Raw genomic sequence first — 57,658 nt, forward strand, 5'->3', positions numbered from 1 at the left:
CATTCTGACTGGTAAAGCGGACATTTTCAGGAGTAATCGACGGATTTGGCTGAAAAATGCGCAATTTGGCGAGTAAAGCATCCATTCTCGCGAGTAAAGTGCATGAATTGGCGAGTAAAACTGCCAATCTCGCGAGTAAACGGCCATATTTGGCGAGTAAAGTGCACATTCTGACTGGTAAAGCGGCAATTTTCAGGAGTAATCGACGGATTTGGCTGAAAAATGCGCAATTTGGCGAGTAAATAGTCCGAATTTGGCGAGAACACCCTAATTGGCGAGTAAAACCGCCAATCTCGCGAGCAAACACCCTATTTGGCGAGTAAAGCACCTAATCTCTCCTTCTTATACAACCACCGTTTCAGTAATGATGACAATTAAAAAAGGTTCCGAAATGAAAGCATTCCGAAACCTTTTTGCCTCCAATTCGGCAGGAGGCGGCCATTCGATTTTCGTTTCCAGGCAATGGGGTGGATCGCACTGCTCTCAAAAGCTGCTGTCCCTGATGATCAATTCCGTACCGATCAAGACCTGCTTGACGATTTTGCGGCCCAATACTTGCTCCATGACTAAATCGGCTGCCGTTTCCCCCATCAGTTCCGTGTGGACCTTAAGGGTCGTTAGCGCTGGATAGACATATTTGGAAACGCTGATATCGTTGAGCCCAATGATATTGACCCGCTCGGGCACCGATATGCCTTCTTCATGCAATGCTCGTAAACACCCGATCGCAATCAGGTCATTCCCGGCAAAGAAGGCGGTAGGCAATTCGTCACCATGCTCGGTAATGGCCGCTTTCATTAATCGGTATCCATCCTCCACAGAAAAATTCCCCATATAGATAAACTTTTCATCAAGCACCTGCTTTTCTTTTCCATAGCTGTTGAAGGTTTGCTCGCGCAAGTCCCTGATATCACCTGACTTGTCTTTATAGGTCTCTTTTCCGCCTATGTACCCGATGGATGTGTGTCCTTTTTCAATTAGATAGGTAATGATTTTTTTAGTGGCTTTCTCGAAATCGATTTTAACGGAATCAAATGAATCATCTTCAAGACTATGATCGACCAAGACGATGTTTTCTGTGATTTCCGCAAGTGCAAGGACTTGTTTTTTACTGAACTTCCCTATTGCAATGATCCCTTGGATGTTTTCAAGCTTCACTTCCTCCAGGTCATTATAAAAATATTTTACGAGCTGGGCCTCCAGTTGCTGGCAGCGCCTTTCGATTCCAAACCGGATCGACATATAGTATAAGTCTTCAAGCTCTTCTTTTTCTGTATACCAATGGATGATCGCGAATTTGGAAGGTGCTGCCTTTCGTATGGCCCGCCGTTTATATGATAACGTTTCTGCCGCTTCAAATATCCTTTTCCTTGTCTCATCCGTAACAGAAAGGGAATCGTCATAATTCAGAACTCTTGAAACAGTGGCAATGGAAACGCCTGCTTTTTCAGCTATATCCTTTATCGTGGCCATCCTTATCAATCCATTCTTACATAATTTCTGTATGTGCTTTATCTTAATAATTTCATATTATCCATAAAAAAGAAAGGATATCTTCATAAATGATGCCTTTCCTCCCACGCTGTTTCCCATTTCATTTAATGCCCGTTTGGGTGACTCCCTTGATGAAAGAACGCTGCCCCAGAATGAAGATGAGGATAACGGGAATGGTGGCGATTGCCGTTAAGGCCATCAGCCTTCCTGGTGAAGATACGAAGCTTCCCTGCTGCATGATGGCAATGCCGGTGGTGATGGTCCTCATTTCCGGCGAGCTTGTCGTCAGCAGCGGCCAAAGGAAGTCGTTGTAAATGGACATGAAGGTGAAAATCGCCAATGTCCATATGATGGGGCGTGCAGATGGCAAGGCAATCTTGATGAACACCTGCCATTTGTTCGCTCCATCCAGATGGGCCGCCTCTTCCAATTCCTTCGGGAAGGCCCTGAAGGATTGATATAAAAGAAACACGCCAAATGCGTTAGCGGAATACGGCAAAATGAGCACGGCATAAGTGTCCAATAAACCTAGCTGGTTGAATCCCATATATAAAGGCAGGAATGTGATCACCCACGGAATGGTCAAAGAACCTATGAACATTGCGAACAAAAGTTTTTTGAAGGGTACGTCCAGCCTGGCCAAACCATATGCAGCAAGGGTATCCACAATCAATACGATCAATGTGCCGGCAATACCGACAATTAGGGAGTTTGACATCCACGTGAAGACCGGTGTATCGGAGCCGCCGCTAAGGCTAAAAGTATAATTCTCCAGTGTGAATATTTCAGGAATCCATTTAATTCCCGAGGTGAAGGCTTCTTGATCTGTTTTGAAGGAAGTGGCCAGCATCCAGAAAAGGGGCGCGATAAAGAAGATGGAAATGATAATCGCAATCGTGACCAATGCTATCGTGAATCCTTTTTTCCTCATTTACTTCATTGCCTCCTTCTTTTCCCTAGTCAGTCTAAATTGAACGAGCGAGATGATGATCATGATCAGGGCCATCAATATCGACATTGCTGCGGCATTTCCCAATTGCCGTTGATTGAAGCCTTCCTCGACAATATTCATCAGGAGAACCTGCGTCGATGTGCCGGGACCCCCACGGGTCATCAAATACGGCTGCCCATAGATATTGAAGGATGCAATGGTCGAGGTGAGGGTGACGAATAGCATCGTGGGCTTGATGGTCGGGAGCGTGATGTGAATGAAGGTCTGCCATCTGTTGGCTCCATCCAATGAACCGGCCTCATATAATTCCTCCGATACCTCATTCAGGGCATTCGTGAAAATGACCATATTGAAGCCAATCGTCCACCATAGCGTCGCGATGATGATCGAAACCCAGGCCCAAGGTATATCCGTCAGCCACGGAATCGCCGAAAGCCCCGCCTTCTGGAAATATTGATTGATTAAGCCACTGTTCGTATCAAAAATCCAGAGCCAGATGATGGCCACGATGGAAACGGATACAGAATAGGGGATGAAATAAGCAGTCCTGAAGAATCCTGTCAGCTTCTTTGGCAGGGCATTCAGCAGCAATGCCAAACCAAGCCCTACGGCGACAAGTAAAGGCACGCTGAAGAGGACGAACAAGAACGTATTTTTCAGGCCTTCAAAAAATAAATTATGCAGATAAGAATCAGAGTCAAAAATATTCAAATAGTTTTTCAGCCCGACGAACTCATTGACTGGATTGAGCAAGTCCCAATCATGCATACTGATCCAGACCCCATATACTATCGGGGCTATGAGAAAGACCGTAAACAATAGCAAGTAGGGTAATACAAATAAACTGGAAGTGGCTTTTGATTTCCACGAGGTTCGCTGCATAAATTTCTCTCCTTATTTACTCTCTGCGGTCGATACAATAAGAGGAGGAAGCAAGTGATATTCACCTGCCGCCCCCTTCAAGTCATTTATTCAAGATTTGGTCGGCTTTTTTCGTTGCATCATCCAACGCTTGCTTTGGATCCTTTTTCCCTAATAACGCCAGGTTCACTTCAGCCCATAATGGATCTGAGATCTGGCCCCAGTTTGCAATTCTCGGGGCAAACTGGGCGTATTCGAACGAAGCGGCAACTTTAGGCTGTTGAACCATGCTTTTAAACTCTTCGTTTCTTTCATAGATTGCCTTGGAAGCCGGAGCTTGACCCGATTTTGCCCATTCCAATGTGTTTTCGGCAGCGTATTTCAGGAAGTCATTGATGGCCGCCAGCTTTTCTTTATCTTTAACGGAAGCCGGGATGACAAAATTGTGGCCATTTGCATATACGGCTTGTTTTTTCGTTCCCAATTGCGGCACTTCGGCAACTCCATAATTGATGCCTGCCTTGTCCCACTGCTCCATCATCCATGGTCCATTGAACTGCATCGCGTTTTTCCCTTGAAGGAATAAGTTCACTTCTCCATCTTGCTGAACATTGGCCGGGGACACCTTCTGCTTATGGATGAGATCCGACAGGAAGGTCAATGCTTCGACGCCAGCCGGGCTATTGTAATCAGGCTTGCCATCCTTTAGGAATTCCCCGCCATTTTGATAGAAGACCGTCGGATAAATGAACTGATTCGGCCAAAGCGTCGGCACGACATAGCCATATTGCCCTTTTGATTTGTCCGTCAACTTCTTGGCAAAGCTGAGGAATTCCTCCCTGTTCACAGGCGCCTTTTCGGGATCCAATCCAGCAGCCTTGAACAAGTCCTTGTTGTAATAAAGTAGCAATGGATGGATGTCCAGCGGGATGGCATATTGCTTACCGTCCACTGTTCCGGCACCCCAGGCGGTTTCGGAATAATCCTCTTGGTTAATGCCTGCCGAGGCCACTGTCTCGCTAACATCTTTCACTAGATTCTTTTCTACATAGTTGGTTAGCTGATCAGTATGCATGATTAATAGATCGGGCGCATTTTTTTGTCCGGAAAATGCTACATCGACCGTTTTATAATAATCCGATTGCGGAACGATTTGCATATTCACTTGGTATTCAGACTGCGATTTGTTATAGCTTTCGACGATATTCTTCATCCTGGGGCCGTCAGCACCGGAAAACGGCGTCCAAAATGTAATCTTCTTACCGTCGCCGCCATCACCGGTGGTAGAAGCTTTGTCTTCATTGGAACAAGCAGCCAAAGATCCCATCGCAAGCGTTGCTGCCAGGATGGCGCCAATCATCTTTTTCTTTTTCATATGGGTTAGCTCCCTTATATTTATTTCGTTTCCCTTTCGAATGCGTTCGGATCATGAACGCATGATGGTAAAACATCGTCCCCTTCTATCAGTAACACACCTCCCGTTGGATGAAATAGTAAACTTGCAAAGCTTTTGATGAATGCGCTTTCAAATTCTGATAAAAAAATAAATATTTAAGTAAAATTTTTACTTAAAATAAATATATACTCGGACCCATTTGTTGTCAACGATTTTTCCAGCACCAAAAAAATAAAATTCCGACAAATCCGAAAAAGGGAGCCACAAAACGAGCGAAAAAAAGTAGTCCATCAAACACCTTAGCAAACGCGTGTTTTGGAGCTACTTGATGTGTATGATATTCAAGCTACTGACGAAAGGGCGGCTCAATCATCGGCCGAGCGGTCAGTGGGCGACAAAATCGCATCCACGCGGTCAACATACGGCTGCGAATCATAAGCTGAGTACAATTGACTTGAAAGCCTCATCGGATCGCCGAAGAAAAAACGTTCATATAATGTTTCCCTTGTACCGAATGAGCTCATGGATATATCCCATGCCAAACGAAACAGCTTAATGCGATCTTCCGCTTTTTTGGAGGCGCCTTGCAAGTATTGATCTAAATCTTTCCTGATTCCGGAGCGGAAGGCATTTTCTGTTGGAATGGTCATTAATCCGCTTGCTCCCAGCAGTTGAATGATCTCCGAAAATCTCGGATAAATTTTCGGAAACAGGTTAATGGCAATTTGGAGCGTTAATTGATCTGGCCGCATATACCCCCACTCATCCACCTGCGCTTCCATTTCCGCTTTAAACAGCAAGGCCTTCATCGTCTCCAGGGCAACGATGATTTCGGTCGCCTTCTCTTGAACATGCTGGTATCCGCCAATATTAATCATGTCAATGATCGATTGCACAATGCCCAGAATGAATTCGGTTTTTACGATCCGCCTCGCTACAACCTGATGCATGGTGAAAGCGGAAAATGAACTGGAGGCCAAGAAGGTATTGGAGATTTCAGGATTATCAAAATAAAACACCCGATCCCATGGGACCAGAACATCATCAAAAACAACAATCGTATCCATTTCTTCGAATCTTGAGCTCAAAGGATGGTCGAAAGCGGATTCCCCGCCAACAAAAGAATCCCTGCAGATGAATTTCAAGCCCTTAGCGTTGCTGGGAATGCTGAAGGAAAATCCTTTATCCTTTGCCTCGAAACCTGCTGCTGACAATACTAAGATCTCATCCGTGATCCCGCCCTGTGTTGCCAATACCTTCGCACCCTTGACCACGATTCCTGCGGCATTTCTTTCGACGATTCTTGCTGCAATCGGCTCCTCCGTATGTTCAAAATGATAGTGGGCCCGATTTACTTGCGGATCAATAAATGTATGGGTGATCGATCTATCATTTTCACGGGCATATTCATAAAATTTCGTTATATTTTCCGGAAAACAATGATCTTTGCCTGTCAATAAACCGACGGAAGAAGCAAATGCCATGATGACCGTATTCATATAATCCGGGCTCCTGCCCATCATTCCATTGTTCAACAGGGCCCAATGTTGAATCATTTTACGCCTGTTGACTAGATCCTCAATCGTTTTTGGCTGTAGGTAAGACATTCCCACCGGTTTTCCGCTTAAAGGAGATGGATAAGTCATGCATGGTTTGACCCGTGCTTCAAGCTGGAAGTCATATAACTGCCCTTGGCTTTTCATGACGCCCTTAAATGCAGGATGCTCCGAAATCTTTCCCGTCACAGGATCTCCATCCATCCATACGGCCGTCTTTAGCCGGTCAATTCGGTCGATATACTGCTTTCCGTTTATAGCTGGCATTTTACCACCCCTTCCTTCGTCATATCTTATTATTTTGCTTTTTTCTTTGTGAAGGAATCTGAATTGATTTGGAAAAGCTTTCGTGATCCGCCGTTCCGCTTCAAGCTCGGAATCGTCAGGAGGACCTGATGTTTACCTGTCCATTTTTAAGGCTAAAGTATCCATACATCAAATACATGCAGGGGGAGATGTTCTTGAATATATATGAACAGCAAAAAAACGGGCAGCCTGGCCAAACACAGCCAAGGCAGCCAGGCATCGAATCAGAGATGGATCCACTGCCGATCCAGCCGAAGGATTACAAAGGAAGCGATAAACTGAAGGACCGCGTTGCGCTGATCACGGGCGGTGATAGCGGCATCGGACGAGCCGTTGCAATTGCTTATGCAAAAGAAGGGGCCAATGTCGTGGTGAATTATTTGGATGAACACAGCGATGCAAAAGAAACGAAGCAGCTGATTGAAGCGGAAGGCGTTCGCTGCCTCTTGCTGCCAGGAGATGTATCGGCGGAAGCGACCTGCAAGGAATTGATCAAGAAAACAGTGGACGAGTTCGGCAAGCTGGATATCCTCGTGAATAACGCCGCCGTGCAATATCCGACGGAAAATATCGAGGATATCACCGACGAGCAATGGGATAAAACGTTCCGCACCAATATTTATTCCGTATTTTACATGAGCAAGCATGCGATCCCGCATATGAAGCAAGGCAATTCCGTCATCAATACGACCTCCATCAATCCTTATAGAGGACACGCTACATTGATGGACTATACGGCAACAAAAGGGGCAATCGTCGGATTCACACGCAGCCTCGCCCAGAATGTGGCAAAAAAAGGGATCCGCGTCAATATGGTGGCCCCAGGTCCAATCTGGACCCCGCTCATCCCGGCGACGTTTGACGAACAAAGCGTAGCTGAATTCGGCACAGAAGCACCGCTCGGCCGCCCGGGACAGCCGGCAGATCACGCAGGCGCCTATGTATTGCTTGCCTCTGTTGAAGGAGCATATATAACAGGACAGTGCATCCATATCAACGGCGGCATCACGATGTCTTCATGAATGGCAAACGACCGCAAGCACAAAACTTGCGGTCGTTTTTTTTTCCTAGCACCATACGATGATTCGATACGGCGTGGTTTGGGCGGGGATGCTCATGGTGGCAGCCCCATAGATGACGATCAAATTCCGGTTTTCAGGAGATCTAGAAAAGGGCTGCCCGTTTTGTAAAACGATTTGCGTGAACGGGGAAAGATTCAATCGCAATTGACCATCCCGGCTCTCCAGCTGATCGTTGAAATAATCCACCTTCACATTCTGGTAAGGACTATCCTTCACCATGATCAATGCCCGGTATTGCGGAGGGTATATCAGGGGAACGGGCGCATTTTCATCATAATACCCAGTTACCCGATCACCTACGGCAACCATTGCCTGGTCGACGAAGTACGTACGGGGGGATACCACGAAATTCACGGACGTTCCGCTATCTTCCACCGATACTAGTTGATAGCAGCCTTCCTTTTCGCCATTTTGTCCGGTTGGAAAATCGCTGATCCTGGTGACGATCCCATGGAACGGTTTCAAACGTACCATAACTAAATCCCTCCAATAATTGGCGTTTCTGACATAATGGATATCGTTTTACTTTATGTGAAATCACCCATAGTGGTGATTATCGGAACGCTTTAACCCGAATGTTCACTAAATTTACATATCGTTAAAAATTGATGGAAACTTATTGGTATGAGTTGCTTTCAGATGCTCAAAATAGATAATGGAAGATGAAAAACGGAGTCTTGGGCAATAGGAGTAATAATAAAATTCAAAAAATATATTGAAATATCAATTTTATTTAGATATAATACGACATGGTCTTAAATATTAGTTTATCTACAATTTTTAGAAAATTTAATTATTTTTTAAAATAGTAAATTATGGGTAAATTCATGGAGGTTTTAATGTGTCTAGTAAAGTGCCGTCTTCTTTTATAGTAGTGATCGGTTTCATGCTGTTCGCTTTATTCTTTGGAGCAGGAAATTTAATCTTCCCGCCGATGCTTGGTCAATCAGCAGGAATGAATGTCTGGGTTGCCAATGCAGGATTTTTGGTAACGGGAGTTGGGCTTCCTTTACTCGGTGTAATGGCGCTAGGTTTTTCAGGAAAAGATGATTTACAATCGTTAGCAAGCCGCGTCCATCCAATGTTTGGGGTCGTATTCACCACCGTTCTTTATTTAGCGATCGGGCCGCTATTTGCCATACCAAGAACAGGAAACGTTTCATTTGAAATCGGCGTGAAACCATTTTTATCCGAAAATACAGGACCGCTGCCGTTAATTCTTTTCACCATCATCTTTTTCACGATTACGTGTCTTCTTTCGCTCAATCCCGCGAAAATTGTCGAAATTGTGGGGAAAGTTTTGACACCGATCAAGTTAACATTCATCGGAATTCTCGTGGTGGTCGCATTCGTCCATCCTATCGGGAACTTTCAAGCACCTGCGAGTAACTATACCATTCAACCATTTTTCAATGGATTTAAAGAAGGGTATTTAACGATGGATACACTGGCATCCTTCGTTTTTGGCATCATCATCATTAATGCCATCAAAGCAAAAGGCGCCACAACCAAAAAACAAATCATGATCGTTTGCGGAAAAGCGACGGGGATTGCCGCCATCATCCTCGCGACCATCTATACCGCCCTTTCCTACATGGGTGCTTCCAGTGTAGAAAAGCTTGGACATCTTGATAACGGAGGAGTCGTCTTGGCGAAAGTATCGGACTACTACTTCGGGCCGTATGGCGGAATCCTATTAGGATTAATGATCACGGTAGCATGTATCACGACAAGTGTAGGACTTATAACATCTTGTTCGACATACTTCCATAAGCTATTCCCGAACCTGCCGTACAAAACCATTGCCATCAGCTTATCGGTTTTCAGCGCAATAGTAGCCAATATCGGACTGACACAGCTGATTGCCATTTCCGTACCGGTGATGACAGCCATTTATCCGTTGGCCATCGTATTGATTTTCTTAACCTTCTTCCATTCCCTATTCAAAGGAAAACCGGAAGTATATCAAGGCAGCTTACTGCTGACCTTCATCGTCAGTTTATTCGATGGATTAAGCGGAGCCGGCATCCACATTTCATTCATCGATAATTTCTTTCATTCAATCCTTCCTCTATATGGAGCAGGACTAGGATGGATCATCCCGGCCATCGTAGGAGGAGTCGTTGGCTATGCCAGCAGCCTCATACGGCCGAGCCATAACCACCAAATCGATTAATTAAAAAATCTGTCCAGGAGCCTGGACAGATTTTTTTGCATGTTTTCACACCATTTTCATTTCGCACCGTAATTCCCTCAGCTGTTGAAAGATTTGTCCGCGGTGATGCGATTCATGTTCAAGCAAATGGTATATGACCCATTCAGGTGTGACGTCATATTTTTCAAGAATCCTCGGTTTACGCCAATCATCCAGATCCATTGTCCGGAATTTCGAAAGAAGGACTTGCCGTACCCTATTCAGGCGGTCCAGATGCTCTTCCATCGTTTGTCCTGCCACATGGGTCAGGGATCCATCCCCGGAACGGCTGTCTTCCGGAAACAGCGCAAGTATTTCCGGGTCCCATTCCGTGACGAGAACTTCTTCGTATAACCAATCCGCCTCGACCAGGGCAATGTGATACAGCAGCGACCCGATCGTTTGCCGTTCATCCAGCTTCGTATCAAGTATGGCTTGGCTAACGCCGGTCAGTTGCGAGATGATCGTACGGCGTACATCTTCCAAGCACCAAAGCCACCGTCCGATTTCTGCTTCATACCCCGGCAGTGAGGCGAGTCTTAAATCCCTTTTTTCCAAGTAAATCATCCTCCGCTCTCACCTGTATTCTTAGCATTCAAAACCAAGGCAATATCCTTCCATTCGTAAATCAAAAGCGTTAATGCTTCGCCTGCGATGCTGATGGTTTCGGACTTGATCCACTTTGCACCGAATGCTTCATAAAAAAACTTGGATTTGTTTCCTTCGAGAACTTCAACAAATATCGAGTGATATCCTAGCTCTTCAAATTTCAAAAAAAGTTTCTTCATAAGCTTTCTGCCTATTCCCATTCCTTGATAGTCCTCAAGGATGTATATGGCGGTTAGATCACCGGAAGCAGCGACCTGATTTTTTGCTCTTTTCCCGCCAACAATGAAGCCGACAATCCTTCCCTCGCCATTTTCTGCAATGTAAACATGATTTCCTTTTTCCGATATAGTCTCTATCCATGAAGCCATCCTTTTTTCATAGGAGAGCTTGTCCAAAAAATCGCGTGCGATGATATGTTTATAAGTCGTCCTCCAACTGTCTACATGCACGATCGCTATCCCTTCTGCATCGGCGACCGTTGCCTCCCTTATCTGCAATGCGACTCCCCCTTCCTATAATGAAATTCGTTGGAGATCAGTGGTATTCCTCTTTTCAGCGGCATGATAAAAAGGGCAATCCCCTGATTGCCCTCCATTATGCTTATTCATATTTGGCAGCTCGACCTTAATTACCTAAAAAAAGATTGGACCTCATTCCCTCCGATATACGCCTGCTTAGTAGATGATCCAGTTCCCGTTCTTGTTCAACCATTATCCGCTGCTCGAGTTTTTGAGCATATAGTGCATAACCGATCCCATGAGCCTGAAACATTGCTTTTTCCATTGCCGACGTGTACGTTAATTCGAGAAAATTGATGAAGAATCAATCCTTTCCAGTTTAAATTTCGTTTTCATCTTATCATTGTGCCCGCTTCCTGACAAAGCGACTCAGCCTTCATATCCATGGATAATCCAGATTCTCGCCCGCAGAAACGCTGGAATCCGCTAATTACCTCTATTTTCCTTTTTTATTCAAAAGATCCATCGTCACAAAAAAGAAACCCCCGTTAACGGGGGGATGGATGATCATTTATAAGATCCGAATATTTCCTCTGCCAGTCTCCGGCCTGTCGGAGTAGCCGCAAGGCCGCCCTCTGCCGTTTCCCGAAGTGCAACTGGCATGGTCTGCCCAATTTTATACATGGCATCGATCACTTCATCACATGGGATGCGGCTCGTTATGCCTGCCAATGCCATGTCCGCTGCCGTTATCGCATTAGAAGCTCCCATCGCATTACGCTTCACGCAAGGAACCTCGACTAAACCAGCCACAGGGTCACAAACAAGACCAAGCATGTTTTTCAACGTGATTGCCATTGCCTCAGCAGCTTGACTAGGTGTACCGCCGGCTAGCTCAACAATCGCTGCTGCCGCCATTCCGCTTGCTGAACCGACTTCCGCTTGACAGCCGCCGGCTGCCCCGGAAATCGATGCGTTATTCGCGACGACGAAACCGAAGGCTGCCGAGGTGAAAAGAAAATCGATCATTTCTGCACGCGACGGGTTCAGCTTTTCCTTCACAGCAAATAAGGTGCCAGGAACCACGCCTGCCGATCCTGCAGTTGGAGTGGCACAAATCATTCCCATTGCTGCATTCACTTCGTTCGTGGCAACAGCCTTGCTGACGGCATCCAATAGCAAATTGCCTGCGAGCGCCCTGCCCGTTTTCATATAGTTTTGCAATAGGACCGCATCTCCGCCAGTTAAGCCTGTAACGGATTGGACGCCCTTAAGGCCCCGTTCCACCGCTTGCTCCATGACCGTTAGATTCCTGTCCATTTTTTCAATGATTTGCTCTCTTGGCAAGCCAGAGAACTCCATTTCTTGCAAAATCATGATTTCTGCGATTTTGACATTTTTACTTTCAGCGAGTTCAACCAACTCTGCTACATTCCGGAACATATCTCTACCTCCACATCTATACGAACACTCTTAGCGTTTCTTTAATCCACCATTTTAATGACTTGCAAAACGTTTTCCAATCCCTCTAGTTCTTTCATGATTTCAAGCTTGATCTTCTGATCGACTTCAATCACCATGAGGGCCATCTGACCTTTTTCTTTGCGTGAAACTTCCATATGGCCGATGTTAATTTCATGATTTGCCAGGACCGTCGAAACGGAGGATATGATCCCAAATACATCATTGTGTACAACCAAAATGGCTGGATTTTCACCTGACAATTTAAGCTTGAATGAATTCAGCTCCGTGATTTCGATCGTTCCGCCGCCAATGGAGATTCCCACAAGCTCCAATTCCTTATCTTCATCGAACAGTCTGATCTTGACTGTATTCGGATGATCCATCACCGTATCCTCGATCGTAAAGGTAACCTCCATGCCCGCTTCTTCCGCAATGGTTAAAGAGGAAGGAATCCTTTCATCATCGGTATCGAAATCCAATATCCCGCCAACGACAGCAACATCCGTGCCGTGTCCCCTGTAGGTTTTCGCAAAAGAACCGTACAAAGAAATGATGGCCTTTTTAGGTTGCTTTCCAAATAATGTCCTTGCCACCCTGCCGATTCTGGCAGCTCCCGCTGTATGTGAACTGGAAGGTCCGATCATGACAGGACCGATTATATCGAATGCAGATCTGTATTTCATCGTGTACTGCTCCTTTTCCGGCAATATAGTCGTTTGCTTTTCATTCAGGTTTATATGGTGAAATGGACAGGCGTCGTATCCGCTTGTACCAAAGTCTCCCATATAGCCCCACATCTATCAACCCCGTCGAAACGGACAACCTCTATATTATATTAAAATATCTTTATTTTTCCTAGAAATGTAAACCCTTTCATTGCATATATCATCTTACCATATATTAGACTGCATACCTAACAAAATTTCTTTTAAAGAAAAGAAAAATAAAGACTAATTTTTCAGTATCTTTACATAATTTAATCTCTTCAAATACCCTTGTTAAAGGTTTTTGTCAGGTTCTCACTTATATCAGGGAAGGCTCATTGGCTAGAGTGACCACTATACCATTTAACATTTTCAATAAGAAGAGACATGGATTCCGGGTAGAGGTAAAAAGGAGCAGCTGCATATGCCAGCTGCTCCATCCATTTCCTTAAACTTACTAGCTCGCCTTTTTCTCTTCCGAATTCACGGCGCCCCAAATCTTGGACGCCCATTCAGGATGATCGATGAATGGATTGCGGTTATGCTGCCAGCGATAAATGACATCATTGCGATGGCTTTCGAATTCGTCGACCGGATCGAGATCATTCCATTTCAATAGTGTCGATAGCTTTCCATGGAGCGGTTGCGGATACGTATTGACTGTATCGGATAATTCCAGATCCAGATCTCCGTTTCCTTCATAACGGACGGCCATGTAAAACAGCATCCGGGCGATATCCCCTTTCACATCATCTGGCGGCTCCCAAGAATCGGCATCGAATTTACATGCACAGCCACCATATGCTTGGCCGCCCTCGTCAAAATCGAGGTGGCCCCGTTTGCCATTCACCGTCACATCTGCGGGACGGAGATGATGCAGGTCGGTCCCTGGTCCTTTGCTTGTTCCAAAATCACCGTGGGACTTTGCCCAAACATGTTCACGGTTCCATTGCCCTGTATTGCCGCCATTGGCGTTCTTGGCAATCGATTTTCCAGAGTAAAGCAAAATGACGTTATCACTGTTTTGCGGATCTTCATCCGTTTCCTTAAGGGCATTCCATACTTGATCATAAGTCACCATCGTATGCCCCTTGATGATCGTGTACAGAGCAGACTTCAATTCCGTTCCCGTTTTACCTGCAGCCTTTTCATAATAGGCTTCAAGCGTCGAGTCTTCCGAGACATTCAACGTGAAACGAACAACCACTTCCGACTGCTTATCTTCGGCCTTGACTGCAACAATGGTTGTCCCCGCCTCTTTTGCAGGAAGGGTTAAAACGGAGCCGGAAACCGTACCAATTGTCGATGAAAAAGTCAGTTGGTCGCCATCGGGGTCTGTAAAATATTCAGCCAGATCGATCGTCACCTTGGAACCGAGTTGCACATTGACGTTCTCCAAACGTTTCATCACAACAGGCGCTTGGTTTCCTTTCGTCCCAAAAGGGGAAGCAATCGCTTCCCCTTCCGAATTGAAAAACTTGATATTCTTCGTGTCGACGCCTTCGGTCACTGTCCACTTCTGGACATTTTCAGCGCCGCGGATTTCTTTTACATGAGCGTTATCGATGATGACTTCCTTCACCGCCATACCGCCAAAATCGATGACCGCTCCTTCTTTATCCGGATTGACCGTAACGGTTGCATTTTTAAGACCCAAGCCTTTGAATACGGCATAGGAACTCTTCACCAAGATGCCTTCATCAATTTTGGACGATTCGTCCAAATCGACCAATACACTAGGAGATGCAATCGTAAGTTTTTTTGTTTTAACGTTTTGCAAATGATACGTCTTGTCAGGGGCAACCGGTTCAACAGCACCTGATCCGGATAACGATGTCTGGATCAATACAGGATCATGATCGCTTGCCCGTCCATGCACTTCCATGAAGGATGAGTTAATATGGACGATATCGACTTTCGTCGCAGCGGCCATATTATTCGAGACGAGGATATGGTCCAATACTTGGGAATTCCCTTGATAGGTGTAAGAATACCGTTTCTCGAAAGGAACCTTCTCTATCATATTCGTTAAGTCTTTGCCCTTCAGCGTTTTAAGCGGTGCCGAAAATTCATAATCATTAAAATCACCTAAAAGGACAATATTCGCCTTAGCATCCTGTGACTTTATTTCACTGACAAATCCATTGACAATGGAAGCAATTTTAAGCCTTTGCGTCTCACTGGAAAGCACAGGAGGCTGGTTCTTTCCGAATAATGGCTGGTCGCCGCCCTTTGAATTGAAATGATTGGCCACTACCACTACACTTTCTCCTTTGAATTCGAATTGGGCAGCCAATGGCTTCCGGCTTGAAGCGAAGGCAGGATTGGCAGGCTCGATCCGTCCAGGATTCAAGGTAAGCTTTCCATCCTTGAACGCTACCGGCTGCGTCGCCGTCCCTTTTGTTCCCTCAGTCAACTTGACACGGTCGACATTATATAAGAAGCCGACACGGATATTCCCGCCTGGAGCTCCGCCATCACGTTTATCTTCTGGGGCGATATCGATGAATTGGTAGTTCGGTCCGCCCAATGCTTTGATTTTGTCGGTCAGCTTCTTGGCACTTTGTGCAGAATCCGTTGTCCCGCTGTCCGTTGCCCCATCATTATCCTGCATCTCGGTAACGCCGATGATATCCGGCTGTTTCAGATTTGTAATGATCGATGTCGCTATCGTTTCCACTTTCTCGTTAGCGGTTTGCGTCGAGAAGTTCTCGATATTATAGGAAGCAATCGATAGCTTATCGGAATCCTTCTCGATCGCTGTCACTTCCCGGGCCGTGCCTCCATCCTTTAACGCAGGCAGCTGATTTTTATCCGTCAGGACCCGGTAGTTGCTGAATCCATAGCTGAGTACGCCTGTAACAGGGCCATCAAAAGAATCGCCCGTTTTGGCCACGAATTTTTCATCATCTATATCCAAGATGATCCGTTCAGGATTGAAATCGGTTTCCGTGATTTTCACGCCTTGAACCGCAGTCGTCGTTTCCATATTACCTGGAATCACGACCAATTCACCATAGTCTTGCGGCGCAACCATTTTTGGATTGTATACTTGGACGAGCATCCCTTCCAAGCTTTCGTAAAAATCAATGCCATCTTCTCCCGGATTGAAATCTGTCAATCTATCATCATCTATGTTTTCCGCCGGCGGAGTGACATCTTTGCCGATGACGATCGGTTTCGGTACAGACAGTGTGCCCAATTTTTCAATGGCCGTATTCGTCAATTCCGTTGTCGGCAAATCCGTCGTTTTCATCTCGGCATATCCTTCGATATACCATTCAACGACCTTACCGGCCACTTTGATGTGATCTCCCGCCTTCAGGCCATGCGCTTTATTATATACAAGTATCCCCTCGGAAGTCGTTACGTCCTTATCCGGATTCGGATCTTGCATGTAAAAATTATTTGCATCTTTTACATATGTGACGACACCCTCCACACCAGAAACGAGTTGATTCTCGTACGAGGAGTAATGATCCATCCCCTGAATGTCACGGATTTTCACTTCATTGGTTTTTGTGACGGTATAGGCAAATGAGAAAGCCTCCGACGTTTTTTCGTTAACCGCTATTGCCTTTATGACTGTATCCTTCATCAAGATGATAGGCTCCGTGTAAAGCGTGCTTGATGAAGTCGGAGCGGAGCCATCGAGCGTATAATGGATCTTTGCATCCTTCCAGCCCGTATTAAGCGTCACCTTCGTCTTTTCACTGACCGTTCCTGGGAAAACATCCGTGTATACGGCCGGTTTATTGATTAGTTCGTAATCTTCAAGGCCACGCGGCTTCAGTTGGTAGGTGTCATTGAACTGTGATGCGATTCCGGTAACGGAGATGACATCACCATCCTTAAAGCTTTTCAGGAAATCATCATATGTCGATCCGTTGCGGTTATCGTGACGGACAACCACACTGTTTCCTTTGGCATCCTTCGCCAAAAATTCAAATGTTCCGTATGTTCCGGAGGCCGCCAATCCCGTAATGGTCACATTTTCAAGGGTGACCAGCTCCCCTTGTGTGTCCCCATTGATGCCAGCTGCGTCCAGTTTTTGGATGTCCGGGAGCTCATTCCCCGAAGAAATGACATCCAGCGAGGTTGGCTGCATTTGCAATTCCTTGTTATAAGCAGAAACCTTGCCAATTAAGCGAACCTTATCCCCTTGCTTCACATCCTTAGGCCATACAGAGCCATAAATATAAAGGCCTGCCGTTTCATCCTGGATATAAAAGCCTTTTCCTCCCCAATAGCCAAGCCCTGTCGTCACCACTCCATCCACCTGCACCACATCTTCGGTATTCGTCCGGGCCTCGGCAATGGAATCCAGAACCTTCACTTCAGGCTGTTCAGGAGAAGTTCCTCCATCCGTATTGATGGTGAATGCGGTCGGCGATTTCAGACCAGGTACGGAAAAATATTTTTCCAATTTCCCGGTGATCGTCACTTGCGCTTTCAACAATTCCGGATGGTCGACTAGATTCAATGCCGTGCGAACGCTTCCGGCTGGAAGCTGTACGGGCATGATCTTCTTTACATCCGTTTCGTCGCTGCTGTCCGCTATTCCAATGTTCGTACCTTCAGTAAAAGGCGATGCCTGCTGATAGCTTGTCCCGCTTTTTGCGACGCCGACGATGTATCCTTTCACAGTTGCCGTCCCGCTGTTATTATTGATGGCTTCCGCCACCGTGATCGTCGTCCCTTCCGCATTTGCAACGGCGGCATATGGCAAAACCGTTGAAAGTACAAACAATATGGCAAGGTAAAGCTTGCTCATCCCACTCTTCTTCAAGATCTCAACCCCTCCAACTTTTTCCATTTATATAATCATCAAGCAGCAATCGTTTCCTCGCCCTTTATAAATTGGTTTCGCCCTTCACGGTGATGCCGCCGAGGTTCACAGTTTTCCCTTGAACCCCTGATATGTTCAGATCGCCCTCGACTGTAACATTCGAAAAAGTGAAATCATCCATAGGAGTGCCCGTCAATGTAAGATGCCCGGTAATCTTCGCATCCTTCAATGAGTCGATATCGGTGATGTCCACAACCACATCGCCATTATGGACTTTCGGTGCATCTGCACTTCCCCCAAAGTCTTTAGCCGCTACTTCGGTTGGATCTGCAGGGTTGCCTGCCACATCTTTAATCCGCCCTTCCATGCTTGGAGCCACCGTTTTCAGTCCGCTTACATGATCACGTAAATTTTCCCAATCGGCAAGCCCGATATCGGTCACCCGTCCTTCTTCATAAGCCTTCTTGAAAACGGTGAAGCCATCTCCGCCCTTGGCTGTAAAAGCATTGGTCGCGACGACATATTGCTTCGCTGCCTCCAATTCGGAGTAAGTTCCATCTTGGCCCAAGACTTCAACCTTGTTCACACGGCTGCCTGCCGGCTTCGAGCTGTCGTAGCTGAATTTCATTCCGGATACATGCAGGAAACCGCCATTTTCCTTAGGCGCAAGACTGACACTATGCTCTAATGCCTCCGTGATTTCCGCACCGGTCAGCTTCATCGTCGCCAGCGTATTGCCGAATGGTAAAACGGTCAGGATTTCACCAAGCGTGATTTCGCCCTGATCGATGCCGGCACGGATCCCTCCGCCATTTTGGAACGCGATGACTGCATCACGATTAAATTCTTTTGCTTTGCTAAGCATTCCATCCGTAATCAAGTTACCTAGTTCCGTTTCATTTTTACGTACACTCGGCTTCGTTTCGACGCCTCCATCACGAGGGGTTTCCAAAGCATTCACGGCGGTTGCCCCTGTCTTCGTTTCCTTCAGCTCCTTAATCTTCGAGGAGTATGTTTCCAGCAGCTTAGCCGCTTCGGCATCTTCCTGTTTATCGGCAAGTGTGATCAGCTGGCCTGCCTGACCGACAATCTTGCCATCCTTATCGAATTGCACATCGACCGTTCCCAAAAAGTCGCTATACTGATAGCCTTGAACGATGACCGTACGATCCTTATCGTTCCCTTTTGCATCCTTGTCAATAACGACAGGGGTTTCCAATTTCGTATGGCTATGGCCGCCCACGATTACATCGATCCCTTTGACGCTCGAGGCCAAGGTAAGATCATTATCGTAAGCTGCGTTGTCATCATAGCCAATATGGGAGATCGCGACGATCTTATTCACGCCCATGCCCTCAAATGCCTTGACCGCTTTTTCGGCTTCCTTGAGATAGTTTTCGAATTGTATGCTTCCGGGACTTGAAATATCTTTCGTTTCTTCAGTCGTAAGCCCGAAGAATCCGACCTTTTGACCGTCCACTTCCTTCACGATTCCATTGTAAATCTTCCCTTGCTCCGGTTTACTTGAAATCAAGTCAGAAAAGAGTCCCTTAAATTTATTATCTTTGGAGAAATCCACATTCGAACTGACAAATGGGAATTGTGCCCCTTTGACGAAATCGGCCAAGGCTTGATGCCCTTCCGCACTTGATCCCAAATCAAATTCGTGATTTCCAAAAGTCATGATGTCATATTTCATGAGGTTCATGAATTGAAGATCCGCCTGTCCCTTGAATTCATTGAAATATAGCGTTCCCGAAAATACGTCCCCGGCATCCACCAGCAAGGCCTGCGGTTTAACTTGACGCACTTCCTTAACAGCCGTCACCCTTTTGGCCACATTGTCCAAGTGGGCATGTGTGTCATTGGTGTGCATCAAGGAAAGCGTGATCGCCTTGGGCTTTAATGCCTCCTCGGCAGCCGCCACCTTTTTATCCGCCTGGGTGATCTTCGCCTCGAATTCCTTGCGATCGACATCCTTGATTCCGCTTAAATTGATGGCGGCCTTGGCTTTTTTAGCCGCATCTATCTGTTGTTTCGTTTTAAGCTCCCCATTGGCAAGAGCTACATAGGCATTCACTTTTTTGGCGGCTTCCTTTTTCTTTTCCGCATATACCGCAGCATCATACTTGGCGGTTACTTCTTTTACATAAGCATGGATGCCCTTGCCGAGCTTCGATGTTTTACTGACCTTTTTCAGCTGTGCCGAAACGGTTTTCATCCGTTTGTCTGCCGTATTCAGATCGCCTTTTTTCACCCAGTACTCCGCTTTTTCATAGTAAAACGGCACTTTCAGATCACCATTCAAAGCGGTTTTGGTCGACTTTGTGAATTTATCGTATAAAAGCTTTTCGATCTTCGCACCGTACACCGTATCCTTTATGGCCTTGTCCGCCTTTTCCACGGCCTTATCAAGGGCGTTGTATTGATCCCTGATATCATTGGATTTCTTGGCAATGACCGCATTCGTAAAGGTATTGATCGCCTTATCATGTGCAGCTTTCGCTTTTTCGGCGTCTTTATATCCTTTTACATACCCCTCTGATCGGGTGATATATTTATCATAAGCTTCGATTTCTTTATATTTGGCTTCTTTTTCTTTTTTGCTTAAGACTGATTTTTTGATTGAAGAGTTGATGTCTTTTTTAGCTTGTTTGGCTGACTTGATTTGTTTCTCGACAGTGGACACGGAAGCGAGTTTAGAAGAGTAGAAATAGGTATCGAATGGTTTTTTGATGGTGGCCTTAGCCGCTTTGATTTTTGCATTCAGGCTGGTGGCGGCGTCTGATGGTGCCGGTGCTACTGCCACGATCGCTGTCGCAGCCATAATCGCAGCTGAGGCGATTTTCACGGTTTTCTTTTTCCCCATTAGAGTATATCCTCCCGTAAGTTCTATACTGACATAATAATTTGTAAACACGGCTTTTGAATTGGCACGCTTTTCAAAAAATTACATCCGAATAAACTTCTTCTTTTACACAAATCCCCCTACTTTTTTCCTGTAAAGATTCGTGCATATCCTATATTACAACAAAATAATCCAATTTTAAAACAAATTTACAATAATACACAAATTATTAACAGAATATTATCATTACTTTTAATTCCTAATGCCTACTCCCGACTTAAGTTATCCCAATAAAATAATTAAATAGGATAATAGTATGAAGAATCATTCAATGGACCGTTGGACTTTATCCCTAAATCCGGTTCTCCTGTTGCCCCTTTTTGTCATATAGCCTCGAAAATACTTGAGTACAACACGAAACTAGTGTGGGAAGTGCGTTAGAATGTTCGCTGAATCTGAATTTAGGTTTTACTTAATAAACTATGGAGAGAGGCTATACGGAATTGCATAAAGGCAAAAAAAGAATCTTTTTGTTAAATGAAGGATATAAACAGATATGCGCATGCTCAGCGATACAACCGACCTTTCATTATCCAATCTAGTCATTTAACAGCAATTGGATTGTTTTGTTTTTATTATGATACCACAAACAGAACAAACGTTCTAGTGTTAAAGTGTAAAATACTTACACTTTTCAAGAAAAAACTGGATATTCATGTTAGAATCACTAGTGAATTTCAAGAATAGGTAGAGTGCAAGTAGATTGGAAGGAAATGAGGTGGCTTTCATAAAGAAAGTTCTCAGTTTATTGTTAGTATTTGTATGTTTTAATGGTGCAGCTGCTTGTAGCAAGGATGCGGTGAAGGAGAGGAAACCCATTAATGAGGGAAGTATGGTCAATCTAGAAGATGCAGAAAAATTATTTAAAGGGTATAGTAAAGAGCTATATACCATTAAAGATGCAGCCAATCCGCCTACTTCTGATGAAATTGCAACAAAAATGAAGGTTTATTTAACAGACAAGCAGTATAAGGCCGATATCAATAACCGTAAATATCAGCTGCCAGAATTAGTATCCAAACAACTTAACAAAAGGATTGAAGTACAAGATGTTAGCCTTGAAGAACAAAGTAAAAATGATGACAACACTATAGACTACTTTTATACAACGAAATTTAAGGTATATGACGAGAATTCATCTAAGGTTTATGAAAAGGAAGGAGAATTAACCATAACCATTACAAAAAATGGCTTGAAAATCGACCGAGAATGGAGCAGAGGCGTGAAAATTGACGGTTTAGAACAAGGCGGACTTTAATACGTGGGTACAGGACCAATGATGTTCAGATACAAAATGAAAGCTGTACACGTGAGCTTGGGAGTGTAACCTTTTCCAAGTTCATTTTTTGTGTTCGCCTTTTTTACTTAGAGGGGCGTATGTCTATATGCGGAGCCCTTTTCCTACCGGCTAGAAATGAAGTCATATAAAAGGAAACGATAAATTAAATGAAAAAAATCAAAAATAAATGAAAAAAATATTGAAATGGCTATAGAATGTATAATAAACTGAAAATATCCCAAAATGAAAACGTTATCAAAATGATAAGACGGAAAGGGTGTTATTTTATGGGGTTTCAAGGATATGATAAAAATTTCAATATTACGGACAAGGTTGCTGTTGTAACAGGCGGAGCAAGCGGTATCGGTAAAGCTATAGCGGAATTATATATGGAAAAGGGGGCAAAAGTCGCCATTTTCGATCAAAAAGATGGTGTGACCGAGATAGCTCAGGAATGGAGTATGAAGGATTCCATCGGAGTGCAATGTGATATTACTAGTAATGAAAGTATGGACCTTGCCATTCAGAAAGTTAGGGAGCATTTTGGCAAGATTGATATTCTAGTAAATTGTGCTGGTATTGCTTTACTTGATGATGCCGAAAATATTTCTGATGAATACTGGCAAAAAACCATTGAGGTTAACTTAACTGGATCTTTTAAAATGTGCCAGAAGGTCGGCCATTTAATGATTGAACAAGGAACTGGCGGGAAAATCATCAACTTAGCTTCTCAGGCAGCCCTTATTGCCTTGGATAATCATGTTGCCTATGCCGCAAGTAAAGCCGGAATTCTTGGAATGACTAAAGTGCTTGCTTATGAATGGGCTCAATTCGACATTAAAGTAAACGCAATTTCACCTACCGTCATTTTGACTGAATTGGGGAAAAAGGCTTGGGCTGGGGAAAAAGGGGAACAAGCGAAAAAAGATATTCCGCTTGGACGCTTTGGATATCCCGAAGAAGTTGCTGCTATTGCCTTATTCCTAGCCAGTGATGCGACAAATCTGATTACGGGTGAAAATATGGTGATGGATGGCGGCAATACGATTAAATAATGACGAATAAAGATTTCTGTAGGCATTCTCTCTAACTTGGACATCCTGATACTAGTACTCTTGAAACTGCAAGCTCAGCCTTGGGTTAAAAAGGATTTGATCCGGATCCAAGGGCGCTCGTTCTCCCATTTTACCGTGACGGGGACTTGAAAGGTCTTTTCCAAGATATCCTCCGTCAAGACCTCCTTTTTTTCACCTTTAGCCACAACGTTGCCGGAATTGATTAATAACGCATGTGTGAGGGATGGGACGATTTCTTCAATATGGTGTGTAACATAAATGATCGTTGGTGCGACTGGGGAATCTGCCATATTTTCAATGGCTGCCAATAGTTCCTCCTTCGCGTGAATATCCAGTCCATTGCATGGTTCATCCAGCACCAGCAGCTTCGGTGAAGACATAAGGGCCCTTGCCAGCATCACTTTTCTTTTTTCACCTTGGGAGAGCGTATGTATGAGTTGATTGGCCAACTGCTTGATCCTGAATTGGCCCAGCAGTTCCATCGCCTTGCTGCGATCATCGTCCGTGATTTCATCATAGATGCCTATGGATGCGAACCTTCCGCTTATGACGACTTCAATGGCCGAATCTGCTCTTGTTTGATACTCTTGATCCAGGGAAGAACTTACCCAGCCAATGGACTTTCGCAGCTCCGGGATATTCGTTTTGCCAAAAACATTTCCCAACACCGACACTTCACCGCTGCTTGGCCATTGATATCCTGTAATCATCTTCAGCATGGATGTTTTCCCTGATCCATTAAGTCCCAGCAGGGCCCAATGTTCTCCTGCCTGCACCTCCCACGATACCTCATTCAATATCGTTTTCCCTTTCCTGCGCCAGTTAATTTTGTTTAGCGTAATGATGGGCTTGTCTTGGTTCATCATGTTTCCTCCTTATCGGATCATTCATTATCTGAATAATATGTTTTTTATCCCATTCTACCATTACCTATCAAAATCTTCATGATTTTCATGGCATGCAAAAAAACGGTGTGAAGGTTCACACCGTATATCTTCCAACATACATCACCTGTTGTTCAGGCACTGTTTTTTAGTGCTTGGTCTGTCTTTCTCCCAAATCCATTGATGATGACGACACTCGAAATCGCAACCAGTCCGCCTATTGCGGAAAGGACACTCGGAAGCTCCTGGAGCCAGATCCAAGCAACGATAATGGCAAATGCCGGTTCAATATACATCATGCTTGTAACGGAACTGGCTTTACCTAATGATAGGGCGATTGCCCAAGAAACATAAGCGACCGCTCCTGGAAAAATGCCGATATAGATGGCAGAGACATTCGCTTCCAGCGTCGCTGCTTGAAGTGTATGTAAAAGGCCTGGAGAAAAAATGAAAAAAGGCAATGTGCCAGCCCATGTAAAATACGCCGTCAATTCAATCGGCTTGTAGCGAAGCAATAATGGCTTTTGATAGACGAAAAAGACTGACGTGGCAACAGCTGCGAATAATACTAAAAAAGCCCCGTTAGTAATATGGAAGCTTGAACTGGCCGTTCCCCATGTAATAAGAAAGATACCAACAAAACCGATCACTAACCCGAACCAGCCAAACAAACCGAGGCGCTCCTTTAAAACGAGGACCGCTATCACCGCTGTAAAAATGGGGGCAGAGGCAATGAGCATAGCTGCCGTTCCCGCTGAAACGGTTTCTTCCCCGAACGTTACACCCAATTGATAGAGACTGATGCCGATCCAGCCCAAGATCACTATTTTTATGATATCCTTTTTTCGCGGTAAACGGAATTTGCTCGCAGGCCACATCGCATAAAGGATAAATACACCGGATGCTATGAGAAAACGAACCAGCACTAAATGCCCTGCGGAGTAACCGCCATGGAGGCTGGCACGAATGGCGGCAAAGGCAGATCCCCATAAGCTGATGGCGATCGCCGCTATCATGAATATCTTCAGATTCATTACCAGGCCTCCATTCCTTTTTTTATAAACAAGCCTAAAGGTCTTTCATCCTTTTTAATGTGTAGAGAAAGTATTGCCAATTATTGATCGTCGAGGGGATGCTGAGATGTTCTTCAGGTGTATGGACGGAAAACATATCCGGCCCGATCGAAACGGCATCCAATCCTGGTATCTTATCGATGAACACCCCACATTCAATCCCTGCATGCACAGCGATGACTTCAATTTCTGCTTCATATTTCTCTTTATATGTTTCTTCAAATAATTTCTTCAGTTTCGATCCAGGATGATAGGGCCATTCCGGATAGTCCGCGTCAATCAATAGGTCGCAGCCGAGCATGTCTGCAATTGCCTTTGCCTGGGTGACCATAAGATATTTGATGCTCTTGATCGAACTCCTGATTTCACTCTCGAATATCATTTCGGCGTCATTCGTGGTTACGACCCCTAGATTCGTCGAGCTTTCGACCAATCCCGTTATTCCCATGCTCATCCCTTGGACACCGTGGGGAATGATCAATAGTGAGGAAATGGCTTTAGCCGCCGTCTCCTTGGAAAAAACGTACCCGGAAATCGGTTCGCTCCGTTCAAACTCGATCAACACTTCAGGATCGGAGGATTGCAGTTCGTTTTTGAACGTTTCGTCCCATTGGCGGATTTTCTCCCTTACCTGATGCTCATCCTCTAATTGAAGCAGGATGCCTGCCTCCGCTTCGCGCGGGATGGCATTCCCTTTCAGTCCGCCGTTCATTTGCTGTATGTAGCAAGGGGACTCCAGCTCTACATCCTGTAATACTCTTCCCAGAAGCTTATTGGCATTTCCTCTTTCCTTATCGATCGATATACCGGAATGTCCGCCCTTCAGTCCTTTTATCCTGATACTGTAGGCAGCTGCATCCTTCGGGGCGGCTTCCCGCATAATCGGGAGGACTTGCCTGACGCGGATTCCTCCTGCGCTGCTGACCAGCAGCTTTCCATCTTCCTCCGAATCGATATTGATCAGCATTTTTCCTTTGAAATGGGCCGGATCAACGGCAAGGGCCCCGTTCATCGTCGTTTCTTCTTCGGTCGTTATCACGATTTCAAGCTCAGGGTGCGGGATATCTTTTGCATCCAGGAGAGCTAATGCATAGGCCACCGCAATGCCATTATCGGCACCTAAGGTTGTATCCGTCGCATACAGCATGTCCCCCATGACCCGTAATTGAAGCGGATCTTTCTCGAAATCATGAAGGGTCCCTTTGTTCTTTTCGCAAACCATATCCATATGCCCTTGGATGATGACGGCAGGTGCGCTTTCATACCCTAGTGTGGCGGGCTTTTTAATGATCACATTCAGGGCTTCATCCTGAACAGACTCAAGACCCCTGTCCTTCGCAAAGCGGATCAGGTAATCACTGATTTCCTTTTCATTCCCCGAACCTCGCGGGATTTTTGAAATCTCTGCAAAATAATGAAACACAGGATGATCCGTTAATTCTTCCAACGTTCGATACATGAAAAGCACCCTTTCATTTAACAGATTTATATAGCTTGTGACCTTTACTTCCTTTCCCAGGCAGGATCGTAACTACTGTTGAGAAAAACGGATAAAGGCGGTATCCCAAGTAAACACCGAGCATGTTCAGGATAAGATCATCCACATCCAAGCTTCCGCGCCGGAGCACCAGCTGGCTGATCTCGATGATGGAAATCAAGATGAAAGGATAAAGGAATCTCGTTAAGACTGTCATCTGCTTCCCTTTCCTCGACAGCAAGTACAGCCCGAACGGAATGAAGAGTCCGACATTCGCGGTAAGGTTATAAAATGACACAAGTCCGGCACTCTCATTCGATGCGTAAGCTAAAATGGTTGAAAACGGGATCGGATTATAGGAATAAACCTGTCCATTTGGCCGAAAAAACAACAACACCAATAGAGAAAAGCTATAGCCTGCAAAGATGGCCTGCCATAAAAACCGCCGGACCTGGAGCACTTCTCCGCGAAAATAAAGGATGGCGAACGAAACGGCCATAAGGATACAAAACCAGACAACCACGATTGCCAAAGGATGCAAATATAAGGAAAGCTTGAGAAACAAAGGCAAGCCGCACAGAAACAACGCTTGCGACAGGAAAAAGGAAAATAGGACCGATTTTAGTGACATATACCTTCATCCTCCTTCCAAATCATACCTATCTTTTTATCCTAGGGCATCTCCGCGAGCCCGTCAACAGCCTAAACGATGGCCCGCTTTCCTTCCACTTCGACCTTGATTTCGGTGAGGTAGTTTTCATAGCCTTTTACCGAGACTTCATCCAAAATGTACTCTTCGTAGGCAAACGATTTGATGTTCAGGTTTTCATGTTCCATGAAGCGAATGATTTTTTCATAGGTTTCCGAAATATGCTCATAGCTTCCCTTATGGTAGGCAACGACATACAGTCCCTTCGGTTTTGCATGGAAGGCAAGCGGATCCGCTGCCGCGATTCCTTTCGTGTACAGAAATGAGTAATTATCATGATCTCCGCCAATGATCTTTTCCTTGCTTATCATTGCCCCTATCGGGAATCCGCTATAAAATTCATTTTCATGACAGAAATCGAGGAAGTCCGAAGTTGCTTTCAAGAATTCGGCATCAGAGGAATTCAGGATGGAGCCGCTAAGATAGAGCCACTCTTCCTCCTCGGGCCTCAAGGTGATTTGGGAGTCATCGATACATAACGCTTTTTCAGTGAGGGATATTTTCGTTTCGATGATTTTCTGCATCCGATGAAGGTTTTTGATCTTTTTTTCCAATTCCAGCGACTTTTCTTTGAAAAGCTCGATCAATCCAATAGGTGACCGGTTGGTAAGGAACCATTTAATCTCCTTCAAGGGCATATTGAATTCCTTCAATAATGAAATGACCGAAAAAACTTCGAACTGCTGATACGAATAATATCGGTACCCCATTTCGTTTTTGATATCGGGCGTCAGAAGCCCAATTTCATCATAATGGATGAGCGTTTGTTTCTTGACATTGCATAATTTGGCGAATTCACCGGTAGTGAAATATTTTCCTATATTTAACTCGGACATTTTGATCTCTCCTCTTGACTATATGGTAACCAGATAGCTTACGGTAATAGTATATCATCAGAATAAAACATCTAAATGAGGAAGGAAATTATATGACAGTCCATATTAAAGAAGTCACGAACGAAAATAGAGCGGAGATTTTGAAGCTGCACATCCATGAAAGGCAAAGGTCATTTATCGAAACGGCCGCGCAATGTTTGCAGGACGCTTCGGAATGTAAGTATTACAGACCTGTCGGGCTTTATACGGATGATACCTTGGTCGGTTTTGCGATGTATGGCTTCTTCCCCGGCGAAGGGGAAAATGGCCGGGTTTGGCTCGATCGTTTTTTCATTGACGCCAAGCATCAGGGACAAGGCCTTGGAACCATCCTGCTCGAGGCTTTGATCGAACGGTTAACCATGGAGTATGAATGCCCCGAGGTCTATTTGAGCATAGTCGAAGAGAATCAGGCTGCTTCTCACTTGTATAGGAAATTCGGCTTTGCCTTCAATGGCGAGGCAGATGGCAACAATGAAAGAGTCATGGTCAAGAAAATATAAGCATGGAAGAAACATGCGAAAAAAATGGGGCTGTCTTATAAGTCCTTAATAGAAAAAGGTGAAGAAAAACGGATCGTTTTTCTTCACCTTTTTTGAAATCCAACTACCCTCAATAGATTATGAACCAAAGCTACAATGCCATGTCTTATTTATATTTCACTTTAATATAAGGAGCACCTACAGCATATGCGGTATTTGAATAATACGTATTTATAACCTTTCCAGTAGGGCTTTTTACTACATGCTTAAATCTTTTGAAAGTAATGTCTGACCAAACACCTAATCTACTATATTTTTTTGAATTAGCTGGGATGGTAGCAGAAACTGATGTATTATGAGAAACACTAACCCCCACATTATACCCACTATAACTATAAGAACCTGAAATCGTATAAGATTTCCCACGAGAGATAGTATAGCTGCTAGCTTTAATCCAAGCATTTGTAAGAGGATGATAGTTCACCCACTTTTCTTTAGTTGTATTAGTAGTAATAGTAGTAGTTGTAGTTTTATTGCACGTTGCGCATCTAGGAACAATTTTAATCATTTGGCTATTTAAATAAGCATTATAATCTTCTACGGTATCAAAAAACACGAAGGTCCCATCGTCTTTTGTTAAGCTATATGGAGTATCAACTGTTAATTCTACATTAACTCCTTCAATATCAAAAACGGAATCGGCTCCTTTTTCTGCTGAAACTTTTGATAGGTTCACAGATCCGATTAATAAAATAAATAGACTGAAAAGACTAAGAAGTTAAATCTCCCCCTTTTTTCCTATATTTTCTATATAATATTATTATACTTTTTTAAAAAATAATACAAATTAACCAAATGGAGGTAAAATAATGAAATTATTAACCGGTACTCTAGCATTATCCGTTTCTTTTATACTATTTATTTATTTATATGGTTTAAAGGCTGATTCTTCTATTAAATACAATGCAACATTTTATACTTTTCCCGCACTTCTATTTTTTATAGCATTATTTTGTTTTGTATCATTGATGGTGAACAACAACAAAGACTGAAAGAAAATAAAAATGTTTAGGCTAAAAAGGGCGTCAATTAGGCCGATTTCGACTTTTTGACGCCCCTTCTTTAAAATCAAGAATGCTGATTTAACTGCATTCTTGATTTTTTTCTCGTTCATAAAGCACGGTATCTTTTCAAGCTGATGATATTGATCGTTATGAACACGGCCGAAAATGCCACGAGGACGATCAAATCCACATATACATCAGCGAAAGAAAAACCTTTATACATGATGCCGTTCATCGCATCCGATGCGTAATAAAGCGGCATGATCTTGCCGATTTTTTGAAGCCAGTCCGCCATGCCATCCAAGGGGAATATCCCTGTGAAGAAAACCTGCGGTACGATGACGAGCGGGATGAATTGCACCATCTGGAATTCGGAGGTGGCAAAACTGGACAGCAGCGTGCCAAGCGACAAGGCCACGAGTGCAACAAGGATGTTCGTCACCAACACGAGCCATAAGGAGCCTACGAGCACGATATCCAGCACATTGACGGCATAGAGGACGACGATGATCGTCTGGACGAGCGCAAATGAACCATAGCCGATCACATAGCCAGCGACGATTTCATAACGCTTGATCGGCGTGGCCAGCAGCCGCTCCAGGGTGCCGCTTGTTCGCTCCTTCAAAAGCGCGATGCCCGCTATCAGAAACACGAAGAAAAAAACGAAAAAGCTCACGAGCATCGGGCTGAAGGTGTCAAAGCCCTTTGTATCTGCATGGCCATACACATAGTGCGAATCAATGGAAGGGATTTTGCTTGCATGCCCCTCAAGCCCCAGCATCAGCTGCATTTGAACCGCTTTTGCGCGTGAGGGTTCATCGTTCAATAGCGTCAGCTCCATCTTTCCATGCTCAACGTGTAACCAGCCGTCGGTATCGGTAGCGATCATCTTTTTCCGTGAAAAGTCTTCAGCTGCCTTTACTTGAAAATCGGCTTGCTTCAACGACGCAACGGTCGGTTGATCGCTGCCGGTTACGACGATTTTCAGCTCACTTGCCTCCGTGCCAAAAATGAAGTACATGAGCGTCAAGATGAGCAAGGGAGCGAGGAAAAATAAAGCGAGGGTCCTTCGATCACGGCGCAGCTGCTGGATGATTCGCGTAACGAGAGAGAAAATCCGCATTACCGGCCGCCTCCGATCTGTAAAAAAACATCATCGAGCGATTCGGCGGCATATTGTCCTTTTAAAGCGCCAGGCGTCCCCGAAGCGATGATCGCTCCCTCACGCAGCATCGCCAGTTCATCGCAGCGTTCCGCCTCATCCATGACATGCGTCGTGATCACGATCGTCTTGCGCTCTTCATCCCTTAGCCGCTCAAGCTCCTGCCAGATGGTCCGTTTCAGCCTGGGATCGATCCCCACCGTCGGTTCATCCAATATGAGGATTTCGGGATTTTGAATCAGGGCAATCGCCAAAGACAAACGGCGCTTCATCCCACCGGAATAATGTGCAACCCAGGTGTTCAAATCATTCGTTAAGCCGACGATTTCGGCTGCATATCGTATTCGCTCGCTTCTTTCCTTTTTGGATAAATGGTACAGCTTCGCAAAAAAATCAAGGTTTTCTGCGCCAGTCAGCTCTGCATATAGTGCATCGGATTGTGCCATATAGCCGATTTCCATTAATAATGCTTCATTTGGCACCCTCATGCCTAGAACCGTAACGCTGCCGGCATCCGGCTTAATCAAGCCGGCAATCATCTTGATCAAGGTCGTCTTTCCGCAGCCGGAAGGGCCCAGCAAGCCAAAAATACCGCCTTTTTCGATCGTGAGGTCCAAGGGCTGAATGACCCTTTTATGTTGAAAGCCCTTGGCGATTCCTTCCATGACAATCGCATGTTTCATCGAACGCACTCCCTTCCCTTTTAATTAACACGGTGTTGAATGTATCATCATTCTAAGGTAGCATGAGTTTCAATACAATAAACACATTTGGAAAAAATGTTCAGTGAAGGAGAATTTCAAGTGGCATCAATTCATGAAGAAATGGGACAAAAAACGAAAGCGCATATCCAGCATCACTTCATTGCACTTATTGAAGCAGAAGGATTCGCTCATGTGTCCGTGAAGAAAATTGCCGAGCGGGCGAGCATCAATCGAGGCACCTTTTATCTTCATTATGCTGATAAATATGAACTGATGGATCAATTACAACGACAATTGCTGGAGGAACTCCAAGCACGCATTTCCGAGATCTTGCCGAAAGAGGCACTCCTTGCGCTTCACCAACAGCAGCTATATCCGCCATTCGTTGCCATTTTTCAATTCATCGGTGAGAATGCCCGTCCATTAAGGGCCATCCTTGGTGATCAGGGAGATCCTTCTTTTGCGAAGAAAATGAAGCGTGTATTCGGCGAAGTCCTCTTGGCCCGCTTAATCAGCCAGCATCCAGCTGCCCAAGATGAAGAATTTCGAAAATATATGCATGCCTTTTTGACATCTGCAATTTTAGGGGTGATCCAGGAATGGCTGGAAAATTGTGAGGAACAGCCAGCGGAGGAAATGGCAAAAATACATTTTCAAATCTTGAACTTCATCAGCCAATTACGCACATTCATTCAGTAAAGGGAAAAAGTTGCAAGAATCGTTTGATCACGCCTGTTCATACTAAAGCTAGGGCCGTGCTGGAGGCGGCAAGTCTGAATGTACCAATCTCGAAAAGGAGACACACCATCCGATACGACACCCCGGGCCATCCCGCTGGATACTTCCGGTGTTCCCATGCACGTTTATTCCACGCAAAAAACCCATTGAAGAACAACGGGCTTGAAAGCGAAACAAGATATGGATTTGTCGGCTCGGCGTCCATCCATGAATGCCGTAAGGAACGTGGCGATTGTCACCTTTGAGAAAAAAATTTCAACAAAGGATTCTTTTTCTTATCGGTTATTCTTAACTCATTCATGATGATTTGATCCTCATGATCGGCTATCCATTTTCTCAATGCATCTTTATCCTGACATTGGGTTAAATAAGTCTGGCCACCCTTGCCTGTCGCATTGATAACATATCGATTGAACGTCTTCTCCATAATTGCCCGCCTTTTTTGTAAAATGTGTTTGATTTTGTTTAGGATTTCCCAAGAAGTACGATTATATATATTGTCTTTATCCGGATTTTTGTATGAATCGAACCTATCATAATGTGCTAACTAATATTTGTCAATACGTTTGGGAAATGTAAATGAAATGTTAATTTTCAGTTTTGTAGGAGCCTCGTAATTTACGTGATTAAGGATTGATGCGGAAATTGATCGAGGGTTTATGGCTAAGCCGAAAAAAACAAAAAAGACCGCCATATGGCAGTCCTTGTCCTTCATAACCATACGGGAGCACTGAATCCGAAGCCCTTGGCTTTTTTCTGTATGTATTATTTTATCGTATTGATCGCTTGGGCTAAAGTCGCTTTGACCGTCACCTTGTCAAAAGGCAATTGAAGCTTGACGGCTTTCATCGCGATTTCCGGCTGCAGTCCCGAAAGCGAGGTATGGATTCCGATCAGATTCAAGGATTCGATCAATTGGGACAGCTGATGAGCGGATACTTCGTCTATCGCGTGAACGCCTGATAAGTCGATGAAAAGCCTTGTGACACTTTTTTCGGCACACTGCTGTAATGTGCTTTCAAGCAGGGACATGCCCCTCGCCGTGTCGAAGTTGCCAATCAGCGGGAGTAACGCTGTATGATCATCAAGCGATATGATCGGCGAACTCAATTCATCGATCGTTTGCTGCTGGGCCTTCATTATTTTGTTGGAATATCGATGGTTCGCCTCAGTGAACCTTTCCATCACCTCACTGAACACCTTGACCACGATGCGGTACCAGGAGTTTATTTCCGCCTGAGTATATTCCCCTTCATGCAACGCAACGAATTGCTCGATATAATCAAGGTATTGAAGCTGCGTCCGGAAAAACTCCCGTAATATAAAATAAATCGGGGTGTTTAAATGCTCTTCATCTTGACCGATATCGTCAATCCATTCTTCAAGAAGGTCAAAGAATTGACATTCCTCTAACGTGAAAATCTTGAAGAATTGTACGTGAAATTGATGATTTTGCTGTTTCAGCCTTTCAATAACTCGAGGATCGAGTGAGCTATATACCCCAATCTGATCATTTTTATTCAATGTTGCATACCAATCCTCCGTCAGTTGTGTCGCTTTATCTAATAAAAAGGAATATAGTTCTCTATTTCTATGCATAAACGTCTCCACCTATTTATTTAATATGAACCTTCCAATCACTTGGACTAACCTTATTACGGATAAGCAAGTTAGCAGCCTTCTTTCCATATACCTTTTCAGCCGCTTTTGAAACCATGCAACCACTGATTTTTCTTGAAAAAGGATGAACATTGAATACTTTCTTTCTTTCATTCTAGTACATAATTTGAAAAAGCATCGCTTCATTTTTATAGTTTACCATTTTTATTTTTAGTTAACAATTACACCGGAACGCAAAAAAAGACCTGCTTCAAGGTCTTCGGTTCGGCAGACCTATTACTTGGTGAGGCCATCGGTAAGACTAAGGATCCCGTCATAGCATCTCTCATAATTCGAAATTCAACGCATCTTATCGTTTGTTAATTAGATCACATTTTCTCATAATTTTCATTTTCGAATGATTCCTGCCTCCATTTTCACTGAGAAATGGATAAAATATCTTGTGCACATTACCTTGACTGTCATAGTAATTTACATTATGATATACCAAAGGAGGTGAGGATTTGATTCAACGCAAACTTTCCTCAGACCTGCTTCGCGGACATGTGGATACGATGATTCTAAAGCTTCTGCAAAGCGGCGATAAGTATGGCTACGAAATCAGCAAACTGATATATGTGAGTTCGAATGAGCAATACGAAATAAAGGAAGCGACCATGTATTCCAGCTTAAAACGTCTGGAAAAGGACGGATGCATCCTCTCTTATTGGGGAGATGCTACCCAAGGCGGCAGAAGGAAATATTATAAAATCACTCCGCTTGGGGAAGACACCTATCGGCAAAATAAAAATGACTGGGAGCAGGCGAAGCAAATTCTTGAACGCCTGCTGTAAGAAAGGATGATGAAAGGTGATTGAGAAACTGCATGCGCATGTTCATGGCATTTTTGCTCCCTATCAAAACGCAAAAACGGCAAAGGAATTGGAAGAAGAGCTGCTGCAAAACCTGCTTGAAAAATATAATGATCATAAAAGGAAGGGTGCAAGCGAAGAGGAGGCGTATAAGCTAACCGTCGACTCAATAGGCGAAGTATCGGAGCTCGTGGATGCCCTCAATCTTCAATATAATGAGCTTGAACAGGCGATAAAGATGGATTATTCCAAACAACGCTTATTGGATTCCGACTTCCGTTCGGTTTCCGTGCATGATGGAAAATTCAATTCGTGCGACTTAAGCCGCTCTGATTTCAGCCATTCAGACCTGACTGGCAGTACATTCAAAAGCACGAACTTAAGTAATTGCATCTTTGAAAACGTCAACTTAACAAGCACCTTATTTAAAAGTGCCAATTTAAAAGGCGTGACCCTCAAAAACAATAATTATAATAAAACCCACTTCAAAGGCTGTAATCTAACAGGGCTCATTTTTGATGGCGAATCTTTCAACCAAACCGTTTTCGAGGGTTGTTCCTTGAAAAAGGCATCTTTCCGCGATGCCACTCTCACCAATGTTCAGTTCCGGATGTCCGATTTAAAGAAAATCGACTTTACTGGAGCCGCCATGGATAAACTCACGTACATCTTTTTGAATGGAGCAAAGGTTGATCTTAGCGGCGTAACCATCATCTAAACTCGCAACCGCCCCTTTTACTTGATGAAAAACCCCTTTGCCAAGACATGAGGCTTTTTGGCAGAGGGGTTATACAGTTTTGGATGCCTTCCATTTCATTGGTGCCCAAAAGCAAAGGGCTTCGGAATATTTTCATTCCGAAGCCCTTTTGTCGTTTAGTTCATCTTTGCGATTTATGCCAGGTCCACGCACTTTCAATGATTTGTTCCAAATTAATGGATGCTTTCCAGCCTAGGTCTTCATAAATTTTATTGGCGGAAGCGACTAGCCGTGCTGGGTCTCCAGGGCGGCGGTCTGCATACTCAATGTTCGGTGTCACACCTGTGACTTTTTCGCATGTGTCGATCACATCTTTAACCGAAAACCCTTTTCCGTTCCCCAGATTGTAGGTTGCCGTATCCTTCTTCCCGGATAATAGGGCTTGAAGCGCATTGATATGGGCTTTAGCTAGATCGGTTACATGAATATAATCGCGGATGCATGTGCCATCCGGCGTGTCATAGTCTGTACCAAACACGGAAATCTTCTCACGCTGACCTAATAAATGCTGCAAAATGATCGGGATGAGATGCGTTTCCGGATCGTGGCTTTCACCAATTTCCGCGGATTCATGTGCCCCGGCTGCATTGAAGTAGCGCAAAACAACATAATGAAGGCCATACGCTTGTGCGAAGTCGCCCAGAATCTGCTCGACCATCAATTTTGAGCGTCCGTATGGGTTGATAGGATCAGTTGGCTGATCCTCATCGATCATATCGACATTAGGAATCCCATAAGTAGCGGCAGTGGAAGAAAAAATGAAATTCTTCACATCATGCTTGAGCATGGTATTCAATAATGTAAGAGTTGCCCCGACATTGTTTTCATAGTATTTATATGGGTCTTGTACTGACTCCCCAACCAAGCTATTTGCTGCGAAATGCATGACTGCTTCTATCGGGTATTTGCTGAATATTTCATTCAAGACCGCTTCGTCCCCTAAATTCCCTTCCACCAAGATGGCCTTCGGATCAACCAATGAACGAAAACCGGTGGAAAGATTATCGAGAATGACAACCTCTTTTTCACTTACTAATTCCTTCACAAGATGACTTCCGATATAGCCTGCGCCGCCAACGACCAAAATCACATTACATTTCCCCTTTCGTAACTGCCTTCTTTGCACCGATCTCTGGATCGGATATCAATGCCTCATTTAACAAGAAACGCATACGTAAATATTACAGGCATTTCTTGAAGGTTTCCATGGCCAATGCATTATATTGATGGTAATCAAATTTCTCCGGTTTGGATTCTTCATGATTAGCCATCTTCGTTACCCCTTTTTCAAGTCCATTTATGCTATTTTCAACAAGCAACCCATATTTACCATTTTCCAGAACGGTCCGGTTCGCGACGATATTCGCCATGATACCTAACCACACTAAAGGATCATGAGCCTGATTTAGGAGGGCGATAATTTGAAAAAAGCCTAGAATAACCGGCTTTTTTGCTTTGGATCCTATATAGAGGTCTATTTGGTTGCTGCCCTGTGCATCTTGAGTATATTTTCCATTTCTTTAATGATGTCGTCTCTTAAATCAGGGCGTTGCAGGGCGAATTCGATGGTCGTTTTCACGAATCCATCCACTACTCCGACATCATAGCGCTTCCCTTCAAAATCGTAGGCGAATACTTTCTGGATCTCATTCAATTTTTGGATGGCATCCGTCAACTGAATTTCGCCGCCGGCACCTGTTTCTTGCTTAGCCAAGAAATCGAATATTTCCGGAGTCAGGATATATCTTCCCATGATGGCCAAATTGGAAGGCGCCGTTCCTTGTTTCGGCTTTTCAACGAAACGATTCACTTCGTATCTTCTGCCTTCCTGTGTAACCGGGTCAATTACGCCATACCGATGGGTTTCGTTCTCATCCACTGGCTGCACTCCGATGATGGACGAGCCGGTTGCATCGTATTCATTAATCAATTGACGTAATGAAGGCACATCGCTTTGTACGATGTCATCACCTAAAAGGACGGCAAATGGTTCATCACCGATAAAGTTGCGTGCACACCAAACAGCATGTCCAAGGCCTTTAGGTTCTTTTTGCCTGATGTAATGGATATTGGCTAGGTTAGAGGGATATTGCACTTTCTCCAATAAATCGAATTTTTCTTTTTCCCGCAGGTTGTTCTCTAGCTCATAGGCGTTATCGAAATGATCTTCGATCGCACGTTTATTCTTCCCTGTGACAATGATGATATCTTCAATTCCAGATTTCACTGCTTCTTCTATAATATATTGAATAGTCGGCTTGTCCACTATTGGCAGCATTTCTTTAGGCATTGCCTTCGTAGCAGGCAAAAATCTAGTTCCTAATCCTGCTGCAGGTATAATCGCCTTTTTAACTTTTTTCATGCTTTTGTAGCTCCTTTGTTATAACTTTTTAAACCGGTCCATAGTTTTCCGTATACCATATTCATAGTAACATAGACTCGTTTTTTGTAAATATTTTCTTAAATATAAAGTACTGACACGTTTACATATTATATACTAATTTCTTTTAAATTTAAAATGCAATAAAATCCACTTTCAACCATTTTTATATATAAAGTAACTACTTCCATTTCATGCATGATGCAAAAAGGCCTTTCCCGGAAAGGATTTCGGGAAAAGGCCTCATTTCTTCTTCATTATATGGCTGCATTACCCGCCATTTATGATTTCATTGATTTTCTCCATAAAGGCATTCATCACATGCTTCAGTTTCCGTTCCGCTTCTTCCAGCTTTTCAGCTTGGATGCCGAAGTAGAATTTGATTTTCGGTTCAGTCCCCGATGGCCGTAAGCAGACCCAAGTACCATCTTCAAGGAAATACTTGATTACGTTTGATTTTGGTAAATCGATCACTTCCTCGGTATCAGTGCCCATCGCAAGCTTCATGCCACTTTGATAATCCTCCTGGACCACGACAGCTTTACCGGCAATGTGCTTTGGAGGATCCTGGCGGAATCGATCGAGAATCGCCTGGATTTGCCCGGCACCTTCGATTCCCTTTAGTGTCAAGGATTGAAGGCCCTCCAAGTAATATCCGTACCTGTCAAAGATTTCGATCAGTCCTTCATATAAATCCATGCCTTGCTTTTTATAGTAGGCACAAACCTCAACCGCAAGGATGGCTGCCTGGATTGCATCTTTATCACGGGCAAATTCCTTAATTAAATAGCCATAACTTTCTTCATACCCGAATAGGAAGGTGTGCTGCCCGCTCTCCTTATATTCATTGATCTTTTCGGAGATGAATTTAAAACCGGTCAAAACATCAACGGTCTCCAATCCATATTCCTTCGCGATCGTCCGGCCGATTTCCGATGTCACGATCGTTTTTAAAACCACGCCATTTTTTGGTAATGTCCCTTTTGCTTGCTTTTCTCTTAAAAGGTAATCCAAAATGAGTGCACCGGTTTGATTGCCTGTAAGCACGACATATTCGCCAGCTTTATTTTTAACCGCGATTCCAAGTCGATCCGCATCAGGATCGGTAGCGATCAGCAGATCGGCAGATACATCATTCCCCAATTCAATCGCCATTTCAAATGCTGCATGCTCTTCAGGGTTCGGAGAGTTGACTGTCGAAAAATTGGGATCGGGCAGTTCCTGCTCTTTTACCACGTGTACCTTGTTGTATCCCAGATCATGCAACGCCCGCCTGACCGATTTATTTGCCGTACCATGAAGCGGCGTGAATACGACCGTCACATCCACTTGTTCACTTAAGCTTTTGTTTTCAGGTACAGTCAGTAATTTTTCATTATAGGCAGCATCTATTTCTTCACCGATCATCTCAATCAGCCCGTGCGCCTTCAAGGTCGCTTCATCCTTCACCGATATCGTTAATTCATTTTCAATCGCATCGACGTATCCAATCACCTTATCCGCCGTTGCTGGCGGGAGTTGGGCGCCATCCGGCCCATACACCTTATAGCCATTATATTCTGGTGGATTATGGCTGGCCGTGATCACGATTCCGGCATAAGCATTCAGCTCACGAACGGCAAAGGATAGCTCTGGCGTTGGCCTTAACTCATCGAATAGATAAGCCTTTATCCCTTGGGTGGCCAAGGTCTTGGCCGCCTCCAAGGCAAATTCGGGGGACTTGAAGCGTGAGTCATACGCAATGGCCACACCTCTGTCTTTTGCTTCATCCCCGATTTCCTGGAGATAATGCGCCAATCCCAATGTCGCTTTGCGAACTGTGTACAGATTCATCCGGTTCGTGCCTGCACCGATTTCCCCGCGCATGCCGCCTGTGCCGAATTCCAGGTTCTTGTAAAACGCATCTTCTGCTTTTTTTTCATCATCTTGCATTTTTGTAAGCAATACCTTCATTTCCTCATCAAGGCCTTCGAAATTCACCCATGAGTTGTAAGAACCTTCCCAATTCATATTCACATAGTCCTTCTTTCTTTCCTATTAACGATAATTAATTCCTATAAAAATACGATTAGAGCAGCATATAGGACTTTCTTCGCTAATTATCAGCAATAATTGTACAACAGTCAATATTTACAACAGAAAAACGGTTCGGACAGATGAGAAGGTCGATTTGATGGAGGGGACGGATTAATTGATGAGCAGGTTGAATGGATTCTTGCGGGCGTACATTGTTCATGAATTACCAGCAACTTGGGCCCCGCCCCTGTCCCAAAGCTAAAGCCGGGAGACAGAAGCGCGCCAGCAAGTCCGTTGAATTATTCCGCTTCGCCGACAACGGTAAAACGTCGATTGATGTGCTGTGGATTTTCAATTTCGTCAAGTACGGCAATGGCGAAATCAGCATAACTTACATAGCTTTCACCTTTTGAATTGACGAGCAAATTGTCTTTGCCTAGTACATACTGACCTGTTTTCGTGCCTTGCGGATCAAAGAAGGCGGAAGGACTGATGAACGTCCATTGAATGCCGCTTGCTTGCTCTAAATCTTCCAGATTCTTGGATTGATTAAACGCTGTGGCATAGTATTCTTTAGGAAATTCAGGCGTATCCAGCACGCGGGTCGTTTTCTCCTCGTCAACGAAAAGGCTTCCGGCACCGCCGACAACGACCAATTTAGTTTGAGGCGTGCCTTTGATGGCTTCAATTAGGATCTTACCTGCCTCCACATGCAAATGCTCTTTTCCTGGTGCTGCACCAAAGGCATTCACAACCACATCGAACTGCTTCAAATCATCCTTCTGGATGTCGAATACGTCCTTAACCAATATGGATACCGCTTGATCACGGACTTTGGCTTCATCCCTGACCACTGCCGTCACTTCATGTCCCCTAGCCCTCGCTTCTTCTAAAATCAAGCTTCCAGCTTTTCCGCTTGCACCTATGATCGCTATTTTCATTCTATATTCCTCCTATGAATAGTTAGTTAAAAAAAGTAAATGTAATCAATTATGTTACATGTAATAATATAAGTTACAGGTTGTACTTTTGTCAAATCTATTTCGAATGTTCGAAGATATATTTGGATTTTCGCTCATATTTTGCGCTTTTTCGATGATCTATATCAATATTCGCTGATATTTTGCCGACTTTCGTCGATCTTTTTGGAGTTCGATGATATTTTGCTGAGATTCGTCGAGATATTTGGAATTTTGCTGATATGTTGCGCACTTTCGTCGATATATTGCTCTTTTTCGAAGATATATTTGGAGTCTCGATCATATATTGCGCTTGTTCGAAGATATATATCAATATTCGCTGATATGTTGCGCACTTTCGTCGATATATTGCGCTTTTTGAAAGATATATACAAATTTCGCTGATATTTTTGCCGACTTTCGTCGATATGAATGGAGTTTCGCTGTTTTAGTTCCTGTTTCCGGTATAAAAACGCACCATTCCGTGTGAAACATGTCCACAAAGAATGGTGCGCTTTTTATGCTGCTGTTTCGTTCTTGCGATTGCCGTTCATTAGCAAGAACATGCAGATTGTGATGAGGGTGAAGGCCATGAAGGCCAAGAACGGAATAGTGATGAATCCTAACCAGTTGATATAATCGACGGAGCATGGGACTCCGCTTTGGCACATTTCGAATTGCTGCAGGGCCGGGATCTTTTGCAGGCAATAGTGATACCCCGAAACAAGCATCCCCAAGATGGACAAGGGGAGGATGTACCGGTGGATTCTCAGGTCTTGCTCATAAAAGGCGCGACCTAATAATATGACGAGCGGGTACATCAAGATTCTTTGGTACCAGCAAAAGGTACAGGGTACATAATGCAGGATTTCACTAAAATAAAGGCTTCCAGCCGTGGCGATGATGGATACGATCCAAGCGGATAATAGCGGCTTGTTCATCGTCTATTTCTCCTTCGCTGCTTCATCAACCATTTTCTTCAAATCATCCATCGTATTGCCTTCAAATTTCTTGCCATTGACGAATAAGGATGGTGTGCCGGATACAGCCAGTTCTTCGGCAGTCTTCATATCTTTATTCCAGTGTTCTTCGGAGTTGCCTTCTTTAAAGGAAGCAACCACCTTTTTCACATCAGCTTCATTGGCGATTTCCTTCAAGGTTTTTTCCAAAAATTCATCCGTGAAAATGTCTTCTTTTTCATATTTATGGTCATCGGGCTGTTTACTGAATAACAGCTCATGGAATTTCCAGAAGGTTTCATTTCCTAATTCCTGATAAACACTCTCAGCAAATTTGGCGGATCTAATGGAATCGACGTTGATGAACGAATAATTCATGAAATAAAATTGCGCTTTTCCAGTATCGACCAGCTCACTTTTAATGGCTGGAAAGAAATTTTCCTCGAATGTTTTGCATACGGGACATTTATAATCACCAAATTCAACAATTTGTACAGGGGCCGATTTTTCTCCTATATAAGGCTGTGATTTATAATCCATTTCATGTACGGCTGCTGTATCCTCTTTTTTACCGTTTGCCAAGAAAATGAACCCGATAATGATTACAGCGACCAACCCGATGATCCAAAACGTGAATGCGGAAGATTGTTTTTGTTTTTTATTTTTATTATTAGACATCATGAACCTCCATAGCTATTATAGTTGTTTAAAATTCCTTATACAGAGGTCCCTCGGACTCCATTAAGGCTGATTTCAGTTCCCCCTTCCCGTTTGCCTTATACCTGTAACTGCTTTATTTACACGTTATAATATAAGTTTCACCATAATGGTTTGTCAATTTAACATACCTATTATTTATGGCTGCGATTGTGATTACTTATCATTATAACTTGTAACCACTTGAATTACATGTTAAATAATTTATACTATATTAGGAAACAGGATTTTAAAGGAGAGAACCAGATGTCCATAAGCACCCGTTTTTCTGTAGGGATCCATATATTATCTCTTTTAGAAATTAATAAAGAAGGCGTCAATACGTCTGATTATATTGCCAAAAGTGTCAACACGAATCCGGCCTTAATCCGGAAAATCACCGGTATGCTCAAGACTGCAGGTTTGGTGAATGTCAGGCCTGGCATTGCTGGATCGACATTGGCCAAGGAGCTGTCCGATATTACTTTACTCGATGTTTATCACGCTGTTAACGTGACGCACGATAAGGAGCTATTTGGCATCCATGACAATCCAAACCCAGCATGTCCTGTGGGAAGGAATATACAGAGTGCGATAGAGCCGCTCTTTTCAGTTGCTGAGCTTGCCTTGGAAAAGGCGTTGGGCGCAGTTACGATCGAGGATGTCGTCAAGGAGATCATTGAAAAGGATAAGCAAGGCAAAAACACATGAGGCGGACTCATGTGTTTTTTCTTGCTGATATTTTATTTGTATTTAGGAATTTCAATCGTCAGTTTATAGGAATCCAGTAAACTATACAAATTGTAAATCTGTTTCACTTGCTTGGTTGCCCAGCCAATATCAGTGGCATACTGGTGCGAAGCATAGCCATACTTCTCTGCTGCCGTTGGGTTCCATCTCATTTTGTAAAGTGTGTCCTGCCCAGCGGAGATGTAGCCTTTGGCGATGAATTCAGCGCCGCCGATGATGGCCGCTTCCGGAGTGAACCAGCCTGCATTATAGGCATATTGAGCCCCGCTGCTTACCGCTGATCCGTCATAAGCGCCCACTCCGTACATATTATAGACCGTTCTCCCGTTCACCTTCACTCCTGTTGCCAAAGGTGAAGTGCCATTCCCTGTCTCCAGCAAGGCATGGGAAATCAAATAAATCTCATTGACCCCATACTTCTCCCCTGCTTGAGTGAAGGTCGCTGCTTGGCCTTGGAGGATGCCTTTTCCCGAAAGGATTCTATCATTCACTTCGGAAACATTCATATTGGTAACTTGAGAGAGCTTGACGAATTGATACGAATGGACTGGATCATTAATGAAATTATTCGGATTCAGATTGTACTCTATGTCTTCCGGACTAGCATTTACCCATGTCTTGTTATAGCCCACTTCATACCAGTAGTACCCGTCAGAGCCTTTGACTTTTGACTTGATGGTCAAGGATTGATTATTGCTTACATCCCCGACGATCCAAAAATTAGGTCCAGCTCCGCCCCTTACGCGCCAGCCTGAGCCTTTAACGGTGCCCTTGGTCGAATTGATGAGCGTCAGGCCATCCTCACGTATGTAAGTTTTGTACGCTTTATCCGTTTGTGCATTTGCCGCCATTTGAATTTGAACCATCTTGTCCATTGTAAGATTGTACTCTTTATCGACCCTGATGATCGAGTCATTCGAATTTCCTGGAGCATCCGGTGCCTTGGCAGATAAATATTTCGTGCTGACATAACCCGTTTTTCCATTCGCGGTGATTCTTGACCAGCCGTCAGACTCTGAATATACGGTCACGGCCGTATTGTTTACAAGCTTAGTGATGATTGACGCGGAAGCGGAAGCGCTTGAGCGCATATTCAAGCTAGAACCATCATTCACACTTACGTATTTCGTGAACGTGGTTTCTTCATCGCCTGGCTTCGGTTCAGGCTTTTCAATCTCGGTACTAGGCTTGGTTGTTGATAAGTATTGCGTGCTGACGTATCCTTCGCCGCCATATGCTTTTATCTTGGACCAGCCATTCGATTCAGAGATGACCTCCACCTCTACACCCCTTGCCAATTTGACGATGATCGAAGCGCTTTCTGATGGCTTATTCCGCATATTGAGCGTTCCTGAGCTTACATTTACGTATTTGGCCGTCGTTTTTTCAGGGACAGTCGGTTTGGTGTCCGTTACCGGCTTTGTCATCGTTAAATATTTCGTGCTGACATGGCCGTCCTTTCCATTGGCCTTGACCTTCGCCCAGCCTTTGGCTTCCGAATACACCGTTACCTGTGTTCCCTTTGATAGCTTGGCGACGATGCTCGCGGTTTCACTCCCGCTTTTCCGCATATTGAGCGTACTCGCGGTCACATATTTCGTCGTCGTTTTTTCCGGGACGGTCGGTTTGGAATCCGTTACCGGCTTTGTCGCCGTTAAATATTTGGTGCTGACATACCCATCTTTTCCATTGGCCTTGACCTTCGCCCAGCCTTTGGCCTCCGAATACACCGTTACCTGCGTGCCCTTTGATAGCTTGGCGACGATGCTTGAAGTTTCGCTCCCGCTTTTCCGCATATTGAGCGTACTTGAGGTCACATACTTCGTCGTCGTTTTTTCAGGGGCAGCCGGTTTGGAATCCGTTACCGGCTTTGCCGTCGATACATATTTGGTGCTGACATATCCGTCTTTTCCATTGGCCTTGACCTTTGCCCAGCCTTTGGCTTCCGAATACACCGTCACTTTCGTCCCTTTTGCTAGCCTCGCGACGATACTTGAACTCTCCGTCCCGCTTTTCCTCATATTGAGCGTGCTTGCGGTCACGTATTTCGTCGTCGTTTTTTGGGAGACTGCTGCCGATGTGTCCCCTCCTGGCTTTGCTGCCGACAAATATTTCGTGCTCACATACCCGTCTTTTCCATTGGCCTTGATCTTCGCCCAGCCATTGGCTTCCGAGTACACCGTCACTTTCGTCCCTTTTGAAAGGCTCGTGACGATGCTTGTGCTTACGGCACCGCCTTTTCGCATGTTGAGCGTGCTTGCAGTCACATATTTCGTTGTCGTTTTATTGGATATGGCGGATTTGGTCGCCTGTTCAGGCTTCGTTGCCGCTAGATACGTGGCATGGACGTAGCCCTCTTTACCAGCTGCTTTCACCTTCGCCCAGCCCTTGGATTCCGAATACACCGTAACCTGTGTGCCCCTTGTCAGCTTGGCAACTACAGCTGCACTTTCCGACCCGCTTTTCCGCATATTGAGCGAACCCGTGCTAACATTCACATATTTTGTTGCCGTTTTATTGATTACGGCGGATTTGGTCGCCTGTTCAGGCTTTACTGCCGCTAAATACGCGGCATGGACGTAGCCCTCTTTACCATTGGCTTTCACCTTCGCCCAGCCCTTGGATTCCGACTGAACCGTGACCTGTGTGCCCCTTGTCAGCTTGGCAATTACAGCTGCACTTTCCGATCCGCTTTTCCGCATATTGAGCGAACCCGTGCTAACATTCACATATTTTGTAATGGTCTTTACCGTTACGGCGGACTTCGTTAAAACCCCTGGCTTAGCAGCTGATATATACTTTGTGCTGACATACCCTTCCTTTCCATTGGCTTTGATCTTCGCCCAACCCTTGGATTCCGAATAAATCGTTACCGGCGTGCCTTTTGTAAGCTTGGCAACTATGCTCGCACTTTCCGATCCCGTTTTTCTCATATTGAGAGTACCGGAAGTTACATTTACATACATGACGCTTGTATCTACATTGGCCTGTTCTGCATGTAATGGAGCTGCAGATATTTTTTCTTCGAATGCAACTGTCGACAATACGGCAAAACAGAAAGTTGGTATTATTAATTTCTTCATATCATTCTCCCTACCAAAGCATTATGTTTTTAACATTTATTTAAATATCGGTTAATATCAGCGTAATAATATAGGTATATTTACTTATTCGTTAAAAATATATCATATTTCTTTGGTTCTACAGGGGATTCGCTTCGGTTTTAATGCATTAGTAACTTTAGAGACATTTGAGTAATTTAATAGTAATATTTGTAATATATTCATATTTTAAGGGTAATCCATGGCTTCATGCTGGAAATATGATATACTAGAATAATTAAATCCCTTGATTCGTCACATGAATGGAAGAAAAATACGGGATCACTCCTTCGAGCCTCATATTTGACGGGGTAAGTCCATAAACTATATAATTACCTTATATATTTCTATAAGAATCCTTCTGTTAAGGGGAGTAGCTATACAATAAAGTCGTCAATACAGGATTTTATCCTCGGCTTTATTGGCAACTGATTCCAGTTGTTTGCAAGACCTTGCCGATTATTTGGTGAGGTCTTTTGATTTTTCAAAGGACGGTATGACCAATAATCGGTTATACCGTCTTTTTTGATTTGAAATTTGCACATTAGAGGTGAATAGTATGCAGAACTATAATGAATTAGCCGCAAGCGTCAAGATTTCCGATGATAAAAAATATTCATTGCTTGATGCCGACCCATCCTTAACGCTTATCGGCAAGGGCCGCAGCGCTTATGTATTTCGGATACATTCCACCAATAAAGCGCTGAAGGTGTTTTTCCCGGACCAAATCCAAACAGCTAAAGTGGAGGCCGACATATACAGGACCGTACAATCCATTGATTATTATCCGGCTCTTTATGCCGCAGGTTTGAATTACCTGGTCATCGATCACATCGAGGGCAACACCCTTTTTGAATGTTTGACGTTAGGAATTCCAATAACGGAAGAGAATATCAAGGAAATTGACCATGCTTTGCAGTTAGCAAGAAGAGAGGGATTGAACCCTTCGGATATCCATTTACGGAATATCTTCATCACCTCCGAAAAAAAGGTGAAGATCATTGATGTAGCAAGGTTTAAACAGGTTAAATCCTGTAATCAGTGGCACGATTTGAAAAGTGCCTTTCATCTTTTCTATTCAAAATCATTTTTCCCGAAAAAAATTCCTGGTTTCATATTGAATTCAATTGCAGCGATTTATAAAAAAGGATTTTTACCCATATAAATCAATGCCAATACCATCACACGGGAGGCACATATGAAAAAAATGATCGCGATCGCTTTTCTAGCAGTCCTTACCTTAAGCGGGTGCTCGCTTTTGGGGGAAGTCAATTCTTCCTTGGAGTATGCAGATAATACGACGGCGTATATGAATACCGTCAAGGAATTTGCCAATGAGCTGCCTGCATCGGCCCAAGATGCCGTCACGAATGCCGAAGCAAGGCAAAGTCTTGAAAAAGATCTGGAGCAGATGCAAACGGAGATTGAGGAGTTCAATGCAACCGAGCCTCCCGAAATCGCCGAAACCATCCATGAAAAAATCGTCGCTTCCAATCAACAGCTGTCAGATGGCATTGAATTATATTTGAATAATATTGAAAAAGGTCAGATTGATCCTAAGGCATTGGAAGAATCAGAAATCATGCAAACCATCGATCAAATCACGAGCTTATCCGATCAAATTGAAAAAATCGGGAACTAAACACCTGGAGCTTCGAGGTTACTCATTGACATGAAACCAAATGGTTTTATATAATCAACAAAACGAAACCAATTGATTTTACATTATAGGGAGTGTTTCATATGGAAAAGCAACATATGTTGGAAGATGTCAAAAAGACCGTCATTCTTGAAGCGCCCATTCAAAAGGTCTGGGAGACGGTATCGACTGCCGAAGGGATCGCTTCATGGTTCATGCCTAATGATTTTCAGCCGAAAGTGGGACATGAATTCCATGTACAATCACCTTTTGGTCCCTCTCCATGCAAGGTATTGGAGATTGATGCGCCCCATCGGCTAGCCTTTTCCTGGGATACTGACGGGTGGATCGTTTCATTCCATTTAAAAGAGCAGGGTGGCAAAACGGAATTCACCCTTATCCACGGCGGGTGGAAGCAGCCTGAAGCGATTCTTCCGAAAGCGAATGAAAAAAGCTCAGTCGTCCGCGATAGAATGGCGCATGGATGGGCTCAAATCGTTAATGAAAAACTTAAGAAGGCTGTTGAGGGCTAAATGTCTTCTTCCGCAGAAAAATATGATGTATTCCAGGCGGTGGCCGATCCCACCCGCAGAAAAGTCCTGCAACTGCTTGCTGGAGGGGAATTGCCCATTTCCGCCATCACCTCCCACTTTACGATGAGCCGTACGGCGATTGCCAAGCACCTTCATATCCTTTCCGAAGCTGACCTGGTAAGCGGACGGAAGGTAGGAAGAGAGAAACGCTTTCGCCTTCAGCCAGAGCCATTAGAGGAGTTGAAACAGTGGCTTGCATTTTATGACCGCTTCTGGGATAACAAGCTTTCCATCCTTAAGCATGTGGTTGAACATCCGGAAGAAACAAACGATTAAGCTAAAAAGAAGAAAACCCCCGGCAAAGTTGCATCGGGGGTTTTCTTCTTTTTACGCATCCATTTCAAAGGTGTGTGCTTTACGCTTGCGAATGACCATCGTTAGCAATAAGAGCAGGTTAAAGACGATAATGCATCCAGAAAGGAAAAGAATGCTTGATGTCAATGCATCCGCTCCAAGGCTCGTACTCATCGCCTGACGGAAGCCCATGACCGAATATGTCATTGGAATGAACGGATGAACCGCATTGAAGAATGAATTGGTCAACTCCACAGGGAACATCCCTCCGCTTGCGCCTAACTGCAGGACAAGGAAGATCATCGCCAATAAACGGCCTGGATTTCCGAAGCCTACGGCCAGGAAGGTGACGATGAACATGAAGGTTAGCGAGGTCAAGATTGAAACGATGATGAATTGCCCCAAGTTCTCGACCTGTAAATCCATTCCCCAGATCATGATCGCGTCCAGCACTAATGCCGAAATCGTCGCTTGAATGAATAGCACGGTGAATTTACTGAACCACCATGCCACCCCTGATGTAGGTCTTGTTGACGGCATGCCTGTCGGGAAGCCCATGTTGAAGGCAATTGCGCCTACAAACAATCCTAAAGACAATACATAAGGAGCCAGGGCATGCCCATAATTGGGCACCTTGCTGCTTTTTTGTTCTTTGACCTTCGTTGGTTCAGCAATCATGCTGTAATTATCTTCAGATGTTTCTTTACCATTTATTTCTTCTGCACCATCGCTTAATTTTTCCGATAGCTCAGTCGTTCCGTCTTTTAGCGAGGAAATTCCATCCCCCAGTTTACCCGAACCTTTCGCAAGTGCGGACGAACCTTCGTTGATCTTGCCCGCGCCATCAGCAAGCTGGATGACACCATTGCTTAAAGTCGGCAGATTGCTTGCCAATTGTTCCGTCCCTTCAACAAGTGCGGATGATCCATTGTTCAAGGCTGCCGAGTTCTCATTCAACTGGTTGGCACCATCGGCCAATTTATTCGCCCCTTCGCCTACCTTCTGAACACCGAACGTATACTTTTCCAAACCACTTCCAAAGGCCGCTGAGCCAGTTTGAAGCTGGGAGACCCCATCTACCAACTGACCAGAACCCTCAGTTAGTTTCGAGAGACCATTATTCAACGACGAACCGCCTTGTGCCAGCTGATTGATGCCATTCACCAATTGGGGTGTTCGTTCATTTAGGCTTTCGGTTGCCTCGGTTAATTGATTGCTGCCATTAAGCGCTTCTGACAGGCCTGTATTTAATTGTGCTGCACCTGGAAGGAATTGATTTTCCAGTGAGTTACTGATTGCCGTATATCCATTCAACGCTGAAACTGCGTTCGGATTGACTTTATTCACGGCATTGTTTAAAGCTGCCACTTGTTCCGGCAGCTGGCCTAAACCATTCAATACCGGCATCACGTTGTTTGTTAATTGAGCCGATAAATCGGAAATGCTGCCTGCAAGGGCCGATGCAATTTCCTTTTGGGACCCTGCTTGGATTTGTGCTTCGTTCTGAACGGCCCCCAGTAATTCGGATTGCTGTTCACTTGTCATGGCTTTGTAAGCTTCCGTTCCTTTGACGGCATCGATTGTGCTTTGCCCGTTGTTCGCAATCGATGATTGAAGCTGCGATAAAGCTGCTTGACTGTTCTCAAGATCTTTCTTGATGCTCGAAACGGTGCCTGATGTGCCGCTTCCAGCCGGTATCGCTTCTTGCAATTTATTGACGCCGGCTTGGATGCTTGCGAGACCTTGGGTAAGCTGACTTAGCTGTTCCCCGGCAGGCAATTGGCCATCGAGTTTTTTCAAACCTTCATTCAATGCCTGACTGCCTTCCGACAGCTTGGTGATTCCCTCATTCAGGCTCCTTTGGCCTTCTGCCAGTTTGGGAATGCCTGTGGATGGATCCGTCAGCTGGCTTGCATTTTGCGATAATAGATTCAAGCCATCGTTCAAACTGGCACTGCCGGTTTGGGCTTGCGATAATCCATCATTCAGATTTTGGGCTCCCGGTACCACTTTGGCGAGACCATTCGAAAGCTGGGTGGATCCTTGCCTCAATGCCTCACTTTTGTCCGTCAATTCGCCTGTACCTGATGCAAGCTCATTCACACCAGTTTGGAGCTGCCCGACACCATTCGTGTATTTGGCAATTCCTTCGTTCAATTCCGCTGCGCCGCCTTCAAGTTTATTGACGCCTTCCAAAAACTTGCCAACGCCAATTTGAAGTTTATCCGCCCCATCCTTAAACGTTAATGTACTGGAAGCCAATTTATTCAGATTGTCTGTCACTTCCTTGTTTCCATCATGAAGTTTTTTTGCACCGTCATCCAATTTCGATGCACCATCCGCTGCGTCACTGAACCCATCACCGATTTCCCCCAATTGCGAGAAAATCGCTTCCGCATATTCTTTCGTGACACTTTCGGCAATCTCCGTTTTCAAATTATTCGTCGCTTTGGTCCCGACCGTTTCCGAAACGAAACTGCGTCCAGGGTTCACATCATACGTCAAATTCATTTTCTTGGGATGTTTATCCATAACGGTTGAAGCATTTTTGGAAAAATCCCAAGGAATGGTCACGACCATATAATATGTACCATCTTCGAATCCTTTTTTCGCCTTTTCTTCGGAAACGAAATGCCATTCCAGATCGTCGTTGTCCTTTAATCGATCGACAAGCTCATCGCCGACCGTCAAGGTCTTCCCTTCATATTCCGCCTTCACATCATTATTCACGACGGCTACAGGCAATTTGCCTGTATTGCCGTACGGATTCCAGGCGGAACTGAGGAATAATCCGCCATAGATAATCGGTACGAATAGTAAAACGATGGCGACACCCACCAGTTTTTTATTCGTGAGGAAAAGCTTCCATTCTTGTTTAAGCATATTCAATTTTTTTCACCTGTCTTTTCGCACGTTAATTCATTCAATGACACCGAGTTCCAATTCAAGATCGGAAGTTCTTTTGCACCGAAGCTTTCCCTTAGCAGGTCTGCCACCGTTTGACTGGAAAAGAACTCCATGAGAAGTTCATCCGCCTGAGTAAACATCCGGCGCAGGACATCCACTCCCTTTTCCGCGTACTCGCCATCTTTGAACGCTTTTTCAATAAGTCCTGTATCGGGAAACATCGCGATCGGACCTTCCATCGCTTCAATTATTTCAATATTTTTAATCTCATCTACACTCTTAGCAAGAGAAAGGCCGCCATTATTACCTGGTACGGAAGTGATGATTTGCTTTACGACCAATTTCCTGATGATCTTTTTCAAATACGAAGGAGATACTTCTAACCTTCTGCTAATCTCATTAGACGAAAGCGGCACCCTTTTATCCTGAGTCGAGAGTATGACAATGATGCATATCGCTTGCTCCACCCCTTTTGTTAATTGCAATTCGTTTCACCTCTCCCTATATAAATGGACATCCAATATCCATAATGGATATTTCGTATCTATAATTAAACCGCGGATCAGCTCAAAAATCAAGACCTTTCATAGAAAAATTTTCAAGAATGCGATACTGAGCGAAAACATGAAAAAAACCCCCTCATGAAGATATCATGCGGAGGTCCCCTTTGCAGTGATGGTTACAGCTCATTTAAAAATTCGTTGACCGCCTCTGGCGTTTTTGCGTTGGCACTGTGCAGATGTGCAACCTTCTCACCATTTTTAAATACTAAAAGTGATGGAATTCCCATGACTGTTTGCTCCTCGGAAATCTCCGGGAATTCGTCTCGGTCGATCGTAAACCACTGCTTGTCTTGATGCTGCTCTGTAATTTCATCAATGAACATATCCAAGCGTTTGCAGTCCGGACACCATGTAGTCGTGAAAATCCCGACCGTCAGGCCATCCTGTTTGATTTGTTCGCGGTATTCTTGTTCTGTGCCAATCGTTTTCATGAAATCTCCTCCGGGCTTTTCTTATCATTGTATTTTACGCTAAGAGTGAATGCACTCCACGATTACTATATAATTAATTCCTTCGCAGCACAAACGGATCATCCTGAACCGTTAATTAAGGAGACGAAAATCCAGATTCTGGAGGTTCTGTACTTTGTCCATTTCATTTCATGAAGAACCGATCACCTTATTTCGTCCTCCTCCCCGATTAATCCGCCCTTCATGGTTGCTGCATCAGTGCTTTACCATTCCAATCACAAAGCCATCGTATCCCTTCATCCCCACCGTTTGCATGACGGTGGAGTCAATGCGCGGGTCTTCGGATAATTGATCGATAAAGGTACGGATTCCCCTCACATTCGGGTCATCGCTATCTGGGTCGAGCACTTTTCCATCACGTATCACATTATCTGTGATAATCACGGTCCCCGGCCGGGAAAGTTTTAGCGCCCATTGTAGATACGCGGGATTATTGACCTTGTCAGCATCGATGAAAATGAGGTCAAAGCTAGAAGGCCCCTCTTCTTTAAGGTGACGAGGTTGCTTGCCCGCTTTACCCCTTTCGGTTAAAATACAGCAGAAACATCGATAGCTTTCGAAAAAAAAAGCTGAACCCATTGAGTCCGCCTTTGGAGAAAGTTCATCAAACGAAATAACGTTAATGATCATACACATATGAAACAGCAAAGTTGATTGGAGCGGGTGTTCGGGACTCCTGCGGGAAGTGCGAGTCACGGTAGACCCCATGAAAAGCCGAGGAGGCCCGCGGAAAGCGAGTGCCTCAACGGCCACATTGTACAACTCATATTATTTTACAGTCACAAACCCTTTTAGTAACCGAAAATAATATAGGGCCGCAGCCAGAATCAAAAGCATCCCGCCTGACAAAAAAATCACTTGATAGATGTCTCCCCCGACTGTCGGTGAATGGAAAAGCACAGCGCTTGAAAACAGGAATAGGGCTCCCAAGCCTGACAGGAATATTGCCTTTTTTGCCCTGCTGCTTTTAAACAGACGAAATCCAGTCAGCAAGATCATGTACGATGCGGTCAAAGTCATAAGCACTGGAAATAACGGCTTGAATTTAGCAGCATAAACGAAGTAATCCAAATTGGAAATATCGTCGGCATCGCTCACGTTTCCTGAAAAATGCGTGGAGTATTCCCACTCCCAGCTGTTATCCAGTATTTCGCTGCCTTCATACCAGCTGCAAAATGAAAAAAGAATAAAGAAAAGTGCACCCATTATCATTTGTAACATATAGTTATACGCCAAACCCATCTCCTCCAACTGCCATTATACCAATAATTGGTTCATTTTCATATATCCGGATTCTCCCCATTCAGGCAATATGTAAACAAACATTGCCTCCTGAATATCATAAATGTAACCACTTTTAAGGAGCGTTAGAGATATGATCACTCATGGAGATGACCTCCTTATTACAGGAGCATGGTTACTGGGCATCGGCACACTCACTGGTGCAATCGGGCAAACCCGGCAAACATTAACGGGAACGAACCTTGGCAAGGACTTGGTGTTAAAGGGGAATGGCATCGAGGCGCTAGGAAATTCATTGCAGGCAATCGGGCGGACGAAAACGGCGGATCGGGAAAATGAGATATCGGAAACCTATTTCATTATCGGCGCCTGGCTTGAGGCTGCGGGAAATGCAGCCAATGTAGTGGGAATCGACATGCAGCTGAATGGCGCTGATGAGGAAGGGACGAAGACGGATGCTCTCGGCAGCGGCATCCAGGGTCTAGGTGCCGCCTTTGAAGCGTTCGGTGCCTTTCTTTCTGAGAATTCCATTTCACGTTCGCTTGAATTGAAAGGAAATGCCCTGATTGCAGCAGGGTCTTTTTTTGAATCAATCGGGAACATCTTCATATTGAATGAAAAACGCCGGATCGGTGAGCACATCCTCTTGCTTGGCAGCTGGGCCCAGGTCGCCGGGGCATTTATCTTAATCGATGCCTTTTCCTATCATTCTGAACACGGCCAGCAAATGGAAGGTGAAGAGCCTCTTCCCCGCCAATATAGCTACGCCATGCATTAGCTGCTCCCAAGCTAAGGGGCGACGAGCTCAATCTTCATCCGATCAGGATCTTCGAAATACACCGCATAATGATCTGCTCCGCCCGCAAATGGATGCTTATCAGCATAAAGGACCGATCCCCCCCTCTCCCTTAATTTCATCGTCATCTCATCAACGTGCTGACGGGACGAAGCATGAAAGGCAAGATGATTAAGCCCCACCCTTCCCCGATGATAAGGAACATCAAGAAATTTCTCCTTCGCTTGGACAAAAACGATGTACATCCCTGCCGATCTCCAACTCTTTCCGCTTTCCCACTCCTGGTAGGGCTCATAGCCCATTTCCTCCAAGAACCAGCCCCAAAAATCAATTGACCGGTTCAAATCTGACACATACAGCTCAATATGATGAATGAATCCCTTCGACAATGTCATCCCCCCTATCAGACCATCAGAAAGAGGAGGGACTTGCACCACTCCTCTTAGCCTGGATAAATTTAACTATACACAAAACCTTCCGCCGGGACTACGTCTGGGGCGAATTATCTCCGATCGGGCGGTTTTTAGTTGATGATTTCATCATATATGTCACCGCCGCCATTGATTTTAATGATTTTCAGGCGTTTGGTCTTTTTGATGTACACGGTTTTATATTGTTTTTCGCCGTTTAGGTTAATCAGGAATACCCGTTTATCATCATTATCCGTTTCCTTATTGAACGTATAGTCTTCTTTCCCGATTTGCTCGATGATTTCGTCGTATTCGGGCAAGGACGACCATTTATTTTTTTCAGGGCTCGTTTCCGTTTCTTTTTGTTCTTGCTTTGGCTTTTCTTTTTCATTCGGCAAATCACTATTGCAAGCAGTCAGCATGGCGGCCGATGCAGCGAATGCCATGATCGATTTATACATGATCAACATCATCTCCCATTCCTATTTTCCCTCTTCACATCACAAATAACCTTCGATAATTAGTAAAAATCCGATTGGACATAATAAATGAATTCTGGTAATATAGTTACTCAAGGTAACAATTACTTACGGTAACTATATAATGATAAAAAAGAGGTGTTTCCTATAAAGACTTACCAAAAATTCTTTCAGCAATTTTTACTGCTGTACCGGCCGTTTGAAAACCACCTTAATATCCAGCTGAACAAGCATGATTTACACAGGGCGCAATGGACCATATTGTATTATTTAGCCAATGATGGTTCGGCGACGCTTGTCGAGCTTGCCACCTACCAAAGCGTGGAAAAACCGACGATCACCCGGACGATTGCCCGCTTGGAGGAGCTGGGGTATGTCGAGCATGTGCCAAGCAAGGATAAACGCGAAAAAAGAATGCGGCTTACGGAGCTTGGAAAAAAGGTCTATGATGATGTGCGCGTGACCATCGATCAATACGAGCAGGATATCCTTTCAGGGATTACGGAAGAGGAACAGCTCGCAGCGATACGCATCATGGGCGAAATAAGAAATAACATCTTAAAGTAAGGAGATCATAAAAAAATGGGACAATCGAGAGCAAAACTATGGACGAAAGATTTCATCATCGTCTCATCCATTAATTTTTTCATAACATTGATTTTTTATTTACTGATGGTGACACTTGCCATCTATGCTGTAAATGAATTGCATGCTTCTACAAGCCAAGCTGGACTCATATCGGGTATTTTCATAATCGGGACATTGATCGGTCGTTTGTTCATTGGCCGTTTCATTGATTCGATCGGCCGCAAGAAAACGTTATTCATTGGGTTGATCTTTTTTACGTTGACGACCATTCTTTATTTTGTCGATCTTGGAATCGGCTTTTTATTGGTTAACCGCCTGATTCACGGGATGGCGATGGGGATGGCCAGTACCGCGACGGGAACGATCGTCGCCCAAATCATTCCGGCAACACGTAAAGGCGAGGGCATCGGCTATTACAGCATGAGCGCTACACTTGCGACGGCAATCGGACCCTTCATCGGTCTATACATGGCTCAGCACACCAGCTTCCAGGTGATTTTCAGTTTCTGCCTGGCGTTAGGACTGATCAGTCTGGTCACAGCATTCTTCCTGTATGTACCGGCCCTGAATGTAACCGCGAAAGTCACAGAACGCAAAGGGTTCAAGCTTTCCAACTTTATCGAACCTAAAGCACTGCCGATTGCATTGATCACTTTAATATTGGCATTCTGTTATTCAAGTGTCCTTTCTTTCATCAGCTTCTACGCCATTGAAATCGACCTGGTCAATACAGCCAGCTTTTTCTTTGTCATATATGCAGTCGCTGTTTTACTATCACGCCCATTCTCAGGACCATTGATGGACCGTAGGGGAGCGAACTTCATCATGTACCCGGCCTTCATGATATTCGGTGCAGGCTTACTGCTTTTAAGCATTACGACCAATAGCTTCACTTTATTGGCGGCTGGCTTCCTCATCGGCCTTGGCTTCGGTAATATGCAATCAAGCTCTCAGGCGATCGCCGTTAAACTGACACCGCCGCACCGCATGGGGATGGCTACGTCCACCTTCTTTATCATGCTTGATGCAGGACTTGGGTTCGGCCCATACATCCTCGGTTTCATCATACCGATCACAGGCTACAGCACGCTTTATGTCATCCTGGGCGTCGCTGTTATCGCAACTTCCGTCCTGTACTTCTTCCTGCATGGCCGGAAAGAACGTGCAGCAAGAGCAACAATCGCTTCAGCTTAACAAAAGGGTTGGGAATGAAATCATTCCCAACCTCAGTTTGTAGACAAAAGGGGTTCGGAATTAAAAAATTCCGAACCCCTTTTGAAATTCCTTTGAAG

56 protein-coding genes are annotated in these 57,658 nt (G+C 44.4%); 18 read left to right on the forward strand and 38 right to left on the reverse strand.

Annotated features, from left to right (window positions below; genetic code table 11):
• Nucleotides 1-56 precede the first annotated feature (56 nt).
• On the forward strand, nucleotides 57-242 hold the full coding sequence (locus QNI08_RS20660) for a hypothetical protein (RefSeq protein ID WP_285769240.1): 186 nt from the start codon (nucleotides 57-59) through the stop codon (nucleotides 240-242).
• Nucleotides 243-483: 241 nt separating this feature from the next.
• Here QNI08_RS20660 and QNI08_RS20665 read toward each other — a convergent pair whose 3' ends face one another.
• The 5 genes from QNI08_RS20665 to hpaB form a co-directional block, all read right to left on the reverse strand.
• Complete coding sequence (locus QNI08_RS20665) at nucleotides 484-1,473, reverse strand: LacI family DNA-binding transcriptional regulator (RefSeq protein ID WP_285769241.1); 990 nt, start codon at nucleotides 1,471-1,473, stop codon at nucleotides 484-486.
• Between the two features lie 121 nt (nucleotides 1,474-1,594).
• Nucleotides 1,595-2,425, reverse strand: coding sequence for a carbohydrate ABC transporter permease (locus tag QNI08_RS20670; RefSeq protein ID WP_285769242.1), 831 nt, complete (start codon nucleotides 2,423-2,425; stop codon nucleotides 1,595-1,597).
• Nucleotides 2,426-3,328: a carbohydrate ABC transporter permease gene (locus tag QNI08_RS20675; RefSeq protein WP_285769243.1), complete on the reverse strand. Its 903-nt coding sequence runs from the start codon at nucleotides 3,326-3,328 to the stop codon at nucleotides 2,426-2,428.
• An 82-nt stretch (nucleotides 3,329-3,410) separates the two neighbouring features.
• Nucleotides 3,411-4,682 carry an ABC transporter substrate-binding protein gene (locus QNI08_RS20680; RefSeq protein ID WP_285769244.1) on the reverse strand — a complete coding sequence of 424 codons (1,272 nt, stop codon included), beginning with the start codon at nucleotides 4,680-4,682 and terminating at the stop codon, nucleotides 3,411-3,413.
• 386 nt (nucleotides 4,683-5,068) lie between these two features.
• Nucleotides 5,069-6,526 carry a 4-hydroxyphenylacetate 3-monooxygenase, oxygenase component gene (hpaB, locus tag QNI08_RS20685; protein WP_285769245.1) on the reverse strand — a complete coding sequence of 486 codons (1,458 nt, stop codon included), beginning with the start codon at nucleotides 6,524-6,526 and terminating at the stop codon, nucleotides 5,069-5,071.
• Between the two features lie 194 nt (nucleotides 6,527-6,720).
• Here hpaB and QNI08_RS20690 point away from each other — a divergent pair, with 194 nt between their 5' ends.
• Nucleotides 6,721-7,587, forward strand: a complete 867-nt coding sequence (locus QNI08_RS20690) for an SDR family oxidoreductase (protein WP_285769246.1) — start codon at nucleotides 6,721-6,723, stop codon at nucleotides 7,585-7,587.
• A 45-nt stretch (nucleotides 7,588-7,632) separates the two neighbouring features.
• Here QNI08_RS20690 and QNI08_RS20695 read toward each other — a convergent pair whose 3' ends face one another.
• Complete coding sequence (locus QNI08_RS20695; RefSeq protein ID WP_285769247.1) at nucleotides 7,633-8,121, reverse strand: hypothetical protein; 489 nt, start codon at nucleotides 8,119-8,121, stop codon at nucleotides 7,633-7,635.
• A gap of 367 nt (nucleotides 8,122-8,488) precedes the next feature.
• Between QNI08_RS20695 and brnQ the strand changes: the two genes are divergently transcribed.
• Nucleotides 8,489-9,823 carry a branched-chain amino acid transport system II carrier protein gene (gene brnQ / locus QNI08_RS20700; RefSeq protein WP_285769248.1) on the forward strand — a complete coding sequence of 445 codons (1,335 nt, stop codon included), beginning with the start codon at nucleotides 8,489-8,491 and terminating at the stop codon, nucleotides 9,821-9,823.
• 45 nt (nucleotides 9,824-9,868) lie between these two features.
• Here the strand turns inward: brnQ and QNI08_RS20705 are convergent, their stop codons facing one another.
• The 7 genes from QNI08_RS20705 to QNI08_RS20735 form a co-directional block, all read right to left on the reverse strand.
• Nucleotides 9,869-10,399, reverse strand: coding sequence for a DinB family protein (locus tag QNI08_RS20705; protein ID WP_285769249.1), 531 nt, complete (start codon nucleotides 10,397-10,399; stop codon nucleotides 9,869-9,871).
• A gap of 5 nt (nucleotides 10,400-10,404) precedes the next feature.
• A complete protein-coding gene (locus QNI08_RS20710) occupies nucleotides 10,405-10,947 on the reverse strand; it encodes a GNAT family N-acetyltransferase (RefSeq protein WP_285769250.1) in 543 nt (180 codons plus the stop codon).
• A gap of 127 nt (nucleotides 10,948-11,074) precedes the next feature.
• Nucleotides 11,075-11,233, reverse strand: a complete 159-nt coding sequence (locus tag QNI08_RS20715) for a YuzK family famiily protein (RefSeq protein ID WP_285769251.1) — start codon at nucleotides 11,231-11,233, stop codon at nucleotides 11,075-11,077.
• Between the two features lie 242 nt (nucleotides 11,234-11,475).
• On the reverse strand, nucleotides 11,476-12,351 hold the full coding sequence (gene sdaAA, locus QNI08_RS20720; protein WP_285769252.1) for an L-serine ammonia-lyase, iron-sulfur-dependent, subunit alpha: 876 nt from the start codon (nucleotides 12,349-12,351) through the stop codon (nucleotides 11,476-11,478).
• Between the two features lie 41 nt (nucleotides 12,352-12,392).
• On the reverse strand, nucleotides 12,393-13,055 hold the full coding sequence (sdaAB, locus tag QNI08_RS20725; RefSeq protein ID WP_285769289.1) for an L-serine ammonia-lyase, iron-sulfur-dependent subunit beta: 663 nt from the start codon (nucleotides 13,053-13,055) through the stop codon (nucleotides 12,393-12,395).
• 478 nt (nucleotides 13,056-13,533) lie between these two features.
• Nucleotides 13,534-17,865 (reverse strand): endonuclease, encoded by a 4,332-nt coding sequence (locus tag QNI08_RS20730; protein ID WP_285769253.1) that lies wholly within the window; start codon nucleotides 17,863-17,865, stop codon nucleotides 13,534-13,536.
• A 64-nt stretch (nucleotides 17,866-17,929) separates the two neighbouring features.
• Entirely contained in the window at nucleotides 17,930-20,734 is a 2,805-nt protein-coding gene (locus QNI08_RS20735) for a bifunctional metallophosphatase/5'-nucleotidase (RefSeq protein ID WP_285769254.1), read from the reverse strand.
• A 757-nt stretch (nucleotides 20,735-21,491) separates the two neighbouring features.
• On the opposite strand from QNI08_RS20735, the gene QNI08_RS20740 reads away from it, so the two are divergent.
• The gene (locus QNI08_RS20740; RefSeq protein WP_285769255.1) at nucleotides 21,492-22,031 is read left to right on the forward strand and encodes a hypothetical protein; all 540 of its coding nucleotides are present in this window, start codon (nucleotides 21,492-21,494) and stop codon (nucleotides 22,029-22,031) included.
• Nucleotides 22,032-22,339: 308 nt separating this feature from the next.
• Complete coding sequence (locus QNI08_RS20745; protein WP_285769256.1) at nucleotides 22,340-23,107, forward strand: SDR family oxidoreductase; 768 nt, start codon at nucleotides 22,340-22,342, stop codon at nucleotides 23,105-23,107.
• Nucleotides 23,108-23,181: 74 nt separating this feature from the next.
• Here QNI08_RS20745 and QNI08_RS20750 read toward each other — a convergent pair whose 3' ends face one another.
• From QNI08_RS20750 to QNI08_RS20770, 5 genes are all read right to left on the reverse strand, one after another.
• Nucleotides 23,182-23,994: an ABC transporter ATP-binding protein gene (locus QNI08_RS20750; protein ID WP_483313801.1), complete on the reverse strand. Its 813-nt coding sequence runs from the start codon at nucleotides 23,992-23,994 to the stop codon at nucleotides 23,182-23,184.
• 152 nt (nucleotides 23,995-24,146) lie between these two features.
• The gene (locus tag QNI08_RS20755) at nucleotides 24,147-25,046 is read right to left on the reverse strand and encodes a DMT family transporter (RefSeq protein ID WP_285769257.1); all 900 of its coding nucleotides are present in this window, start codon (nucleotides 25,044-25,046) and stop codon (nucleotides 24,147-24,149) included.
• A gap of 34 nt (nucleotides 25,047-25,080) precedes the next feature.
• On the reverse strand, nucleotides 25,081-26,544 hold the full coding sequence (locus tag QNI08_RS20760) for an aminoacyl-histidine dipeptidase (protein WP_285769258.1): 1,464 nt from the start codon (nucleotides 26,542-26,544) through the stop codon (nucleotides 25,081-25,083).
• 13 nt (nucleotides 26,545-26,557) lie between these two features.
• On the reverse strand, nucleotides 26,558-27,193 hold the full coding sequence (locus tag QNI08_RS20765; protein ID WP_285769259.1) for a VanZ family protein: 636 nt from the start codon (nucleotides 27,191-27,193) through the stop codon (nucleotides 26,558-26,560).
• A gap of 71 nt (nucleotides 27,194-27,264) precedes the next feature.
• Nucleotides 27,265-28,107 (reverse strand): MerR family transcriptional regulator, encoded by an 843-nt coding sequence (locus QNI08_RS20770; protein ID WP_285769260.1) that lies wholly within the window; start codon nucleotides 28,105-28,107, stop codon nucleotides 27,265-27,267.
• Between the two features lie 92 nt (nucleotides 28,108-28,199).
• Here QNI08_RS20770 and QNI08_RS20775 point away from each other — a divergent pair, with 92 nt between their 5' ends.
• On the forward strand, nucleotides 28,200-28,649 hold the full coding sequence (locus tag QNI08_RS20775; protein ID WP_285769261.1) for a GNAT family N-acetyltransferase: 450 nt from the start codon (nucleotides 28,200-28,202) through the stop codon (nucleotides 28,647-28,649).
• A 145-nt stretch (nucleotides 28,650-28,794) separates the two neighbouring features.
• On the opposite strand, the gene QNI08_RS20780 is transcribed toward QNI08_RS20775, so the two are convergent.
• Entirely contained in the window at nucleotides 28,795-29,364 is a 570-nt protein-coding gene (locus QNI08_RS20780; protein WP_285769262.1) for a hypothetical protein, read from the reverse strand.
• 133 nt (nucleotides 29,365-29,497) lie between these two features.
• Here QNI08_RS20780 and QNI08_RS20785 point away from each other — a divergent pair, with 133 nt between their 5' ends.
• Nucleotides 29,498-29,680: a hypothetical protein gene (locus QNI08_RS20785; protein ID WP_285769263.1), complete on the forward strand. Its 183-nt coding sequence runs from the start codon at nucleotides 29,498-29,500 to the stop codon at nucleotides 29,678-29,680.
• A 118-nt stretch (nucleotides 29,681-29,798) separates the two neighbouring features.
• Here QNI08_RS20785 and QNI08_RS20790 read toward each other — a convergent pair whose 3' ends face one another.
• Together QNI08_RS20790 and QNI08_RS20795 are read right to left on the reverse strand one after the other, a co-directional pair.
• A complete protein-coding gene (locus tag QNI08_RS20790; RefSeq protein ID WP_285769264.1) occupies nucleotides 29,799-30,815 on the reverse strand; it encodes an ABC transporter permease in 1,017 nt (338 codons plus the stop codon).
• Nucleotides 30,815-31,537 carry an ABC transporter ATP-binding protein gene (locus QNI08_RS20795; protein WP_285769265.1) on the reverse strand — a complete coding sequence of 241 codons (723 nt, stop codon included), beginning with the start codon at nucleotides 31,535-31,537 and terminating at the stop codon, nucleotides 30,815-30,817. The genes QNI08_RS20790 and QNI08_RS20795 overlap by 1 nt, the downstream gene beginning before the upstream one ends.
• 120 nt (nucleotides 31,538-31,657) lie before the next feature.
• On the opposite strand from QNI08_RS20795, the gene QNI08_RS20800 reads away from it, so the two are divergent.
• Nucleotides 31,658-32,257: a TetR/AcrR family transcriptional regulator gene (locus QNI08_RS20800; protein ID WP_285769266.1), complete on the forward strand. Its 600-nt coding sequence runs from the start codon at nucleotides 31,658-31,660 to the stop codon at nucleotides 32,255-32,257.
• 274 nt (nucleotides 32,258-32,531) lie between these two features.
• Here the strand turns inward: QNI08_RS20800 and QNI08_RS20805 are convergent, their stop codons facing one another.
• Nucleotides 32,532-32,723, reverse strand: coding sequence for a hypothetical protein (locus tag QNI08_RS20805; RefSeq protein WP_061142725.1), 192 nt, complete (start codon nucleotides 32,721-32,723; stop codon nucleotides 32,532-32,534).
• 338 nt (nucleotides 32,724-33,061) lie between these two features.
• Complete coding sequence (locus QNI08_RS20810; protein WP_285769267.1) at nucleotides 33,062-33,895, reverse strand: STAS domain-containing protein; 834 nt, start codon at nucleotides 33,893-33,895, stop codon at nucleotides 33,062-33,064.
• Nucleotides 33,896-34,470: 575 nt separating this feature from the next.
• Between QNI08_RS20810 and QNI08_RS20815 the strand changes: the two genes are divergently transcribed.
• Together QNI08_RS20815 and QNI08_RS20820 are read left to right on the forward strand one after the other, a co-directional pair.
• Nucleotides 34,471-34,749: a PadR family transcriptional regulator gene (locus QNI08_RS20815; protein ID WP_483313803.1), complete on the forward strand. Its 279-nt coding sequence runs from the start codon at nucleotides 34,471-34,473 to the stop codon at nucleotides 34,747-34,749.
• Nucleotides 34,750-34,765: 16 nt separating this feature from the next.
• Nucleotides 34,766-35,485: a pentapeptide repeat-containing protein gene (locus QNI08_RS20820; protein ID WP_285769269.1), complete on the forward strand. Its 720-nt coding sequence runs from the start codon at nucleotides 34,766-34,768 to the stop codon at nucleotides 35,483-35,485.
• Between the two features lie 160 nt (nucleotides 35,486-35,645).
• Here the strand turns inward: QNI08_RS20820 and galE are convergent, their stop codons facing one another.
• The 7 genes from galE to QNI08_RS20855 form a co-directional block, all read right to left on the reverse strand.
• A complete protein-coding gene (galE, locus tag QNI08_RS20825; RefSeq protein ID WP_285769270.1) occupies nucleotides 35,646-36,614 on the reverse strand; it encodes a UDP-glucose 4-epimerase GalE in 969 nt (322 codons plus the stop codon).
• A gap of 91 nt (nucleotides 36,615-36,705) precedes the next feature.
• Entirely contained in the window at nucleotides 36,706-36,894 is a 189-nt protein-coding gene (locus QNI08_RS20830; RefSeq protein WP_285769271.1) for a hypothetical protein, read from the reverse strand.
• A 104-nt stretch (nucleotides 36,895-36,998) separates the two neighbouring features.
• On the reverse strand, nucleotides 36,999-37,886 hold the full coding sequence (galU, locus tag QNI08_RS20835) for a UTP--glucose-1-phosphate uridylyltransferase GalU (protein ID WP_285769272.1): 888 nt from the start codon (nucleotides 37,884-37,886) through the stop codon (nucleotides 36,999-37,001).
• A 288-nt stretch (nucleotides 37,887-38,174) separates the two neighbouring features.
• Nucleotides 38,175-39,914: a phospho-sugar mutase gene (locus QNI08_RS20840; protein ID WP_285769291.1), complete on the reverse strand. Its 1,740-nt coding sequence runs from the start codon at nucleotides 39,912-39,914 to the stop codon at nucleotides 38,175-38,177.
• Between the two features lie 305 nt (nucleotides 39,915-40,219).
• Nucleotides 40,220-40,861, reverse strand: a complete 642-nt coding sequence (locus tag QNI08_RS20845) for an NAD(P)-dependent oxidoreductase (RefSeq protein WP_285769273.1) — start codon at nucleotides 40,859-40,861, stop codon at nucleotides 40,220-40,222.
• Between the two features lie 536 nt (nucleotides 40,862-41,397).
• Nucleotides 41,398-41,820, reverse strand: a complete 423-nt coding sequence (locus tag QNI08_RS20850; RefSeq protein ID WP_285769274.1) for a disulfide oxidoreductase — start codon at nucleotides 41,818-41,820, stop codon at nucleotides 41,398-41,400.
• Between the two features lie 3 nt (nucleotides 41,821-41,823).
• Nucleotides 41,824-42,516: a DsbA family protein gene (locus tag QNI08_RS20855; RefSeq protein ID WP_352231231.1), complete on the reverse strand. Its 693-nt coding sequence runs from the start codon at nucleotides 42,514-42,516 to the stop codon at nucleotides 41,824-41,826.
• Nucleotides 42,517-42,801: 285 nt separating this feature from the next.
• Here QNI08_RS20855 and QNI08_RS20860 point away from each other — a divergent pair, with 285 nt between their 5' ends.
• The gene (locus QNI08_RS20860) at nucleotides 42,802-43,245 is read left to right on the forward strand and encodes an Rrf2 family transcriptional regulator (RefSeq protein WP_285769276.1); all 444 of its coding nucleotides are present in this window, start codon (nucleotides 42,802-42,804) and stop codon (nucleotides 43,243-43,245) included.
• A 32-nt stretch (nucleotides 43,246-43,277) separates the two neighbouring features.
• On the opposite strand, the gene QNI08_RS20865 is transcribed toward QNI08_RS20860, so the two are convergent.
• Entirely contained in the window at nucleotides 43,278-46,367 is a 3,090-nt protein-coding gene (locus QNI08_RS20865) for an SH3 domain-containing protein (RefSeq protein WP_285769277.1), read from the reverse strand.
• 577 nt (nucleotides 46,368-46,944) lie between these two features.
• On the opposite strand from QNI08_RS20865, the gene QNI08_RS20870 reads away from it, so the two are divergent.
• The 4 genes from QNI08_RS20870 to QNI08_RS20885 all read left to right on the forward strand — a co-directional run bounded on the left by QNI08_RS20870 (nucleotide 46,945) and on the right by QNI08_RS20885 (nucleotide 48,893).
• A complete protein-coding gene (locus QNI08_RS20870; RefSeq protein WP_285769278.1) occupies nucleotides 46,945-47,550 on the forward strand; it encodes a protein kinase family protein in 606 nt (201 codons plus the stop codon).
• 33 nt (nucleotides 47,551-47,583) lie between these two features.
• Entirely contained in the window at nucleotides 47,584-48,027 is a 444-nt protein-coding gene (locus tag QNI08_RS20875) for a DUF6376 family protein (RefSeq protein ID WP_285769279.1), read from the forward strand.
• A 101-nt stretch (nucleotides 48,028-48,128) separates the two neighbouring features.
• Nucleotides 48,129-48,557, forward strand: a complete 429-nt coding sequence (locus tag QNI08_RS20880) for an SRPBCC family protein (protein ID WP_285769280.1) — start codon at nucleotides 48,129-48,131, stop codon at nucleotides 48,555-48,557.
• Nucleotides 48,558-48,893: an ArsR/SmtB family transcription factor gene (locus tag QNI08_RS20885; RefSeq protein WP_285769281.1), complete on the forward strand. Its 336-nt coding sequence runs from the start codon at nucleotides 48,558-48,560 to the stop codon at nucleotides 48,891-48,893.
• Nucleotides 48,894-48,944: 51 nt separating this feature from the next.
• Here QNI08_RS20885 and QNI08_RS20890 read toward each other — a convergent pair whose 3' ends face one another.
• The 5 genes from QNI08_RS20890 to QNI08_RS20910 all read right to left on the reverse strand — a co-directional run bounded on the left by QNI08_RS20890 (nucleotide 48,945) and on the right by QNI08_RS20910 (nucleotide 54,087).
• Nucleotides 48,945-51,794: a YhgE/Pip domain-containing protein gene (locus tag QNI08_RS20890; RefSeq protein ID WP_285769292.1), complete on the reverse strand. Its 2,850-nt coding sequence runs from the start codon at nucleotides 51,792-51,794 to the stop codon at nucleotides 48,945-48,947.
• Between the two features lie 2 nt (nucleotides 51,795-51,796).
• Nucleotides 51,797-52,303 (reverse strand): RrF2 family transcriptional regulator, encoded by a 507-nt coding sequence (locus QNI08_RS20895; RefSeq protein ID WP_285769282.1) that lies wholly within the window; start codon nucleotides 52,301-52,303, stop codon nucleotides 51,797-51,799.
• Nucleotides 52,304-52,497: 194 nt separating this feature from the next.
• Nucleotides 52,498-52,812, reverse strand: coding sequence for a thioredoxin family protein (locus tag QNI08_RS20900; RefSeq protein ID WP_285769283.1), 315 nt, complete (start codon nucleotides 52,810-52,812; stop codon nucleotides 52,498-52,500).
• Nucleotides 52,813-53,046: 234 nt separating this feature from the next.
• Nucleotides 53,047-53,547, reverse strand: coding sequence for an O-methyltransferase (locus tag QNI08_RS22620; protein WP_483313802.1), 501 nt, complete (start codon nucleotides 53,545-53,547; stop codon nucleotides 53,047-53,049).
• Between the two features lie 72 nt (nucleotides 53,548-53,619).
• Nucleotides 53,620-54,087: a DUF4306 domain-containing protein gene (locus QNI08_RS20910; protein WP_285769284.1), complete on the reverse strand. Its 468-nt coding sequence runs from the start codon at nucleotides 54,085-54,087 to the stop codon at nucleotides 53,620-53,622.
• A 139-nt stretch (nucleotides 54,088-54,226) separates the two neighbouring features.
• On the opposite strand from QNI08_RS20910, the gene QNI08_RS20915 reads away from it, so the two are divergent.
• Nucleotides 54,227-54,871, forward strand: coding sequence for a DUF6944 family repetitive protein (locus QNI08_RS20915; protein WP_285769285.1), 645 nt, complete (start codon nucleotides 54,227-54,229; stop codon nucleotides 54,869-54,871).
• 11 nt (nucleotides 54,872-54,882) lie between these two features.
• Here QNI08_RS20915 and QNI08_RS20920 read toward each other — a convergent pair whose 3' ends face one another.
• On the reverse strand, nucleotides 54,883-55,278 hold the full coding sequence (locus QNI08_RS20920; protein WP_285769286.1) for a VOC family protein: 396 nt from the start codon (nucleotides 55,276-55,278) through the stop codon (nucleotides 54,883-54,885).
• 134 nt (nucleotides 55,279-55,412) lie between these two features.
• Nucleotides 55,413-55,760 (reverse strand): hypothetical protein, encoded by a 348-nt coding sequence (locus QNI08_RS20925; protein WP_285769287.1) that lies wholly within the window; start codon nucleotides 55,758-55,760, stop codon nucleotides 55,413-55,415.
• A gap of 165 nt (nucleotides 55,761-55,925) precedes the next feature.
• Between QNI08_RS20925 and QNI08_RS20930 the strand changes: the two genes are divergently transcribed.
• Both QNI08_RS20930 and QNI08_RS20935 read left to right on the forward strand, forming a co-directional pair.
• Complete coding sequence (locus QNI08_RS20930) at nucleotides 55,926-56,345, forward strand: MarR family winged helix-turn-helix transcriptional regulator (RefSeq protein WP_285769293.1); 420 nt, start codon at nucleotides 55,926-55,928, stop codon at nucleotides 56,343-56,345.
• Between the two features lie 15 nt (nucleotides 56,346-56,360).
• A complete protein-coding gene (locus tag QNI08_RS20935) occupies nucleotides 56,361-57,560 on the forward strand; it encodes an MFS transporter (protein WP_285769288.1) in 1,200 nt (399 codons plus the stop codon).
• Nucleotides 57,561-57,658 lie beyond the last annotated feature (98 nt).

Origin of the sequence: Peribacillus folii (genome assembly GCF_030271255.1) — a bacterium.
Lineage (GTDB): Bacteria > Bacillota > Bacilli > Bacillales > DSM-1321 > Peribacillus.

Bases quoted from the DNA above. Each gene is read 5' to 3' on its own strand.
- QNI08_RS20750 (WP_483313801.1), bottom strand. From the start codon at position 23,994: ATGATGAACCAAGACAAGCCCATCATTACGCTAAACAAAATTAACTGG.
- QNI08_RS20695 (WP_285769247.1), bottom strand. From the start codon at position 8,121: ATGGTACGTTTGAAACCGTTCCATGGGATCGTCACCAGGATCAGCGAT.
- QNI08_RS20785 (WP_285769263.1), top strand. From the start codon at position 29,498: ATGAAATTATTAACCGGTACTCTAGCATTATCCGTTTCTTTTATACTA.
- QNI08_RS20935 (WP_285769288.1), top strand. From the start codon at position 56,361: ATGGGACAATCGAGAGCAAAACTATGGACGAAAGATTTCATCATCGTC.
- galU (WP_285769272.1), bottom strand. From the start codon at position 37,886: ATGAAAAAAGTTAAAAAGGCGATTATACCTGCAGCAGGATTAGGAACT.
- QNI08_RS20735 (WP_285769254.1), bottom strand. From the start codon at position 20,734: ATGGGGAAAAAGAAAACCGTGAAAATCGCCTCAGCTGCGATTATGGCT.
- QNI08_RS20925 (WP_285769287.1), bottom strand. From the start codon at position 55,760: ATGTATAAATCGATCATGGCATTCGCTGCATCGGCCGCCATGCTGACT.
- QNI08_RS20795 (WP_285769265.1), bottom strand. From the start codon at position 31,537: ATGAAACATGCGATTGTCATGGAAGGAATCGCCAAGGGCTTTCAACAT.
- QNI08_RS20665 (WP_285769241.1), bottom strand. From the start codon at position 1,473: ATGGCCACGATAAAGGATATAGCTGAAAAAGCAGGCGTTTCCATTGCC.
- QNI08_RS20660 (WP_285769240.1), top strand. From the start codon at position 57: ATGCGCAATTTGGCGAGTAAAGCATCCATTCTCGCGAGTAAAGTGCAT.
- QNI08_RS20715 (WP_285769251.1), bottom strand. From the start codon at position 11,233: ATGGAAAAAGCAATGTTTCAGGCTCATGGGATCGGTTATGCACTATAT.
- QNI08_RS20845 (WP_285769273.1), bottom strand. From the start codon at position 40,861: ATGAAAATAGCGATCATAGGTGCAAGCGGAAAAGCTGGAAGCTTGATT.
- QNI08_RS20900 (WP_285769283.1), bottom strand. From the start codon at position 52,812: ATGAAAACGATTGGCACAGAACAAGAATACCGCGAACAAATCAAACAG.
- QNI08_RS20815 (WP_483313803.1), top strand. From the start codon at position 34,471: ATGATTCTAAAGCTTCTGCAAAGCGGCGATAAGTATGGCTACGAAATC.
- QNI08_RS20880 (WP_285769280.1), top strand. From the start codon at position 48,129: ATGGAAAAGCAACATATGTTGGAAGATGTCAAAAAGACCGTCATTCTT.
- QNI08_RS20855 (WP_352231231.1), bottom strand. From the start codon at position 42,516: ATGTCTAATAATAAAAATAAAAAACAAAAACAATCTTCCGCATTCACG.
- QNI08_RS20760 (WP_285769258.1), bottom strand. From the start codon at position 26,544: ATGTATCGAACGTTGGAAGAATTAACGGATCATCCTGTGTTTCATTAT.
- QNI08_RS20770 (WP_285769260.1), bottom strand. From the start codon at position 28,107: ATGTCCGAGTTAAATATAGGAAAATATTTCACTACCGGTGAATTCGCC.
- QNI08_RS20830 (WP_285769271.1), bottom strand. From the start codon at position 36,894: ATGGCGAATATCGTCGCGAACCGGACCGTTCTGGAAAATGGTAAATAT.
- QNI08_RS20790 (WP_285769264.1), bottom strand. From the start codon at position 30,815: ATGCGGATTTTCTCTCTCGTTACGCGAATCATCCAGCAGCTGCGCCGT.
- sdaAB (WP_285769289.1), bottom strand. From the start codon at position 13,055: ATGAAATACAGATCTGCATTCGATATAATCGGTCCTGTCATGATCGGA.
- QNI08_RS20850 (WP_285769274.1), bottom strand. From the start codon at position 41,820: ATGAACAAGCCGCTATTATCCGCTTGGATCGTATCCATCATCGCCACG.
- QNI08_RS20805 (WP_061142725.1), bottom strand. From the start codon at position 32,723: ATGGAGAAGACGTTCAATCGATATGTTATCAATGCGACAGGCAAGGGT.
- QNI08_RS20865 (WP_285769277.1), bottom strand. From the start codon at position 46,367: ATGAAGAAATTAATAATACCAACTTTCTGTTTTGCCGTATTGTCGACA.
- QNI08_RS20755 (WP_285769257.1), bottom strand. From the start codon at position 25,046: ATGAATCTGAAGATATTCATGATAGCGGCGATCGCCATCAGCTTATGG.
- hpaB (WP_285769245.1), bottom strand. From the start codon at position 6,526: ATGCCAGCTATAAACGGAAAGCAGTATATCGACCGAATTGACCGGCTA.
- QNI08_RS20745 (WP_285769256.1), top strand. From the start codon at position 22,340: ATGGGGTTTCAAGGATATGATAAAAATTTCAATATTACGGACAAGGTT.
- QNI08_RS20890 (WP_285769292.1), bottom strand. From the start codon at position 51,794: ATGCTTAAACAAGAATGGAAGCTTTTCCTCACGAATAAAAAACTGGTG.
- QNI08_RS20675 (WP_285769243.1), bottom strand. From the start codon at position 3,328: ATGCAGCGAACCTCGTGGAAATCAAAAGCCACTTCCAGTTTATTTGTA.
- QNI08_RS20680 (WP_285769244.1), bottom strand. From the start codon at position 4,682: ATGAAAAAGAAAAAGATGATTGGCGCCATCCTGGCAGCAACGCTTGCG.
- QNI08_RS20875 (WP_285769279.1), top strand. From the start codon at position 47,584: ATGAAAAAAATGATCGCGATCGCTTTTCTAGCAGTCCTTACCTTAAGC.
- QNI08_RS20765 (WP_285769259.1), bottom strand. From the start codon at position 27,193: ATGTCACTAAAATCGGTCCTATTTTCCTTTTTCCTGTCGCAAGCGTTG.
- QNI08_RS20775 (WP_285769261.1), top strand. From the start codon at position 28,200: ATGACAGTCCATATTAAAGAAGTCACGAACGAAAATAGAGCGGAGATT.
- QNI08_RS20885 (WP_285769281.1), top strand. From the start codon at position 48,558: ATGTCTTCTTCCGCAGAAAAATATGATGTATTCCAGGCGGTGGCCGAT.
- QNI08_RS20860 (WP_285769276.1), top strand. From the start codon at position 42,802: ATGTCCATAAGCACCCGTTTTTCTGTAGGGATCCATATATTATCTCTT.
- QNI08_RS20870 (WP_285769278.1), top strand. From the start codon at position 46,945: ATGCAGAACTATAATGAATTAGCCGCAAGCGTCAAGATTTCCGATGAT.
- QNI08_RS20840 (WP_285769291.1), bottom strand. From the start codon at position 39,914: ATGAATTGGGAAGGTTCTTACAACTCATGGGTGAATTTCGAAGGCCTT.
- QNI08_RS20810 (WP_285769267.1), bottom strand. From the start codon at position 33,895: ATGCATAGAAATAGAGAACTATATTCCTTTTTATTAGATAAAGCGACA.
- QNI08_RS20670 (WP_285769242.1), bottom strand. From the start codon at position 2,425: ATGAGGAAAAAAGGATTCACGATAGCATTGGTCACGATTGCGATTATC.
- QNI08_RS20915 (WP_285769285.1), top strand. From the start codon at position 54,227: ATGATCACTCATGGAGATGACCTCCTTATTACAGGAGCATGGTTACTG.
- sdaAA (WP_285769252.1), bottom strand. From the start codon at position 12,351: ATGTTCCGGAATGTAGCAGAGTTGGTTGAACTCGCTGAAAGTAAAAAT.